Annotated in this window: 66 protein-coding genes and 1 pseudogene (2 of these 67 cut by a window edge); 30 read left to right on the top strand and 37 right to left on the bottom strand. The window is 67.1% G+C overall.

From position 1 onward, the window contains the following. Positions 1–283: the 3' portion of a hypothetical protein gene (locus ITJ64_RS05335; RefSeq protein ID WP_194679693.1), read on the top strand. It extends 170 nt beyond the left edge of the window; only the last 283 of its 453 coding nucleotides appear in the window; its start codon lies off the left edge, out of view; it ends in the stop codon at positions 281–283. A gap of 72 nt (positions 284–355) precedes the next feature. On the opposite strand, the gene ITJ64_RS05340 is transcribed toward ITJ64_RS05335, so the two are convergent. Together ITJ64_RS05340 and ITJ64_RS05345 are read right to left on the bottom strand one after the other, a co-directional pair. After that, positions 356–616: a BON domain-containing protein gene (locus tag ITJ64_RS05340; RefSeq protein WP_194679694.1), complete on the bottom strand. Its 261-nt coding sequence runs from the start codon at positions 614–616 to the stop codon at positions 356–358. A 512-nt stretch (positions 617–1,128) separates the two neighbouring features. Beyond that, entirely contained in the window at positions 1,129–1,305 is a 177-nt protein-coding gene (locus ITJ64_RS05345; RefSeq protein ID WP_228507692.1) for a hypothetical protein, read from the bottom strand. 187 nt (positions 1,306–1,492) lie between these two features. Here ITJ64_RS05345 and ITJ64_RS05350 point away from each other — a divergent pair, with 187 nt between their 5' ends. The 3 genes from ITJ64_RS05350 to ITJ64_RS05360 all read left to right on the top strand — a co-directional run bounded on the left by ITJ64_RS05350 (position 1,493) and on the right by ITJ64_RS05360 (position 3,756). Continuing rightward, the gene (locus ITJ64_RS05350) at positions 1,493–2,398 is read left to right on the top strand and encodes a universal stress protein (RefSeq protein ID WP_194679696.1); all 906 of its coding nucleotides are present in this window, start codon (positions 1,493–1,495) and stop codon (positions 2,396–2,398) included. A gap of 122 nt (positions 2,399–2,520) precedes the next feature. Next, a complete protein-coding gene (locus ITJ64_RS05355) occupies positions 2,521–3,024 on the top strand; it encodes a GyrI-like domain-containing protein (protein ID WP_194679697.1) in 504 nt (167 codons plus the stop codon). Positions 3,025–3,066: 42 nt separating this feature from the next. Further along, a complete protein-coding gene (locus tag ITJ64_RS05360; protein WP_194679698.1) occupies positions 3,067–3,756 on the top strand; it encodes a DUF1345 domain-containing protein in 690 nt (229 codons plus the stop codon). Here ITJ64_RS05360 and ITJ64_RS05365 read toward each other — a convergent pair. Then, entirely contained in the window at positions 3,697–4,236 is a 540-nt protein-coding gene (locus ITJ64_RS05365) for an NUDIX domain-containing protein (protein ID WP_194679699.1), read from the bottom strand. The two genes, ITJ64_RS05360 and ITJ64_RS05365, sit on opposite strands and share 60 nt — an antisense overlap. A gap of 115 nt (positions 4,237–4,351) precedes the next feature. Between ITJ64_RS05365 and ITJ64_RS05370 the strand changes: the two genes are divergently transcribed. The 3 genes from ITJ64_RS05370 to ITJ64_RS05380 are packed head-to-tail and all read left to right on the top strand — an operon-like array spanning position 4,352 to position 6,707. Continuing rightward, a complete protein-coding gene (locus tag ITJ64_RS05370; protein WP_194679700.1) occupies positions 4,352–4,852 on the top strand; it encodes an Hsp20/alpha crystallin family protein in 501 nt (166 codons plus the stop codon). Positions 4,853–4,854: 2 nt separating this feature from the next. Next, complete coding sequence (locus tag ITJ64_RS05375; RefSeq protein ID WP_194679701.1) at positions 4,855–5,697, top strand: universal stress protein; 843 nt, start codon at positions 4,855–4,857, stop codon at positions 5,695–5,697. Further along, a complete protein-coding gene (locus ITJ64_RS05380; protein WP_194679702.1) occupies positions 5,694–6,707 on the top strand; it encodes a zinc-binding alcohol dehydrogenase family protein in 1,014 nt (337 codons plus the stop codon). Before ITJ64_RS05375 ends, ITJ64_RS05380 begins: the two co-directional genes overlap by 4 nt. Positions 6,708–6,731: 24 nt before the next feature. Here the strand turns inward: ITJ64_RS05380 and ITJ64_RS05385 are convergent, their stop codons facing one another. The 3 genes from ITJ64_RS05385 to ITJ64_RS05395 form a co-directional block, all read right to left on the bottom strand. Then, entirely contained in the window at positions 6,732–7,199 is a 468-nt protein-coding gene (locus tag ITJ64_RS05385; protein WP_194679703.1) for a DUF2269 family protein, read from the bottom strand. A gap of 164 nt (positions 7,200–7,363) precedes the next feature. Then, a complete protein-coding gene (locus ITJ64_RS19280; protein ID WP_370545048.1) occupies positions 7,364–7,588 on the bottom strand; it encodes a universal stress protein in 225 nt (74 codons plus the stop codon). Positions 7,589–7,737: 149 nt separating this feature from the next. Continuing rightward, positions 7,738–8,421 carry a BON domain-containing protein gene (locus tag ITJ64_RS05395; RefSeq protein WP_194679705.1) on the bottom strand — a complete coding sequence of 228 codons (684 nt, stop codon included), beginning with the start codon at positions 8,419–8,421 and terminating at the stop codon, positions 7,738–7,740. 148 nt (positions 8,422–8,569) lie between these two features. Between ITJ64_RS05395 and ITJ64_RS05400 the strand changes: the two genes are divergently transcribed. Both ITJ64_RS05400 and ITJ64_RS05405 read left to right on the top strand, forming a co-directional pair. Continuing rightward, a complete protein-coding gene (locus ITJ64_RS05400) occupies positions 8,570–9,931 on the top strand; it encodes an MBL fold metallo-hydrolase RNA specificity domain-containing protein (RefSeq protein WP_194679706.1) in 1,362 nt (453 codons plus the stop codon). After that, positions 9,928–11,775 (top strand): heavy metal translocating P-type ATPase, encoded by a 1,848-nt coding sequence (locus ITJ64_RS05405; protein WP_194680857.1) that lies wholly within the window; start codon positions 9,928–9,930, stop codon positions 11,773–11,775. The genes ITJ64_RS05400 and ITJ64_RS05405 overlap by 4 nt, the downstream gene beginning before the upstream one ends. Here the strand turns inward: ITJ64_RS05405 and ITJ64_RS05410 are convergent. The 7 genes from ITJ64_RS05410 to ITJ64_RS05440 are packed head-to-tail and all read right to left on the bottom strand — an operon-like array spanning position 11,732 to position 15,973. Next, positions 11,732–12,421, bottom strand: a complete 690-nt coding sequence (locus ITJ64_RS05410) for a BON domain-containing protein (RefSeq protein ID WP_194679707.1) — start codon at positions 12,419–12,421, stop codon at positions 11,732–11,734. The genes ITJ64_RS05405 and ITJ64_RS05410 overlap by 44 nt on opposite strands. Continuing rightward, complete coding sequence (locus tag ITJ64_RS05415) at positions 12,418–13,110, bottom strand: BON domain-containing protein (protein WP_194679708.1); 693 nt, start codon at positions 13,108–13,110, stop codon at positions 12,418–12,420. Before ITJ64_RS05415 ends, ITJ64_RS05410 begins: the two co-directional genes overlap by 4 nt. Further along, positions 13,107–13,565: a pyridoxamine 5'-phosphate oxidase family protein gene (locus ITJ64_RS05420; RefSeq protein ID WP_194679709.1), complete on the bottom strand. Its 459-nt coding sequence runs from the start codon at positions 13,563–13,565 to the stop codon at positions 13,107–13,109. The genes ITJ64_RS05415 and ITJ64_RS05420 overlap by 4 nt, the downstream gene beginning before the upstream one ends. Before the next feature lie 60 nt (positions 13,566–13,625). After that, on the bottom strand, positions 13,626–14,048 hold the full coding sequence (locus tag ITJ64_RS05425; RefSeq protein WP_194679710.1) for a pyridoxamine 5'-phosphate oxidase family protein: 423 nt from the start codon (positions 14,046–14,048) through the stop codon (positions 13,626–13,628). 31 nt (positions 14,049–14,079) lie between these two features. Further along, positions 14,080–14,679 carry a flavodoxin domain-containing protein gene (locus ITJ64_RS05430; RefSeq protein WP_194679711.1) on the bottom strand — a complete coding sequence of 200 codons (600 nt, stop codon included), beginning with the start codon at positions 14,677–14,679 and terminating at the stop codon, positions 14,080–14,082. Positions 14,680–14,702: 23 nt separating this feature from the next. Further along, a complete protein-coding gene (locus ITJ64_RS05435) occupies positions 14,703–15,290 on the bottom strand; it encodes a hypothetical protein (RefSeq protein WP_194679712.1) in 588 nt (195 codons plus the stop codon). Then, positions 15,287–15,973: a BON domain-containing protein gene (locus ITJ64_RS05440; RefSeq protein ID WP_194679713.1), complete on the bottom strand. Its 687-nt coding sequence runs from the start codon at positions 15,971–15,973 to the stop codon at positions 15,287–15,289. The genes ITJ64_RS05435 and ITJ64_RS05440 overlap by 4 nt, the downstream gene beginning before the upstream one ends. A gap of 159 nt (positions 15,974–16,132) precedes the next feature. On the opposite strand from ITJ64_RS05440, the gene ITJ64_RS05445 reads away from it, so the two are divergent. The 3 genes from ITJ64_RS05445 to ITJ64_RS05455 are packed head-to-tail and all read left to right on the top strand — an operon-like array spanning position 16,133 to position 18,044. After that, positions 16,133–16,696 (top strand): hypothetical protein, encoded by a 564-nt coding sequence (locus tag ITJ64_RS05445; RefSeq protein ID WP_194679714.1) that lies wholly within the window; start codon positions 16,133–16,135, stop codon positions 16,694–16,696. Further along, positions 16,693–17,592, top strand: coding sequence for a universal stress protein (locus tag ITJ64_RS05450; RefSeq protein ID WP_194679715.1), 900 nt, complete (start codon positions 16,693–16,695; stop codon positions 17,590–17,592). The genes ITJ64_RS05445 and ITJ64_RS05450 overlap by 4 nt, the downstream gene beginning before the upstream one ends. Beyond that, positions 17,589–18,044, top strand: coding sequence for a hypothetical protein (locus ITJ64_RS05455; RefSeq protein WP_194679716.1), 456 nt, complete (start codon positions 17,589–17,591; stop codon positions 18,042–18,044). Before ITJ64_RS05450 ends, ITJ64_RS05455 begins: the two co-directional genes overlap by 4 nt. A gap of 2 nt (positions 18,045–18,046) precedes the next feature. On the opposite strand, the gene ITJ64_RS05460 is transcribed toward ITJ64_RS05455, so the two are convergent. Both ITJ64_RS05460 and ITJ64_RS05465 read right to left on the bottom strand, forming a co-directional pair. Next, positions 18,047–18,682: a response regulator transcription factor gene (locus tag ITJ64_RS05460; RefSeq protein ID WP_194679717.1), complete on the bottom strand. Its 636-nt coding sequence runs from the start codon at positions 18,680–18,682 to the stop codon at positions 18,047–18,049. Next, a complete protein-coding gene (locus tag ITJ64_RS05465) occupies positions 18,679–20,403 on the bottom strand; it encodes a GAF domain-containing protein (protein ID WP_194679718.1) in 1,725 nt (574 codons plus the stop codon). Before ITJ64_RS05465 ends, ITJ64_RS05460 begins: the two co-directional genes overlap by 4 nt. Before the next feature lie 133 nt (positions 20,404–20,536). Between ITJ64_RS05465 and ITJ64_RS05470 the strand changes: the two genes are divergently transcribed. After that, positions 20,537–20,989 (top strand): DUF1003 domain-containing protein, encoded by a 453-nt coding sequence (locus tag ITJ64_RS05470; RefSeq protein WP_228507696.1) that lies wholly within the window; start codon positions 20,537–20,539, stop codon positions 20,987–20,989. Between the two features lie 2 nt (positions 20,990–20,991). Here ITJ64_RS05470 and ITJ64_RS05475 read toward each other — a convergent pair whose 3' ends face one another. After that, positions 20,992–22,026, bottom strand: a complete 1,035-nt coding sequence (locus ITJ64_RS05475) for an NAD(P)-dependent alcohol dehydrogenase (protein WP_194679719.1) — start codon at positions 22,024–22,026, stop codon at positions 20,992–20,994. Continuing rightward, on the bottom strand, positions 22,026–22,550 hold the full coding sequence (locus ITJ64_RS05480; protein WP_194679720.1) for a universal stress protein: 525 nt from the start codon (positions 22,548–22,550) through the stop codon (positions 22,026–22,028). Before ITJ64_RS05480 ends, ITJ64_RS05475 begins: the two co-directional genes overlap by 1 nt. A 549-nt stretch (positions 22,551–23,099) precedes the next feature. Here ITJ64_RS05480 and ITJ64_RS05485 point away from each other — a divergent pair. Beyond that, positions 23,100–23,684: a recombinase family protein gene (locus ITJ64_RS05485; RefSeq protein WP_194679721.1), complete on the top strand. Its 585-nt coding sequence runs from the start codon at positions 23,100–23,102 to the stop codon at positions 23,682–23,684. A 126-nt stretch (positions 23,685–23,810) separates the two neighbouring features. Further along, entirely contained in the window at positions 23,811–24,206 is a 396-nt protein-coding gene (locus ITJ64_RS05490) for a hypothetical protein (protein ID WP_194679722.1), read from the top strand. 345 nt (positions 24,207–24,551) lie between these two features. On the opposite strand, the gene ITJ64_RS05495 is transcribed toward ITJ64_RS05490, so the two are convergent. The 3 genes from ITJ64_RS05495 to ITJ64_RS05505 form a co-directional block, all read right to left on the bottom strand. Next, positions 24,552–26,039 carry a serine hydrolase domain-containing protein gene (locus ITJ64_RS05495; protein WP_194679723.1) on the bottom strand — a complete coding sequence of 496 codons (1,488 nt, stop codon included), beginning with the start codon at positions 26,037–26,039 and terminating at the stop codon, positions 24,552–24,554. Positions 26,040–26,131: 92 nt separating this feature from the next. Beyond that, positions 26,132–26,719: a hypothetical protein gene (locus tag ITJ64_RS05500; protein WP_194679724.1), complete on the bottom strand. Its 588-nt coding sequence runs from the start codon at positions 26,717–26,719 to the stop codon at positions 26,132–26,134. A gap of 8 nt (positions 26,720–26,727) precedes the next feature. Further along, positions 26,728–27,312, bottom strand: a complete 585-nt coding sequence (locus ITJ64_RS05505; protein ID WP_194679725.1) for a DUF6790 family protein — start codon at positions 27,310–27,312, stop codon at positions 26,728–26,730. A gap of 219 nt (positions 27,313–27,531) precedes the next feature. Between ITJ64_RS05505 and ITJ64_RS19285 the strand changes: the two genes are divergently transcribed. Next, a complete protein-coding gene (locus ITJ64_RS19285; RefSeq protein WP_370545049.1) occupies positions 27,532–28,170 on the top strand; it encodes a response regulator in 639 nt (212 codons plus the stop codon). After that, the gene (locus ITJ64_RS19290; RefSeq protein ID WP_194679726.1) at positions 28,167–29,414 is read left to right on the top strand and encodes an ATP-binding protein; all 1,248 of its coding nucleotides are present in this window, start codon (positions 28,167–28,169) and stop codon (positions 29,412–29,414) included. Before ITJ64_RS19285 ends, ITJ64_RS19290 begins: the two co-directional genes overlap by 4 nt. A 415-nt stretch (positions 29,415–29,829) precedes the next feature. Here the strand turns inward: ITJ64_RS19290 and ITJ64_RS05520 are convergent, their stop codons facing one another. From ITJ64_RS05520 to ITJ64_RS05540, 5 genes are all read right to left on the bottom strand, one after another. Further along, positions 29,830–30,492: a YitT family protein gene (locus tag ITJ64_RS05520; protein ID WP_228507698.1), complete on the bottom strand. Its 663-nt coding sequence runs from the start codon at positions 30,490–30,492 to the stop codon at positions 29,830–29,832. A 265-nt stretch (positions 30,493–30,757) separates the two neighbouring features. Further along, on the bottom strand, positions 30,758–31,618 hold the full coding sequence (locus ITJ64_RS05525) for an SDR family NAD(P)-dependent oxidoreductase (RefSeq protein WP_194679727.1): 861 nt from the start codon (positions 31,616–31,618) through the stop codon (positions 30,758–30,760). Positions 31,619–31,661: 43 nt separating this feature from the next. After that, positions 31,662–32,048: a hypothetical protein gene (locus ITJ64_RS05530; RefSeq protein ID WP_194679728.1), complete on the bottom strand. Its 387-nt coding sequence runs from the start codon at positions 32,046–32,048 to the stop codon at positions 31,662–31,664. A gap of 12 nt (positions 32,049–32,060) precedes the next feature. Next, complete coding sequence (locus tag ITJ64_RS05535) at positions 32,061–32,663, bottom strand: ABC transporter permease (RefSeq protein ID WP_194679729.1); 603 nt, start codon at positions 32,661–32,663, stop codon at positions 32,061–32,063. A 27-nt stretch (positions 32,664–32,690) separates the two neighbouring features. After that, positions 32,691–33,749, bottom strand: a complete 1,059-nt coding sequence (locus ITJ64_RS05540; protein ID WP_228507699.1) for a medium chain dehydrogenase/reductase family protein — start codon at positions 33,747–33,749, stop codon at positions 32,691–32,693. Positions 33,750–33,826: 77 nt separating this feature from the next. Between ITJ64_RS05540 and ITJ64_RS05545 the strand changes: the two genes are divergently transcribed. Next, complete coding sequence (locus ITJ64_RS05545; RefSeq protein ID WP_194679730.1) at positions 33,827–34,459, top strand: TetR/AcrR family transcriptional regulator; 633 nt, start codon at positions 33,827–33,829, stop codon at positions 34,457–34,459. A 475-nt stretch (positions 34,460–34,934) separates the two neighbouring features. On the opposite strand, the gene ITJ64_RS05550 is transcribed toward ITJ64_RS05545, so the two are convergent. The 5 genes from ITJ64_RS05550 to ITJ64_RS05570 all read right to left on the bottom strand — a co-directional run bounded on the left by ITJ64_RS05550 (position 34,935) and on the right by ITJ64_RS05570 (position 38,542). Continuing rightward, complete coding sequence (locus ITJ64_RS05550; protein WP_194679731.1) at positions 34,935–35,411, bottom strand: hypothetical protein; 477 nt, start codon at positions 35,409–35,411, stop codon at positions 34,935–34,937. A gap of 227 nt (positions 35,412–35,638) precedes the next feature. Then, positions 35,639–36,478, bottom strand: a complete 840-nt coding sequence (locus ITJ64_RS05555; RefSeq protein ID WP_194679732.1) for an alpha/beta fold hydrolase — start codon at positions 36,476–36,478, stop codon at positions 35,639–35,641. A gap of 192 nt (positions 36,479–36,670) precedes the next feature. Next, positions 36,671–37,390 (bottom strand): WYL domain-containing protein, encoded by a 720-nt coding sequence (locus ITJ64_RS05560; protein ID WP_194679733.1) that lies wholly within the window; start codon positions 37,388–37,390, stop codon positions 36,671–36,673. A 41-nt stretch (positions 37,391–37,431) separates the two neighbouring features. After that, on the bottom strand, positions 37,432–37,839 hold the full coding sequence (locus tag ITJ64_RS05565) for a nuclear transport factor 2 family protein (RefSeq protein ID WP_194679734.1): 408 nt from the start codon (positions 37,837–37,839) through the stop codon (positions 37,432–37,434). 268 nt (positions 37,840–38,107) lie between these two features. After that, on the bottom strand, positions 38,108–38,542 hold the full coding sequence (locus ITJ64_RS05570) for a MarR family transcriptional regulator (protein WP_194679735.1): 435 nt from the start codon (positions 38,540–38,542) through the stop codon (positions 38,108–38,110). Positions 38,543–38,606: 64 nt separating this feature from the next. Here ITJ64_RS05570 and ITJ64_RS05575 point away from each other — a divergent pair, with 64 nt between their 5' ends. The 7 genes and pseudogenes from ITJ64_RS05575 to ITJ64_RS05605 all read left to right on the top strand — a co-directional run bounded on the left by ITJ64_RS05575 (position 38,607) and on the right by ITJ64_RS05605 (position 42,790). Then, positions 38,607–39,128: a hypothetical protein gene (locus tag ITJ64_RS05575; RefSeq protein ID WP_194679736.1), complete on the top strand. Its 522-nt coding sequence runs from the start codon at positions 38,607–38,609 to the stop codon at positions 39,126–39,128. Next, positions 39,125–39,884: pseudogene (locus ITJ64_RS05580) on the top strand (DDE-type integrase/transposase/recombinase); the annotation flags it as partial. The gene ITJ64_RS05575 and the pseudogene ITJ64_RS05580, both read left to right, overlap by 4 nt. Before the next feature lie 127 nt (positions 39,885–40,011). Next, complete coding sequence (locus ITJ64_RS18820) at positions 40,012–40,221, top strand: hypothetical protein (RefSeq protein ID WP_228508616.1); 210 nt, start codon at positions 40,012–40,014, stop codon at positions 40,219–40,221. Between the two features lie 145 nt (positions 40,222–40,366). Then, on the top strand, positions 40,367–41,866 hold the full coding sequence (locus tag ITJ64_RS05590; RefSeq protein WP_194679737.1) for an MFS transporter: 1,500 nt from the start codon (positions 40,367–40,369) through the stop codon (positions 41,864–41,866). Between the two features lie 17 nt (positions 41,867–41,883). Beyond that, positions 41,884–42,129, top strand: a complete 246-nt coding sequence (locus tag ITJ64_RS05595; RefSeq protein WP_194679738.1) for a hypothetical protein — start codon at positions 41,884–41,886, stop codon at positions 42,127–42,129. 149 nt (positions 42,130–42,278) lie between these two features. Further along, a complete protein-coding gene (locus ITJ64_RS05600; RefSeq protein ID WP_194679739.1) occupies positions 42,279–42,452 on the top strand; it encodes a hypothetical protein in 174 nt (57 codons plus the stop codon). 146 nt (positions 42,453–42,598) lie between these two features. Beyond that, positions 42,599–42,790 (top strand): hypothetical protein, encoded by a 192-nt coding sequence (locus ITJ64_RS05605; protein WP_194679740.1) that lies wholly within the window; start codon positions 42,599–42,601, stop codon positions 42,788–42,790. Between the two features lie 195 nt (positions 42,791–42,985). On the opposite strand, the gene ITJ64_RS05610 is transcribed toward ITJ64_RS05605, so the two are convergent. From ITJ64_RS05610 to ITJ64_RS05625, 4 genes are all read right to left on the bottom strand, one after another. Further along, the gene (locus ITJ64_RS05610; RefSeq protein ID WP_194679741.1) at positions 42,986–44,203 is read right to left on the bottom strand and encodes an ATP-binding protein; all 1,218 of its coding nucleotides are present in this window, start codon (positions 44,201–44,203) and stop codon (positions 42,986–42,988) included. Between the two features lie 115 nt (positions 44,204–44,318). Beyond that, positions 44,319–45,245, bottom strand: a complete 927-nt coding sequence (locus ITJ64_RS05615) for a hypothetical protein (protein WP_194679742.1) — start codon at positions 45,243–45,245, stop codon at positions 44,319–44,321. A gap of 14 nt (positions 45,246–45,259) precedes the next feature. Next, positions 45,260–47,221 (bottom strand): cell wall-binding repeat-containing protein, encoded by a 1,962-nt coding sequence (locus ITJ64_RS05620; protein ID WP_194679743.1) that lies wholly within the window; start codon positions 47,219–47,221, stop codon positions 45,260–45,262. A 139-nt stretch (positions 47,222–47,360) separates the two neighbouring features. After that, positions 47,361–47,528: a hypothetical protein gene (locus tag ITJ64_RS05625; RefSeq protein WP_194679744.1), complete on the bottom strand. Its 168-nt coding sequence runs from the start codon at positions 47,526–47,528 to the stop codon at positions 47,361–47,363. A 163-nt stretch (positions 47,529–47,691) separates the two neighbouring features. Between ITJ64_RS05625 and ITJ64_RS05630 the strand changes: the two genes are divergently transcribed. Next, the gene (locus tag ITJ64_RS05630; RefSeq protein WP_179547109.1) at positions 47,692–47,922 is read left to right on the top strand and encodes a hypothetical protein; all 231 of its coding nucleotides are present in this window, start codon (positions 47,692–47,694) and stop codon (positions 47,920–47,922) included. Between the two features lie 16 nt (positions 47,923–47,938). Here ITJ64_RS05630 and ITJ64_RS05635 read toward each other — a convergent pair whose 3' ends face one another. Continuing rightward, positions 47,939–48,928 (bottom strand): helix-turn-helix domain-containing protein, encoded by a 990-nt coding sequence (locus tag ITJ64_RS05635; protein WP_194679745.1) that lies wholly within the window; start codon positions 48,926–48,928, stop codon positions 47,939–47,941. Positions 48,929–49,189: 261 nt separating this feature from the next. Between ITJ64_RS05635 and ITJ64_RS05640 the strand changes: the two genes are divergently transcribed. From ITJ64_RS05640 to ITJ64_RS05655, 4 genes are read left to right on the top strand one after another with little or no spacing between them, the layout of a single operon-like run. Then, entirely contained in the window at positions 49,190–49,678 is a 489-nt protein-coding gene (locus ITJ64_RS05640; protein ID WP_370545050.1) for an RNA polymerase sigma factor, read from the top strand. Beyond that, a complete protein-coding gene (locus ITJ64_RS05645) occupies positions 49,675–50,295 on the top strand; it encodes an Asp23/Gls24 family envelope stress response protein (protein WP_228508195.1) in 621 nt (206 codons plus the stop codon). Before ITJ64_RS05640 ends, ITJ64_RS05645 begins: the two co-directional genes overlap by 4 nt. Further along, positions 50,288–50,638: a hypothetical protein gene (locus ITJ64_RS05650; RefSeq protein ID WP_194679747.1), complete on the top strand. Its 351-nt coding sequence runs from the start codon at positions 50,288–50,290 to the stop codon at positions 50,636–50,638. The genes ITJ64_RS05645 and ITJ64_RS05650 overlap by 8 nt, the downstream gene beginning before the upstream one ends. Positions 50,639–50,684: 46 nt before the next feature. Continuing rightward, positions 50,685–51,302, top strand: coding sequence for a dihydrofolate reductase family protein (locus ITJ64_RS05655; protein ID WP_194679748.1), 618 nt, complete (start codon positions 50,685–50,687; stop codon positions 51,300–51,302). A 10-nt stretch (positions 51,303–51,312) separates the two neighbouring features. Here ITJ64_RS05655 and ITJ64_RS05660 read toward each other — a convergent pair whose 3' ends face one another. Continuing rightward, positions 51,313–52,557, bottom strand: a complete 1,245-nt coding sequence (locus ITJ64_RS05660; RefSeq protein ID WP_194679749.1) for an MFS transporter — start codon at positions 52,555–52,557, stop codon at positions 51,313–51,315. Between the two features lie 37 nt (positions 52,558–52,594). Beyond that, on the bottom strand, positions 52,595–53,432 hold the 3' portion of the coding sequence (lpdA, locus tag ITJ64_RS05665; protein WP_194679750.1) for a dihydrolipoyl dehydrogenase. 563 nt of this gene lie beyond the right edge of the window; only the last 838 of its 1,401 coding nucleotides appear in the window; its start codon lies beyond the right edge, outside the window — the gene reads right to left on this strand; the stop codon is at positions 52,595–52,597.

Raw genomic sequence — 53,432 nt, forward strand, 5'->3', positions numbered from 1 at the left:
GCGGCATCGCCTCGTCGACATGCTCACCGAGCTCGAAGACACCCTCCCAATGCACCCAACGATTCACTTCTCCGGGCCGGTCGATCTGTTCCTCATCGACGAGTTGGCCGACGACGTCCTCGCCGTCGTCCCGGAGACCCTGGCGAACATCAGCCCGCACGCCCGCGCCGAAGCAGTCGTCATCGATGTGACAGTGGCACAGCGCCGCGGAGGTTCCTACCTACTGGAATCGCGCCCACCGCACGGCACCCACGCCCGTGGGCAGGTTCCCCTGGAACGGTGATGCCGACACCCGTTCACCGGCCCCGGGTGTATTCCGGAGGGTGCTCTGACGGTCGTGATCCACGCGACGGTGTTAATCAGCGCCACCGGGAGTTGATCCGGTGGGTGCCGAGCGCGATACCCTCCTGAAGAGGGTGATGCGGTTGTCGACCCAGCTGACGCCCTTGATCTGACGCACCTGATTCTCCGCAGCACGACGTTGCCCGTCACACGCCACGCTGCCCATGAGGATCACGCTCCCGTGGCTGACGGGAGCGTCGACAGTGCCGTCGCGCAGGCCGGCCGTCCATCGCGGGGCATGCTGGATGGCGTCGGCGACATCGGTGTCACTCACCGGCGTCCCACTCGTTTCAGCGACCGAAGCCTACCGCGAGCTCCCGCACCGACGGGATGAGGGAATCACCACCCAGAAGGCGACACGACACGGTCTGAAGTCTCACGACCAGTCCTGCCCTGGAGCCCTCGCGGACTCAGATCGGGCCAATAGGTGGCCGGGCCCTCCCGGCCGAAGGGGAGAGCCGCAGCCACCGACCGCCACCACGCCGTTGTGGTGGACCACCGCGCCCCGCTGATCGCCCTTTCCGTGACCCCATTTCCGGCAACCGCATGCTGTGGGACAAGAGCCCCCGAGTATGGTTCGAGGGGGTACCCCCGTCGGGATACCGCGTCTGTCACATCAGCCATTCGTTGCGGTCCATGCGACTTGTCAATCGCAACGTGCGATCCTCAGGATGCGACTCCTAGACCCTTGACGCTGTCCGGGTGCGACCCGTGACCAGAACACTACGGCGACGGCAATCGTGGCGAAGGACCAAAGTCCCTTGGCTGTGTCTGCCGTCAAGGCTCTCAGACGCTGAGTGCCAGCAGCACGTGGTAGATCACGTATGCCGGCCACACTACGGCCTGCAGCAGCCCCAGGATGACTCCCCAGAACGAACCGTCGGACGTGGAGATGAAGTACACCGCGGCGCCTATGTAGGCGAGGAGGAAGACGAACCCCCATGGGCCATCCCGTACGACCACTCCTGCTCGTTCACTACGACCCATGACCCTCACTCCTTCTGCCTGTGTTTCCCGGTCGCCTCATCCGACCGCAGCTTCGGGCATGGACAAGAGCCGAAGGTCCTTCCTGTTGCGAATGGACCTTTGACCCTACGTAGCCCGGTGCGAAAGCGGAATGCTGAGGCCGATCTTGGAGGATTGCATGACAGTGAGAACAGTGGTCGCTTGGGACGACTCGGTGGAGAGCCGAACCGCTGTCGCGTGGGCGATCGAACGGGCTCGCCACACCGCGGCGGGCCATGAGGTCGTGCTGGTGCGCGTGATCGATGAGGTCAGCTTCATCCCGGGCAAGACCATCACCCCCGAGGATTTCCATGCTGCCTCGACGGCCGTGGCCGCGGAAGCGGCCCGGATCGCCCGGGAGCTGCCCGCCGCACGGATGTCCAGCCAGGTGGTGATCGGCGACACGCTCAACGCGTTGCGGCGATACACCGATCCCGCCTCCCTGCTCGTGGTCGGCACCGAGGCACGGACCTATGCGCACTTCCGATTCGCCTGGTCGATCGGTGCGCGTCTCGCCGCCACCGCTCTCGGCCCGGTCGCGATCATCCCCCGGCACGTCACCGGGACTCGCTCCGGCGTCGTCGTCGGCGTCGACGGCTCCGAGACCTCGACACGCGCCGCCCTGTTCGCGGCAGGTGAGGCCGCGCTACGGGGCGTGGAGTTGCACATCATCCATGTCTGGCTGGTGCCCCCGGTCTGGCAGGCCGACTACGTCTACGACGACCTCACCCTGGACATGCTCGGCGAAGAACACGAGTCGATCGTCCACGACGCGGCGGAACTGGTGAGACGCGCCCGCCCCGAACTGGTGGTGAAAGCTGAGGCGGTTCGTGGGACGACCGTGCGGGCGCTGCTCGACGCGTCGCCCTTGCCGCAGCTCGTGGTTGTGGGCTGCCGCAGCCGGAGCGCGGTGAACCGGTTCGTGCTCGGTTCCGCGAGTCACGAACTGATCCTGAACCTCGACGTGCCCGTCGTGATCGTCAGTGACCGGGTGCGCGAGGCGGCCACCGCCGTCGGCTGGCAGCGCACATACGAACCGATCGGAGGATGATCCCGTGACCCCCCATTGATGCCATCAAGACGGGCTTCGCGAACTACGCCATCTTCACGGGCAGGGCAACGCGCGGCAACCGCCTCGCCTCTTCCTACCCCACCATCTGACCCCGGAGAACCATGACGTCGACCCATGAAGTGACCATGCCGGAGACTACGGTGGCCGGCACTCGTTCTACCGTCTCTCTCGCGGACTTGCCGACGTTCTTCGCATCCGCCTTTCAGCGTGCCCTGGGCGGCCTCACGCGCGCGGGGACGTTGCCGATCGGACCTCCGATCACGATCTACTTCCGGTCCTGCGCGGGTGGAATCGATCTCCTCGCCGGTTTCCCCGTGACGAAGTCACCGAGCGCTGAAGCCGCATTGACCTCCGTCACCGTGCCAGCGGGCCAGGCTGTCACGGCGGTGCACAAGGGTGGGTACGGCTCCCCCGGTAGCACCTACGCAGAAATCAGCGAATGGATGCACGCGCGGGAACTCGGCGAACCGGGAATCATGACCGAGCAATACCTGGTCGGCCCAGCTGACGACGCCGACTCATCAGCGTGGCGGACGCTCATCACGTACTACTTGGAACGCGCCACCCACCCGTCCCCTGTCGACTCGACAGGGGACGCGCCGTGAAAGCGTTCGCCGACAACGGAGGTGAGCGGGCTCTGACGCATCATGAAATCTGAGACAGATCATCGCACCGCGAGACACCGTCCCGAGCAGGGATTCGACGGCATCTGGCATCACGCCGGATTCCGTGTCGCTGTCATGTTCGTGGTGTTCGTGCTTTTGGGGTGGACGGTCGGGATGTCGGGGTCGTGGCTGCTGGCGCCCGCTCTCGGCTGGATCGGGGCCGCAATGACCTTCGTCATCTGGGTGCGGGTGTCCGTGCTTCGGCTCGGTTCCGCCGACACCGCCATGCACGCCACGCGCGAGGATCCGACTCAGCCGGTCGCGCAGACGCTCATCATCCTCGCCAGTCTCGCCAGTTTCGGGTCCCTCGCGCTGCTGCTTACCGAGTCGCGGGCCGCGGGAGGTATCGCCCAATTCGGGCTCGCTGCTGCCGCCGTGGCCACGGTGGCCACCTCCTGGATACTGGTCCAGGTGCTGTTCACGCTGCGATACGCAGCGCTGTATTACCGCTCGGGCGGTAAGGGAGTCGACTTCAACCAGGAGGACAGGCCCCGCTACCTCGACTTCGCCTATCTTGCGTTCACGATCGGTATGACCTATCAGGTCTCCGACACCCCCCTGACGAGTTCAGTGCTGCGTCGGGAAGTCCTGCGTCATGCCCTGCTGTCGTTCTTATTCGGTGTCGGTGTTCTCGCATCCGCTGTGAATCTCGTTGCCAGCCTCGCCCGCTGACGCTCGGCGACCTGCAGAGTGTGAGTTGAGGCGGCGCACGGCGTCGAGAATCGGCAGCTGCCCCAGCACCAGCTTCGAGCCCGCCGCATCGAGGTCGAACCAACGAGCATCGTCGATCTCGGGAAACGTCTGCACCCGCCCCGACCTGGGAGGCCACTCGAGCTCGAACGTGCCAGGTGACGTCACAGGTGGTAGCTCCTCCACGTCGGCGACGAAAGCGATGATGAGCTTCCCGGACGGCTGGCGGAACTCGCCGAGTGGTTCGAGTGGGGCCGCGATCGGGTTCCCGGTCTCTTCAAGGAACTCCCGCCGGGCCGCGTCCAGAGCGTCCTCATCGCCTTCGATCAGGCCCTTGACGATCGACCAGGATCGGTCCTTCCGCGCCCAGAAAGGGCCGCCCATGTGGCCGAGATACACCTCGGTGTTCCGGCGTCGCCGATACGGCAGGATCCCGGCACTGCGCGTCGTGCGATCTCTCATCCCTCGACCTTCCCGGCCGGCGTGGTCCGACCTATGGGACCTTGGTCAATGATGCGCCTCGCCCGTGAATCTACAGTCGCAGGTACACCGAACATCCGATGTCAAAGGAGCCATCATGGCACGCAATCTCGTCCGCTTCGATCCGTTCGCCGAGCTCACCGCGCTGCAGAAGCAGTTCTTCTCCGACGGGCCCTTCTCCAGCCCGCGCACGGCGACACTGCCGACGACCGACGTGTACACCGAGGACGACAATCAGCTGACCGTCGAGGCCCACCTGCCGAACTTCGCCGAGGACGACGTCACCGTGAACATCGATCAGGGTGCCCTCGTGATCCAGGCCGAGAAGCACCTTCGTGAAGAGGACGCGAAGAAGAAGTACGTCGTGCGGGAAAGCAGCACGAGCTTCTACCGCCGCATCGATCTGCCGGAGCAGGCCGACGACGACCAGGTGCAGGCCACGTTCGACAACGGCGTCCTGAAGGTCACCGTCCCCTTCCGCCAGCTGCCGTCTCCGAAGAAGGTCGCGATCACGACCTCGACGAGAGCGCCGCACGAGGCAGTACCGGCAGCGCCCGAGTCGGCGCCGCAGTCAGTGAACTCCGCGAACGCCGGCTGACCGTGTTCGACCGGATCGTCATCGGGTGGACCGACTCCCCCTCGGCCCATGCCGCCTCGTCCTGGGCGGTCGCCCGCGCAGGCTCGACCCCCATCACCCTGGTGAGTGTGGTCGGCGGGCACGAAACCGGCACCGACTACCTCAGCGCCACATCCCCGGAGGCTGCCACGCGGGTGCGGCTCATGGAGACTGCGGAAGCCTTCCGAGACACCCATCCCGCTGCGTCGATCTCAACCGAGGTCGTGCGGGGCTCCACGATCGGCGAGCTCCTCTCCGCCTCGTCGCCGCAATCGCTGCTGGTCGTCGGCGGAACACCCGGTGCACGGAAGCCGGGACCGTTCGGGTGGTCTATCGGCGCGCGGCTCGCCGCCGCGGACAAGCCGGGAACCGTCGCTGTCATCCCAACAGATTCCACGACGCCGCAGCGTGAAGGGGTCGTGGTCGGATACGACGGCTCGCTGGCCTCTAGTCGCGTACTCGAGCTCGCCTTCGCCGAGGCACTTGCCACACACCAAGAGGTGCGCCTTGTCCACGCCTGGACCGCGCCCCTGGAGTGGCAGGACGTCTATGCGCCCGACCTCGGCCTCGGGGACTCCCTCGAGGCCCTCCACCAGGGCGTGCTGCACACCGGAGTCGCCCGCGCCGGGCACATCCCGGGACTGGCCGCCCGCGGATCCCTCGTCTATGGGGCGCCGGCACCCGCGATCGTGGACGCGGCGCAATCCGCGTCCGAGGTCGTGATCGGCAACCACGGCAATCACGGGCTGCGCCGCATCCTGCTGGGCTCGGTAAGCCACGCGGTCGTGCGCGCCCTCGTGGCACCGACCATCATCGTCCGGGCATGAGCACGATTCCGTCGCCGGAGTCGGAGGCCTGGGTCACCACCGGCGACGGCGCGATTGCCCGAGCCGTGCGGCACGTGGTCGAGCCCGAAGGTGATGAGGTTCTCGTGAATGTGCTCGCCTGCGGGGTCTGTCGCACCGACCTTCACATCGTCGACAGCGAACTGCCCAGGCACCGCGCCGAGGTGGTGCCCGGCCACCAGATCGTCGGACGCGTGACCGCAACCGGCCCCGGCGTGCAACGGACACGCACCGGAGAGCTGGTCGGCATCGCGTGGCTGCGTGAGACATGCGGGGTCTGCGATTACTGCACCGCGGGGCGGGAGAACCTCTGCGACCAGGCCCGGTTCACCGGCTACGACGCCGACGGCGGCTTCGCCCGTCACGCCATTGCACGGGAACCGTTCATCTACCATCTCCCATCGGATGCCGACCCCGTGTCCACCGCCCCCTTGCTGTGCGCCGGCATCATCGGCTACCGGGCACTGCGGCGTGCCGCCCTTCCGCCCGGGGGTCACCTCGGCCTCTACGGGTTCGGATCCAGCGCCCACATCACCGCGGCTCTCGCTCTCGCCTCAGGCGCATCGGTTTCGGCAATGACCCGAGGAGAACACAACAGACACCTCGCCGAGACCATGGACCTCGCATTCGTCGGCAACGAAGACGCATCCCCGCTGTCTCCCCTCGACTCGGCGATCATCTTCGCACCAGCCGGCGACCTCGTGCCGGGCGCGCTGCGCGCTACCGCGCCCGGAGGCACCGTGGTCATCGCCGGCATCCACCTCACCGACATCCCCGCTCTCAACTACGGCGAGCACCTCTTCCGGGAGAAGAACCTTCGTAGCGTCACCGCGAACACCCGAAACGACGGCCGAGAGTTTCTGCGGATAGCCGCCGCACTCCGCATCGCACCCTCAATCACCCGGTACGCCTTCGATGACATCCCTGGCGCCCTCGACGACCTCCGCTCCGGAAGGGCATCCGGTTCCCTCGTCATCGACACGACGGGCTGAACCGGAGCACCGCCGTCAACTGAGCTAGGGCTTCCACACCATCAGGATCACCACGCCGACCAGAAGCACGGCGACTACTCCTGATCCGACGGTCACCGCGAGGCGGCCGGCGACAGCAGTCACACCCGCCGCGCCGCCGTCATCGACCGCGGCGGTACCGGCGTCGCCGTCCCGTGCGGCGCGCCTCAGCGCGGGCACCACGACGAGCAGACTGGCTGCGACCGCGATCAGGTACAGCACGATGGAGGCCATCACCCACGGTGTGGTGATCGACAGCTCGTATTTCGGGTCGGCCAGACCGACGAGAGCGAAGCCGAGCAGGAAGACGATCAGCGACAGATAGCTGAAGATGGCCGTCGACCGGGCGAGGGCGGCGACCTGGTGGCCGTTCCCGGCCCGTGCCGCTCGCAGGGCTGACATGGGGAGGATGGCCATAGGTCCGACGATGAAGACGGCGCCGACCACGTGCAGGATCGAGATGACAGTTTCCATGACCCGAACGTACTGAACACCACCAAATGTCGATGGGACCAAGGACCATCGCCCGTGGCTACGTTCAGGACAGATTCGGAGCGCAGCCATCCGTCATGACAAGCCAGACGATGGGACAGCTCTCGGTGCTGTCGCGCCCACGGTGGTTGTGCCGCTCGAGTGCATCACTCTGCCTGCTGCGCCCGCTGCTTGAGGTCTTCCTGCCGGCTGGGCACAACGAGCACGGGGCACGTCGCAAGGTGCACGCACTGCTCGCTGACCGAGCCGAGCATCAGGGCGGTGAAGCCGCCGCGCCCGCGAGATCCCACGACCAGCATCCTGGCCTTTCTCGCGATCCCCAGCAGGGTCTCGGCGGGTTGCCCGAGCACCGCCCGGTACTCGATCTCCACGGTGGGGTGTTTGTCATGGAATGGGCGGACGTGGCGGATGAGTGATCTCCGCTCGCGGGAGCTAACCTCGCCCAAGGGCAGCACGGAGCCACCCTCGGAACCGTCGTGGCCCACGACGATTGTTTCGGATGAGGCCTCCTCCGGCGGTGTCATTGCAGGTCGGGGATGACGCGGATGTCGTTGTGGACGTCCTTGACAGCTGGATGCTTCCACACCGCCTGTTCCGCATCGTGCTTCTGCTGCGCGGTGGAGACGATCCCGCCGAGATACACGTCACCCTGCTGGATATGTACGCTCATCTTGGACACGTCCAAGGATCCCTGCCGGCGGAGCGCTTCGAGTAGCTGCTCCTGGAAGTCGGCTGGGTAGGGGCGGGCCATCAGGATGATGCGGTTCTCAACCGCCCGAACGTGCGCGAGTGTGCTGACGAGCTTTTCGGCCGCCCTGCGCTGGTAGTTGTATTCGACGTTGCCGCTCAGGATGACCTGGCCGTCGGTGACCTCTGCTCTGACTTTCTCGTAGGGCTGTTCGTTGAGCCAGGAAAGCACCGCGGTGATGCGTTTGGCGATCTCGATGTCACTGAACCGCACTCCGGGCTCCCCGGTGACCAGGATCTCGTCGACGACGCTGACGACTCCCGCGACCTTCTGTGCCGCCTTCACGGCGATGTAGCGCTCGGAGAGGGTGTCGACCTCTCCCCCGAGAACCACGACCCCGTCTGAAACGGCGACGCCGATCCGCGCTTCGTCGAGGTTCGGGGTGTATTCGAGTTCGGCCATCACCGCCTGCTGAACAGCACGGTCGGTGTCGTGCACGGGAGCGGTGAGTGCCATGGTGTCCTCCGGATCGTGGCCGTTCGGTCGACATCAGGCTACGAAACGGATGCGTCCCGAAGAGGGACTAAAGCCACTCGCTCGAAAGCCCGATCGCGGGAGTGTGGGAAACAGTTCGATCAGACGGAGGCGCGCGATGACATCAAGGATGAGCTTTCTCGGTGCAACCGACACCGTCACCGGATCCCGATATCTCATCGACGGCGGCGGGCAGCGCACTCTGGTGGACTGCGGACTGTTTCAGGGCGTGAAGACCATTCGGGACAGGAACCGTTCCCCGCTGCCGGTGGCACCGGATTCGATCGACGCGGTACTCCTCACCCACGCCCATCTCGACCACTCCGGTTACCTCCCCGCACTCGTTCGTGACGGCTTCACCGGCCCGATCTACGCCACATCGGGAACGGCCGAGTTGTGCGAGATTCTCCTGCCCGACAGCGGGTACCTCCTCGAGCAGGAGGCCGCGCATGCGGCGTCCCATCACTTCTCTTCTCACAGCCGGCCGACACCGATTTACACCGCGGCCGACGCCACCGCATGTCTCAGTCGATTCCGAACCGTCGAATTCGATGTGCCCGTCCAGTTGTCGGGCACATCGTCGGCGACGTTCGTTCCCGCGGGGCACATCTTGGGCGCCTCGCAGATTCGGGTGACCGAGGACTCGTATTCTGTGCACTTCACCGGCGATCTCGGGCGTGGCGGCGATCCCTTGATGCGCGCACCACGAGACCTCGAGCCATCGGACGTCCTCGTCACGGAATCCACGTATGGCGACCGCGTCCACTCGGACGATGATCCCGAAGCGGTACTGGGAGATCTGATCCGTCGGGTGGCCGGAAAGGGCGGTGTCGTCCTCATTCCGGCGTTCGCCGTCGGACGGACGGAGACGATCCTGCTGCATCTGTCCCGACTGCGTGATCGTGGCGAGATCCCGGACGTGCCGATCTACCTGAACAGCCCGATGGCCATCAACGCGGCCCGCATCTACGAGCGCCATCCCGACGAACACCGCCTGGATCGGGCTGAGGTCGAGCGCATGTACGACATCGCCCACCCGGTCCGCTCCGTGGACGCATCGAAGCTCCTGAATCTCCGGGGCGGACCGATGATCATCATCTCCGCCAGTGGAATGCTCACCGGTGGAAGGATCCTCCACCACATCGAGGCCTACGGATCGGATTCGCACAATGCGATCGTCCTCACCGGGTTCCAAGCCACCGGGACCCGAGGTGCAGCGCTGACATCAGGGGCGCGCACCTTACGGATCTTCGGACAGGACGTGCCAATCCGTGCCGAAGTGCTCGACCTCGACAACCTCTCTGCCCACGCCGATGCCGACGAACTGCTCGCATGGATGGCACGCACTTCTACGCCCCCCGCCATGACCTACGTCACGCACGGCGAGCCGAGGGCGTCCGACAGCCTCAGGGCACGCATCAAGCGCGAACTAGGCTGGCGGGTGCGCGTTCCGGAACCAGGCGAGACCGTCGACCTGGGCGCTCCGCAGTGAGCCGACTGCGCTACCCGCTGGTGGCCGCGACTGTCGCTGTCGGAGCGGGTGCCGGCATCCTTGTCGCCACAGGTCTTCCCGCCGTCGCGCAGGGGCTGGTCGCGGTCTACGCGCTGGGGATCGCCGGCGTGGAACTGGTGCGGATGATCCGCCGGCTCCGGCAGGGGGTCGTCGGAGTCGATGTTCTCGCCGTGATCGCGATCCTCTCCACCGTGCTCGTCGGCGAGTCCCTGGCCGCGCTGATCATCGTGCTGATGCTGACCGGAGGGGAGGCGCTCGAAGATTTTGCGCAATCGCGTGCAGAACGCGAGTTGAAGGCGTTGATGGACCGGGCGCCCCGAGTCGCCCATCGGATCGCTTACGGGTCCGCCGAGCCGACCATCACCGACGTTCCGACCGATGACGTCGCGGTGGGGGATGTCCTGCTGGTCCGCCCGTCGGAGATCGTCCCGGTCGACGGTGTTCTCTCCGAAGAGACCGAGTCGGTGGATTTCGACGAGTCCTCACTGACCGGGGAGAGTCTCCCGGTCGAGCACCGCGGCGGTGACCTGGTGTTGAGCGGATCAATCAACGGATCCACGGCGGTGCAGATCGTCGCGAGCCGGGATGCCGCCCACAGCCAGTACCAGAGCATCGTCCTGCTCGTCACCGAAGCAGCCGCGCACCCGGCGCCGGTGGTGCGGCTTGCGGATCGCTTCGCGCTGCCCTTCACCGGGGTCGCGTTGCTGATCGGCGTCATCGCCTGGGCGCTCTCGGGCGACCCGGTGCGCTTCGCGGAGGTTCTCGTGCTGGCGACACCGTGCCCGCTGATCATTGCGGCTCCGATCGCGTTCATGGCCGGGATGAGCCGCAGCGCGAAGGCCGGCGTCATCGTGAAGGGCGGTGCCGTTCTCGAACGACTCGCCCGCATCCGCACCGTCGTGTTCGACAAGACAGGAACCCTCACCGAGGGACGCCCCACCATGACCCGAGTGCTCCCCGAGCCGGGGTACAGCGTGGATCGCCTCCTTCAGCTGGCCGCCTCGGCCGAGGAGTACTCAAGCCATGTGCTTGCAAGCTCGATCATCGCCGACGCCCGCGACCGAGGGCTGGCACTGCTCCCGGCCGAGCGGGCGGAGGAGGTCGCCACTGCCGGCGTCGCAGCTGTCATCGCCGGTGCGGACGTGCGTGTAGGAAAGCTGTCCTTCGTGCGAGAGCGTGCCCCCCTCGCTGCTTCACCGAACCTCGAACCCGGTGAGCTCGCCATCTACATCTCCGTCGACGACCGCTTCGCCGGAGTGATCGTCGCGCGCGACCGACTTCGCGACGACGCTCGCCGGACCATCGACCAGCTGACGCGGCGTGGCGCTCGACGGATCGTGATGCTCACCGGTGACGCGCACGCGACAGCATCCTCCATCGCTCGGCTGGCCGGCATCATGGAGGTGCGGGCAGACTGCCTCCCCGCGGACAAGGTGGCGGCCGTGGCCGAGATCACCGACCGGCCGGTCATGATGGTCGGGGACGGCGTGAACGATGCCCCGGTTCTGGCGGCCGCTGACGTGGGAATCGCGATGGGCGCGCGCGGGGCGACGGCGGCCAGCGACTCGGCGGATGTCGTCATCCTTGTCGATGACCTGTCGAAGACCGTGGATGCGGTCGTGATCGGTCAGGACAGTGTGCGGATCGCGTTGCAGAGCATCTGGATCGGTGTCGTGCTGAGTGTGCTCTTGATGGTGATCGCCGCGACCGGTGTCATCCCGGCGGCCGTCGGCGCCGGGATCCAGGAGGCAGTGGATCTCGTCTGCATCCTGAACGCGCTCAGGGCGCTCCGGGGACGCGGTGACCGATCTCGAGCTCGTTGACGACCGCGGCGACGTGGGGTTCGTTCCATGCGATGCGCTCGGCATGCCGCTTGGCCTGATGCGACGGCACGAACCCGGAGAGGGTGACGGTCCCGTCGGCGACGGTCACGTCGATCGGGCACCCATGCGTCAGCGCGCTGCGGCCGAGGCCGGCGTGGATGTGCTCCCGGATGCGCAAGGACGGTTCCCGGGGGGTGAGAGTGATCCGGTTGTCGATCCAGCGCACTCCGCGCATGTGACGGATGCTGCTTTCGGTGACGCGGCGTTGGAATTCCCAACGCACCTCGCCGGTGAGGATCACGTTGCCCTCATGCACCACCACACTGACGGCGCCGTCGGGGACGGTCGCGTTCCAGGCGAGTCGCTGCACGATCGCCTCCGCGAGCACGGTATCGGTCGGGGCGTGGTGCAGCGCCCGGATCTGGATGTCATTGGCTACGGCCTGCACCCCGGTCACGCCGAGGGCCGCCGCTGTGGCGGCGCTGAGCTGCTGGAGGGTGGTGACGTCGCCGCTGAGGGTGACGACGCGGCCGCCGACGCTGACGCCGATTTGGGTTTGCCACAAGCCGGGGATGGAGGCGAGCTCATCCTCGACCATCTGCTGGATCGCGGTGTCGGTGGGCACTTTGCCCTGCACGTATGTCACGGCTGGACCTGCGTCGCGTGGGTGTGGATGATGAGGTTGTTGCGCACCTCCGTGATGTGGGGTGAACCCCAGGCGGCGAGTTCGGCCTGGTGCTTGGCGTCATAGCTGCGCACCTCCCCGGTGAGTATGGCGGTGGTGCCGTCGACGTGGACGTGGATGGCTTCGGCGTCGGTCAGCGCGTTTCGTTCGAGAGCAGCGGTGATCCGTGTACGGGTGTCAGCCGCTGAGGCGCGGGGTGCGAGGGTGATGCGGTTGTCGACCCACTGCACGCCTTTGAGTGCCGCGATCTCCCGTTCGGCCCCTCGCCTGGTGGTGTCCCAGCTCACCTGCCCCGTGAGTACGACACCGCCGTCGTGCACCTCGGCATCGATCTCGCCGGTCGGGATGCGCGACGACCAGGTGAGGGCCTGTGCGACGGCGGCGGCGATCTCGGTGTCGGTGGGGGTGTCGTGGGAGCCGCGCACGGTGATTTCGTTGGCGACGGCCTGAACGCCCCGCATCCGTAGCACGGCTTTGGCGGCGGTGTGCCGGTGCCAGTAGTAGGGCACCTCGCCGGTGAGCGTAACGGCGCCGTCTGTGACGGCCACGCCGATAGCGGGTGCATCCACGCCTGCTGTCCAGATGAGTTCGTCTTCGACGAGTTCCTTGATCCGCGCGTCGGTGAGCCCGGCCGCCTCGGTGATGGTCATGAGTGGTCCTTTCTGGTGCGGTGGTCGGGTTGAGTGGTGAAGCGCACGCCGGTGATCGTGACCGGGGTGATGACGAAGTAGTTCCACTTCGTCGAACGGGTGAAGGTGTGCAGTTCGTCGACACCGGAGGTCTGGATGTCGGTGTCGATACTGAGCCGCCGTGCGGTGCCTCGGAGCACGACGCTCCAGCGCTGCCGGTTCTCGGTGCCGTCGGTCTCGAAGGCGACACCGGGCCTCTCGGTGAGGCGGACGATCTTCGTTCCTGGCGCGCTGCGGAAGTAGACGAGTCGGTCGGTCACGAGGTGGTTGATCGGGAAGATGTCGGCACCCTGGTCGTCACTGACGGCGAGGCGTCCGAGTTCGGTGGTGGCCAGTAGGCGCCAGCATTCCTCCGGGTCGAGGGTCTCGACCACATCCTCGGCGTGGATCTCGTGCGGTCGGGTCGTCCAGTTCATTTCGTGACTCCAGGATTCGATGGCTTTGACTAAGGTCGTGAGCGGCGCACCGGCGCACGATCAGTAGCGGTCCGGTTCCGGTGCACGCTGGAAGGCACGACCGCTCAGGTGGACGGGGCGGATGCGCACCCAGCGGTACTTGAGGGTGGGCAGGAACGGTACGAGCGGAAGCGAGTCGGCCTCGTCGATCTCACTCTGATGCTGCAGTTCCTCGGCAGTTCCTTTCACCACGACGCTGTAGGCGGCGCTGTCGTCGACATGATCGATCTCGAAGAGGACGTCGGGATGGATGGTCAACTCGATCAGTTTCGTGCCGGGGGCAGTGCGGATGCACAGGGTTCTATCGGTGACGACATAGTTCACGGGGAAGATGTCGATCTCGTCCGCCGCCTTGACCACGAGGCGCCCGAGCGTGTTGTCCGCGAGCTTCTGCCAGCACTCCTGCTCACTCAGTACCTGCACGACGTCGATGATGTCGTCCATTGCAGTTGTTCCCTTCTTCCGTGAGTACCAGTCAAAGGGCAGGGGCATCCGAACTACGGGTCTTTGGTCCCACGCCCTTATCGGCGGCGAGTTGTCGCTCACGGAGCAGGTTGAGGTGCCCGGCAAGCTGAGCTCCCCAGTCGGCGGCTTCAGAGAGTTGCCCCTCGACCAGCCTGTGGCCGGCGTCGATCAGGAAATCGCGCGGGGCGACGAGGGGCAGGTAACCGGCGGCGCGGATGTCGCGTACGATGCGACGGGCGGCCGAGCCGGTGAAGAGCCGTGGGGCTTTGGCGCTCCGCGTCGAGAAGGCGGCGAAATGTTGCGGCCGTGACGCCCTCGGGAGGGAGCGCAGCATCTCCCGCAGTCCGCGGGTGACATCGGGCCATTCGAACACCAGGGCGGCGTCGCTGCGATCGGCGACCTTCCGGGCTTCTTCTCGTGTCGCCTCTGAGCTGAGCCCGAACACGTGGGTCGGACCTCCGGCGACGAAGAGGTCGGTGTGCATGATCTCGGTAGGGTCTGCGTTGGCGCTGTTCACGATGGTGATGTCGGCGAAGGGGCGGAGCTGGTCGGCGATGGTCTCGGCGACCTGGCGAGTGGCACCGAACATGGACTCGTAGACGATGGTCACTCGTGCACGTGGAGATGCCTCGTTCATGTGATCTCCTGTCGGCGTTGTGAGAGAGCGGCGTCGAACCAGACGAGTGCGCGGCGCATCGACTGGTCCACGTCGTCCCACGTCAGTGTCGTGCCGAGCGTCGGGGTGCACTCCAGCACCCTCGAGCCGGCACGGTCGACATCGTCGTCGCTGGCGCTGACGACTCCGGGCAGCGCGCACGTGGCGATCGCCGTCACGTCCTGATGGTCGCTCGCGGGAAGGGCTGCCGGTGCCGCCGCGCCGATGGCGAAGACGCAGAGTCCGGTCTGGCCGCGCCGGCGGCTGTCCTCGAGAACGGACGCGAGGCGGCGAACGAGGTGCGCGTGAACTGCGTCCGGGCTGACGGTCGTCTCTTCCGGGGTGAGCAGGTCGACCGAGAGCGTGCTGTACCCGTGTTGATGGGCTGGGGTGCACAGGTGTTCGTCGTTCCGGCCGAAGCGCGAGAAGGCGGTCGGGTAGGCGATGACGATCAGGCCCCTGGCGTCCGGTTCCGTGTGCAACCGCCCCTGGATGGCCTCGTCTCCCGGATACACCACGTCCGTTCCCCCGGTCGGCAGGTGAGTGATGGGAGGGTGCATGGTCATCGCAGTCCTTTGGCGTCGACGTCGATCTGGTTGTCGACGTGCTGCACGTGGGGTGAGTTCCAGGCGGTCCGTTCGGCTTCGCGTCGTTCCTCGTACGAGCGCACGGTACCGGTGAGGCGGACGGTGGTGTCGCTGACGGCGACGGTGATGTTATGGGCGTCGATGAGAGCGTCCCGGCGGAGGGCGTTGCGGATCCGGGTCCCGGCATCCACTGCCGACACACGCCGCGACAGTTCGATGCGGTTGTCCACGAGACGGACGGACTGGACGTCCTGCACGGCCTTGCGGGCGGCGCGACGCTGGTAGTCCGAGTCGACGGTGCCGGTGAGGATCACGGTCCCGTCGTGGACGGTCACGGCGACTGACCCGGTGGGCAGGGTGGTCGTCCAGGTCAGGACCTCGTTGACATGGCGGGCGATCTCTTCATCGCTGGCGGATGCTTCTGCGGAGCCGTGGACAGTGATTTCGTTCGCCACGGTGCGGACGCCATCGACTCGAAGTGCCGCCTTCTCTGCGGCGATTCGCTCTGGCAGGGAGGCGACCTCACCGGCGAGGGTGACAACGCCGCCTAGGACGGCGACACCGATGGTCGCGGGGTGGATGCCAGGGGTCCAGTCGAGTTCGTCGATGACGGACTGCTGGAGGCCCCGGTCGGTGGGGGTGAGAACAGGTGAAGTAGCCATAACCCGATCCTGCGTCCCGGTACACCGGCACACAGTGACTAAGGTCCATCGAGACCAGACCGCTCACTTCGGCAGGAGAAAGTCATGGGACCTTGGTCAGTTCTTGCGGCGTAGCGAGGCAAGACGCTGTGGGAAACGAACCCGACAGAAGGGGAAGCGATGACGTCTTCGGCTCTGCTCACTCTCGAGCTCGACAATGCGCGAATCGCTGACGCCTTTCGGGGCATCGCCGAAGCCGCACCTGGTACTGCTAGTGGAACGGTTGACTACGTTCCCGGTGGTGCGGTCATCGAGGCCCGTGCGCCATTGGGCACAATCGCGATAATGTGCGCTCCCGATGCCCTCTCTGAGGACGTGGCGGTCAACATCGCCGCGGCGCTTGCTGCGGGAAACCGGGTCGCGGTCGGGCTCATCGACGCGCCTGACAGGGTGTTGACCAGCGTGCTCGCGACGCTCACGGGCGGTCTCGACCACGATGAGTTCTGGATTCTCGGCAGCGACCGGCGTAGCTGGCAGCAGCTCGGATTCGGCTACGTGATCGTCGCGATCTCCTCCGCCGGGGTGCGCGTCGGCGAGAGCCCCCGGCAGCCTCATCTCCGCACGGCACCGCTTGACCTTATCCGCCGTTATACCCGTGTGCACCGCTTCGGAGTCAGCATCGACACGTGCGTCGTCAGCCGCCTGCCCGCGACTGAGCACTCGACGAAGGGAACCCGCTCATGACCATCCGAACGATCATCGCCGTTGACGAAGGCCCGGCAGGGGACGCCGCTCTCGCCTGGGCTACACGTCGCGCCCAGTGGGTCAAAGACCCGCTGCTGCTCGTCCATGTCGTCGACGAGAGCACCTTGGTCCCCGGCAAGGTCCTCGACCCGGCCCGATTCGGACGCGCCGGAGCGCTCCTCGACGCAGCGGCCGAGCAGCTGCGGGGCACCGTGCCCGGCATCGATGTGCGCACTGAAGTCATTTCGGGGGACGTGGTGCCGTCGCTGATCGCCCTGACTGCTGCAGACGCGCTCCTGGTCATCGGCGAGAACACCCGAGGATCCGTCCGCTCGTCAATCGGCTGGTCCGCCGGAGTGCGGGTGGCGGCGCATGCGACCGGGCCGGTGGCCGTTGTCCCTGCCGAGGTGACCGAGGACCGCCGCGGGGTCGTGGTCGGTGTCGACGACACCGACCAGTGCCTGGACGTGGCCGAGATCGCCGCTTTGGAGGCGCTGGCGACCGGTCAGCCCCTGCAGGTCGTGCATGCGTGGATGGCGCCGAACATGTGGCTCGACACGTTCCCTCTTGACGAGGAATTCATGGCGTTCCTCGCCGAGCCTCACCAGCGGTTGCTCGACGACATCGTCGGCGTGCTCCGCGGCCGCCACCCATCACTCGATGTCACCGGCCGCGCCGTTCATGGCATTCCCGCGCAGTGCATCCTCGATGCAGATCCCCTTCCCGCCCTCGTCGTGGTCGGAACCCGCGGGAAGTCACTGTTCCAACGGCTGCGCCTCGGATCCGTGAGCCGCGATCTGCTCCTCAACCTCGACGTGCCCGCCATCGTCGTTCCCACCGCGACCGTCATCACCACGCGCGAGTCCGCCGCAGACACAGCAAGGGCTGGATCATGATCCCGTCGCGATGGAACCGGGCCCTCACCGGGCTGCTGCTCGGCCTCGTCGGCATCACCGCTGCCGCTGGAGGTGCCGCCCTGGTCGCCGGCGAGATCACCGGCGATCCGAACGGCCTGTTCGTCCCCGACTCGTCGTACCTCGAAGGCACCCCGTTCGCCTCGTACGTGGTGCCGGGGCTTCTGCTGGCGATCGTCGTCGGCGGTGTTCAGCTCGCCGCGCTGGCCGTGCTGGTGCGCAGGCCGGCGCTCGCCCCGGCGGCGACGTCGATGGCCGCGTACACGATCCTGATCTGGATCTTCGTGCAGATGATCATCATCCCCTTCAGCCCACTCCAGCTCGCCTACTTCCTCGCCGGCCTCGCCGAACTCGGCCTCGTCATCGTCGCCGCCGGGGTGCTGACGGCAGAGAATCCGAGGGTCGACGTGCGTTCACGGGTGGATGCTCGCTGAGCTCACAGCTCGTCGCGGTGGGCCGACCCGAGCACGGCGGCCTGGGTGCGGCGTTCCAGACCGAGCTTCCGCAGCATGTTGGAGGCGTAGTTCTTCACGGTCTTCTCCTTCAGACCCAGCCGCTCCCCGATCTGCCGATTGGTCAGGCCGTCGGTGATCAGTCCGAGGATCTGACGCTCACGGATGTTGAGGGACCCGAATCGGGGGTCGTCGCGCGATTCCGACCGCACCCTCTCTGAGACTTTCTTCGCCGCAGCGGGGTGCAGAAGTGAGCGGCCTGCGGCAACTGCGGTGATGGCTTCGACCAGACTGGGGCCGCGGACGTCCTTGAGGAGGTAGCCGGAGGCGCCGGCGATGACTGCCGCGACCACGGCGTCGTCGTCGTCGTAGGCGGTCAGGATGACGCAGCGGATGCCGTCCATCCTCGACCGAAGTTCCCGGCAGAGGTCGATGCCGTTACCGTCTGGCAGGCGCATGTCCAACACCGCGACGTCCGGCCGGGTCGCCGTGATGCGCGCCAGTCCCTGTGCCACTGTTCCGGCCTCGGCTACCACCTCGATGCCGGCGGTTGCTTCGAGGAGGTCGGCGACACCTCGTCGCACGATCTCATGGTCATCGACCAGTGCCACCCGGATCATCCGTGTCCGCCTTCGCTGTCCGGAATGGGGATATGCCACTCGACGCGGGTGCCGTTGGCGGAGGAGGTGACAAACATCGTGCCGCCGAGCGCCACAGCACGTGCCGTCAAGTTCGACAAACCGCTGCGCCGCACTCCGCCTGGGATGCCGATACCGTCGTCACCGACATCGACGCGGATGTCCTTGTCGTCGACGGCGAGAGTGACATCGGTTTCAGTGGCCCCGGAGTGCTTGACGATGTTGCTCAGCAGCTCCCGGGCCACGGCGGTCACCTCGTCGGCGAGCACACCCGTGACGAACAGGTCGACGGGGCCGGAAAAGCTGACGTTGACGGGGTTGGGCAGAGCCTTGGACGCATCGGCGGCGATGTCGAGGATGCGGTGCCTCACCGACGCGGATCTGCTGTCAGCAGGCGGGGTGAGGGCAAAGACGATCTTCCGAATCTGAGCGATCACCCTGTCGATCCTGGTCACCGCTTCATCCAACCGGGCGCGGTCCTTGTCGGGGAGGATCGGCGCGAGGCTCTGCAACTCCAACCCGGTGCCGAAGAGGTCTTGGATGACGTGGTCATGCAGGTCCCGCGCGATCCGCCCGCGGTCCTCGAGAACGGTCACCCGTTGCTGGTCTGCTCTGGCCCGCGCGAGGGCGAGGGCGACACTGATCCGCTCCCCCAGGTCGATGCCGACCTCCAGGTCGGTTCGAGTGAAGCTGGGCCGGCCGGGAAGGCGTGCCGCGATCAGCACCCCCCACACCGTCCTGCCATCCGTCAAAGCGATGCAGATCGTCGGGCCCGCCACCTGTCCCCGGGTGAGGGAAAGCGGGTCGCTGGGTCGGGCGGGACCGATGTGCCCCGGGGCGGCGATCAGCGATTCTCCCGACGCGAGCACGTCGGTGGCGAGCGTGGTCGCCGAGGGCAGGTCGGCACCGTCCAGGGCGGCGGACCCCTCCCCGCGCGCGGCGGCGACGTGGACCGTGCCGGGTTCGTGACCGGGCACGAGGATGGTGAGCAGTTCGGAGTCGGAGCGGCTGATGAGTTCATCGGCGAGTGTGGCATACGCCCGCTGCGCGTCGCTGTCTGCGAGTGCGATCGCGATCTCCGCCGACGAGGTCATCCACCGCTCCCTGGTTCGGGCTTCGACGAGGATGCGGGCGTGGTCGATGGCGGAGCCGGCCGTCGCAGCCAGTGCACCGACCAGCTGCTCATCCTCGTCAGAGAAGGAGCCGCGGCGCGGATTGGTGAGGTACAGGTTGCCATACACCACCCCGCGCACCCGGATGGGAACTCCGAGAAAGCCATCCATCTTCGGGTGGCCGTCCGGGAACCCCGACGATCGCGGATCGGCCGAGATGTGCTCGAGCCGGATCGGCTGCGGAGTCACGATTACGGCGCCGAGAAGACCATGCCCTTCCGGTAGGTGCCCGATCCGGCCAACCGCTCCATCGTCCATGCCGACGTGGATGAACGCCTCCAGGCCATGCCCGTCTGCGGAGATGACGCCCAGTGCCCCGTACTCCGCATCGACGAGTTCGACGGCGGCTTCGACGATGCGACGCAGCACCATGCTGAGATCAATGTCCTCGACCACCGCTTGGGTTGCTCGGAGCAGCGCCCGCAGCCGGCTCTGGGACAGTTTCACGTCGTTGGCGCGGGCGATCAGCTCTTCGATGGAGCGGTCCAGTTCGGATCGCGGTAGATCGGGGAATGAGAGCGGATCGGTCATGGCGCCTCCAGCGGCCTCAGCGCGAAAGTACCACGTCGGCGCCGCGGTCACTACCGCACGTCTCGTCGCCCCGTCAGGCATCGATGGACCAAAGCCCCGCGAATCGGGCATCCGTCGCGCGAGACTCGGACCCATGAGACGACCTCTGACCAACTGGCACGCCCAGGCGCAAGAGAAGCTGACGCCCGGTGAACGAGCCGCAGACCGTCTGCGGAACGGGATGGGCAGCTCGCCCTTCGTCAGCGCCTTCATCGCGGCGATGCTGATCTGGTTCGTGCTGAACTCGCTCGACAGCGCCTGGGACCCGTACCCGTTCATCCTCCTCAACCTGTTCCTCAGCATGCTCGCGGGTCTGCAAGGTGCCATCCTGCTCATCGCAGCGAAACGTCAGGACACGATCGCGGCCGCGCTCGCCCGCCACGACTTCGAGACCAACGTGGCCGCGAAACAGGAGATCGAGGAGCTGATGGCAATCAACCGCGCACAGCTCGCCCTGCTCGGCGAACTGAGCGCGAACCGCGCCGCGGACAGGGACGGTCAGGTTGCGCTGCCGCCGTTCCCCTCGGCGGCTTCGCTCAGCCGCTGATCTCACGGAACGACGACGGCGCGACCACGGATGTCGCCCTCGTGAAGCCGCCGATACGCCTCAGCAGCGTCTTCGAGAGAGAACCGCTCCACGTGCACACGCACTGCGCCCGACCGGGCGAGGTCAAGCACCTCCAGCAATTCAGACCGACTTCCCCAATACGGTGCCCGAACCAAGGCGCCGAACGGAGTCGAGAAGAACCCCGTCGGGAGTGTGGCGCCACCGATGCCCACGATCTGCACGTCACCATCGATTGCGACGACATCGCGCGCCAGCTGCAGCGTGCCGGCCGCTCCCACGAAATCGAACACCGCCTCCGCACCGACACCGGCCGTCAGCTCCCTGATCCGGGTGGCCGCATCCGGTCCCGAATGCACCGTCCAGTGTGCACCCACCTCGGTTGCGAGGGCGAGCTTGTCGTCGTCGATGTCGACAGCCACGATCGTCGCGGGGGTGATGGCTCGGAGGATCTGAACCGCAACGTGGCCGAGCCCCCCGACACCGATAACGACAGCGGTGGAACCGGGCCAGAGCTTGCCCTGACTCGACCGGATCGCGTGATAGGGCGTGAGGCCCGCATCGGTCAGCGAGACGCTGTCGACAGGGTCCAGCCCGTTTAGCGGCACCAGGTGGCGTGTGTCGTCGACGATCATGTACTCGGCCATCGCACCAGGTGCGCCGAGGCCGGGCGGGGCGATCCCGAGGGCGGCCGCGTTCGGGCAGTAATCCTCTCGCCCCTGCGCGCAGGCATGGCATCGGCCACACCCCCACGGCCCGTACACTGCCACCGCGTCCTCGACACTCACCCCGGTCGCGCCGACACCGAGCTTGTCGACGATCCCGGCGGCTTCGTGCCCGAGCGTCAGAGGAAGCCCGTAGACGTACTGCTCGGCCGGCAGTCCCATCAGGAACCAGTCGGAATGACACAGGCCGGCCGCCGTGACCTTCAGCCTGACCTCGCCCGGGCCGGGCTCGGGCGTCTCCACTTCCACCAGCTCCGGGGCGGCACCGATCGTGCGGTACTGAAGCGCCCTCATCAGCGTGCCCCTTCGCTCTGCTTCGCGGCATGCTCGTCAGCCTTGGTCTCCGCATGCGGGTGCACGATCAGCACCGAGCATTTCGCGTGAGCTGCGAGTTGCGCGCTCACCGAGCCGAGCAACAGGCCGGCGAAACCTCCATGCCCGCGGCTCCCGGTCACGACGAGATCCGCCGTCTCGCTTTGATCGATCAGTACCCGGGCGGCTGACCCCTCCACGATCGACAGGTGCACACGATCGGGCTTCTTCTCGCCGAAGACGGCATCCGCCACATGACGCACCGTCCGGGCCGCGTCCCGATCGGGGTACCAGTCCGGGGGAACCATCGTGTACCGCGAGATCGGATACGTCCACACACAGACGGCATCAAGCTGCGCATCGAAGGCATCGGCGATACGGCCGGCCTTGCGTAGGGCGTGGATCGACGATTCCGAACCGTCGACACCGACGACGACACGGGAGAATTCTCCGAAGCTCGACCCGGCGGATTCGGGGTAAAAGAAGTTAGCTTCTGAGTCACTCATACGGACAGCCTTGCCATGGTGCCCAATGGATGCGTGGACCAAAGTCCCACACCAAGCAGAAGCCCGGAAGAACGGCTGAAGTCTCCCCGCCCGGCCCGCCTGCGCTCCTTCAATCGGTTCGGGCTATGGCAGACTGCCGTCAACCGCTCGACAACCGTGATCCTGGCGCTCGCCTTCACGCTGGTTGGCGTCGCCTCCGCCACCGCGGTATCGGTCGTGCTCACCGGCGCCGGCTGCAGCCGACGCCTCCCGGCTGGGCTCCTTCGCGACGGGTCAGGCACTGGAACTGCAGGCATGCTGATGACCGTCACGGTCATCTTGGCCACCAGCGGGGTGCTGATCGTAGTGATGCGCCGCCTCCTCGACCTGCTCTCGCACGAGACAGACGGAGTCTCCAATAGGTAAAGATTTACGAGACACCCGACGCGACCACAACTAACCACTCCCCCCCGCCCGGAATCTCGGCACGACTCGATGTCTCACAAAGTCATCTCAGCACCCCGCGTGTCTCAGCACTATTCAGCAGGCTTTACAAGACATGATTGCGGCATGAGGCTTCTCGGCTATACACGCGTCAGCACCGCCGGCCAAGACCCGCAGCTCCAGATCGATTCACTCCTCTCTATAGGGGTGCAAAAAAGGGACATCTTCGCGGACGTCACGTCCGGCAGCAAGACCGCCGCATCACGTCCGGGGATGCAGCGGCTGCTCGAGTACGCCGAGGCCGGCGACACCGTAGTTGTGTGGCGGGTCGACCGGCTCGGCAGATCTCTGATCGACGTTCTCAACACCGTGAACGGGCTCCGCGATGCCGGCATAAACGTTCGGTCCATCTCTGACGGCATCGACCCAGCGACATCGACAGGACGGCTGATGCTGAACATGCTTGCCACGCTGGCTGAGTACGAGCGCGAACTCATCGTCGAACGCGTCAACGCCGGTATCGCCGTCGCTCGAGAGGCCGGCACTCAGTTCGGACGTCCAAAGTCCGACCCCGCCATCGTCGGCGAGAAACTCGCGATCGTCGCTAAGGCACGATCAGAAGGTAAGACTGCGACGGACGCTGCCCAGCTAGTGGGTTGGAGCCGAGCCACCCTGTATCGCCATCAAGCCAGCACCGCACCCACTAAGTAACACGGGCAGCTCGAGCGATACCCTCCGATCATGCGCCGAACTAGCTTCCCGTTTCCGGATTCTTGGGACCGAGAGGGCCTTGCAGCGGCAGGGTTCAAGGGCTTTGTCCCGCTGGTCAATATGGCAATGAAGGACGTAACGGCAGAGAAGGGCATTTACGTCGTACTGAGACCGCAGGCAGACGCGCCTTACGTCTTGTTGACGCACAGCCCGCTTGCCGCATACTCGCTGGACGACCTCCAAGAACGGTGGCTCCCCGGTGCTCCAATCGTCTACATCGGCAAGGCCGGGACGCCCACGAGTAAAGGCGGCCTCAAGTCCAGGCTGAGCCCCTACAGCAGGAAAGCTCGCAATCACTCCGGAGGCCGATCAATCTGGCAGCTCGAGGACGCCGATGAGTTGCTGGTCTGTTGGATCGAGACTCCCGAGCTGAACCCGCGGCACGTCGAAGAGGACTACCTCGACGAGTTCTCACGGGTTCATCTCGCCCTGCCTTTCGCCAACGTCGATGGCCGAAAATGAGCACTGCCACGCAAGACCCGGAGCACACACGGCTCGACTTTTCCTGAGATCGGTCCATCCACCCAGATGCGCGGTGTCTCACAACGCAATTTCCTCGCGCCTTAGGGTGCCAACACTTGCGCGCCATAGTTACGAGACTTCGGCGCGGCAGAACGCCGGTGGACTATCGAGGCGCGTGCATCACTAGTGAGGCATCTCGAATGCCTAGAGTTACGAGATGTCTCATCAGGTCGCAGGCCTGCAACTCCGCGACGACGCCAACGCGTGCTCCCACGAGACGGTCAAGCTCTCGGCGACTGCCATTGCGGACGTCCCGCTCAGGAGTCTGGGCTGGAATCGTCCCGATCAGATTCGGGAGATGCCTCTTCGGCGGCGCACTAGGAGGACCGCAACGCCCGCGAGCAGGAACGACACCGAGCCGAGCCCCGGGACCAACAGGTCGGCGCCCGTGTTCGCCAGGGCTTCGCCGGGCACCGGGGAGGGATCGGCGGTGGGCGCGGGCGTGGCGGTGGGCGTCGGGGTGGCCTCATCCGGGGTGCCCTGCGCGGCCACGAGGAGCGAGAGGATGCGAGGGGCGAGCTGCTCGATGTCCGCCCCGTTCTGGTTGAACATCGTGGTCACTCCGATCCGCAGGGACGGCGCGAGGAGCGTGTCGGTGCTGCCTCCGGCGGTGCCGCCGTTCTTGTGCGCGTACGGCACGGTAGTTCCCGACGCCAGCGCCGGGCGGAGCTCCCAGCCCAGGCCCATCTGGAAGTTCGTGGCTGTGCACGCGTCGCCGGGTGCTGCGGTCGGTGTGCAGGTCTGCGTGATGGGCAGAACCGGCGCCACGGTGTCCGCCACCGCCTGCACCCCGGGGGCTACGTCCGCGGGCAGGTAGCCGAGGCTCGCGGCGACGAAGGTGCCCATGTCGTCCGCGGTCGAGATCAGACCGCCGCCGCCGACGTAGGCGTTGTAGTTGTTCCATCGGTGAATGGTCGTGTCACCGTTGTAGGGAGTCGCCGGATCGGTGTCGGGGAACTCCACTGTCGTGGAGTCCATGCCGAGGTCAGTCAGGAACGTCGTCTCCAGCGAGTCCTGGAACACCTGCCCCGGCCCGGTCTCGCCGGGCGGGACGGCCCCGGGTGTCACGAGCCCGGCGACGATGTCACCCAGCAGCGCGAAGCCCCAGTTCGAGTAGCTCCAGGCGGTGCCGGGCTCCCAGAGCGGGCACTGGCGGGTGTCGGCGCAGGGCTCCGTGAAGGAGTCCCAGAGCATCGCCGGCGTGTAGCCGGGCTTCGGGTTGGCGCAGTGGGGCGGATCGTGCGGCGGCTGGTGCTCATCCGGCTTCTCTTCCGGGCAGCCGTCGTAGAGATTCGGTGGGGCGTCGGTGAGCCCTGCGGTGTGTGTCGCTAGATCGAGCAACGTGATCGGGGTCTTCTCCAGCGTGACCGGGTTCTCCCACTCGGGCACGATGACGCCGCTCGGCGCGTATTTCTGGATGGGGTCGTCGAGCGCCACGGTGCCTGCGGAGAGAAGGGAGGCGAGCAGGCCGGCGGTGAAGACCTTCGTCTCCGAGCCCAGCTCGAATTGCGTGATCGCCTCCACCGGGACCCCGCTGGCGCGATTCTCGACACCGGCGACGAAGGTCGTGATGACGGGATCCGATCCGGCGGGGTCCGGGGTGACGACTGCGACAGAGATTCCCGGCACGGTCTCGTTGTCGGCCATGAACGTCTCGACCATGTCCTGGATCTGCGTCTGCAACTCAGGGGTCATGGTCACCGAGGCTTCGGCGGTACGCAGAGGCGTTGCCGTCGCCGTCGCCGGAGCCGTCAGCACGAGCGCTGCCGCCACACCAGCCGCCGCGGCCCCTGTCACCCGGAGGCGATACCGGCTGATTCTCCCTGTCACCGCTGACTCCCGTCCCCGTCGCACCGCAAATGCTCTCATTGTTCGTCCTGACATGATGGGTCGCTGATCGAGCACTGCTGCACCGACGTCGATGGCCCTGGCACTGCTAACGGCTCGATGTCGCCGATCGTGAATGTAGTGCCGTGGTAGCCCGGCTCGTAGGGCAGGCCCGCGCGGTCGTCGGGGTAGACCTGCAGCTGGCACGAGATCGACTCAAGTGGGTAGCCGTTCGCGAGCTGGGTACAGAGCTGTTCGTCGAGGATCTCCCAGTACGGGTTCTCGGCGGCATCGACCGCGTCCATGAAGTCGATCGCGTCGGTGCGCAGGTCGATGTAGTTCGGGATGTCTTTCGCCTGGATGCCGCGGTCGTAGCGGTAGTGGAAGTACATGTTCAGCGTCTGCCCGCCCTGGTTGGCGGTGTCGTAGCCGATGACCTGGAAGAAGAAGTCCCGCTCGGGCAGATCGGCGCCGGGCGTCGTCGTACTCGCGGGGGCGGCATCGGCCCGGGCGGGGTCGGCGATCAGCCATCCGGCCACGCCTCCGGCCACCAGCAGCACGAACGCGGCAACCACCGCTGTGACGACAAAGAGAACGGATACGCGGGACGGGCGGGTGTCGGTCATGGCCGGCCTCAGCGGCTCGCGTCGGCGGTGACCCGCGGGGTGGTGGCGTCGGTGCTGTGCACCGGCTCCCTGCGGCGGGCGATCGCGTGCCAGATCACGAAGACGAGGCCGACGAGATTGATGACGATGTCGCCGATCAGCAGCAGGCCGGTGTTGTTCACCGCGTAGTCGGCGTTGGCGATCGTCTGGTAGAGGTGCCCGCCGGCGGCGCCGAAGCCGAAGATCACCGCGGCGACGACCACGCCGACCTTGGCGCGGAACTGAGCCTTGCGGCTGTAGACCAGGAAGCAGACCAGGGCGAAGCCGAGGCTGGAGAAGGCGAGCTCGAGCTGGAAGGGCGACTGCGCCCATCCGATGGTCTTCGCTGCGTAGTCGCCGAACACGGAGTGCATCACGAAGTTGATGGTGAAGGCCACACCGAGGGCATAGAAGATGAACTCGTTCACAAAGATGCCACTCACTTCGGCGGGCGAACGGTGGCCGTTCCGGCGCAGCACCTTGACGGCGGCCACGATCAGGCCAAGCACGAAGCAGCTGATGAGGTAGTTGCCGATGACGGCGGTGAGAACGGCGGTGATGATGTCGGAGATCACGGGGTCGCTTTCTGGAGTGACGTCGGTGCCGCCGAACGCGCGCCACCGGCTCGACACTAGAGTTCTGCGCGTTCCCTGTCTGCCGGGCGACCGGGCGTCATCCGTTCGGACTACACGGCTGTCATCCACTCGATCAGCGCCGCTACGACGGTTTGATCGGAGACCGATGGAACCGGATGATTGTCGTGAGGTCCGGAGCGGACCGGGTCGGGGGTTGTCGTGAAGATCACGGTCGCGGTCGGAGACGATCATCCGGTCGTGCGCGCCGGTCTGGTGCAGATGCTCACCGCATCGGAGCTGATCGACGTCGTGGCCGAGGCCGACGACGGCACCCAGTTGCTCGACGCCATCCGCGCGCTGAGACCCCAGGTGGCCCTCAGCGACTTCCGCATGCCGGGCTTGGACGGAGCAGCCCTCGCGCTCGCGGCGCAGCAGGAGCAGCTTCCCACCCGGGTGCTCGTGCTGTCGGCCTACACGGAGCCGGCCATCGTGTTCCGGTGCCTCGAGAACGGCGCGGCGGGCTTCCTGTCGAAGGACGTCGACCGCACCACCCTGATCGATGCCATCCACAGCGTCGCCTCGGGCACCGATGTGCTGCCGCCCGAATTCATCGGCGACGTGCTCGACCAGATCCGGCAGCGGCGCACCGCCACTCCCGCAGCAATCACCTTGAGCCCGCGCGAGCGAGAGATCCTCGCGGCGGCCGCGGAAGGTCGGTCGGCGCCCGACATCGCCCGATCGATGCACCTCTCCACCTCGACGGTGAAGACCTACCTGCGTCGCTTGTACGAGAAGCTCGGCGTCGCCAGCCGCGGGGCCGCCATCGCCGAGGCCATGCGTCAGGATCTCCTCCGGTGACCGACGGGCCCCTGATGGCCGAGCGCCCCGACTCGCTCGGCGGCCGCATCCTGAGTTCGGTGCACCGCGTCACCGCCCTCCTCCGCGTGGCGCTGCTCGCGCCGCTGCTCGTGCTCGCCGTGTTCCTCACCGACATCGCTGACGTCGGCGCTACCGCCTTCTCGGTGCTGGTGGCGCTCTTCGCGGCCTGGGGACTGTTCACCGTCTGGTGGTCGGTGCAGCGGCCGGTGCCCTCGTGGGCGGGAGCAGCGAGCATCGTCGTCGACCTGGCATTCTTCATCGCCATGGCAGCGAGTTCCGCCGGGGCGACCTCCTACATCACCCCCGTCTTCTACCTCTACCCGGTGTTCTCGGTCTTCTATTCACGGCCCGCCCTCACGGCCGTCGTCGGGGGTGTCGTAGCGGGAGGATACGCCGCGGTGTGGCTCGAGAACCTCGCCGTGCGAGGCGGCCCAGACGAACCCGGCATCGTGTGGATGCACTTCCTGCTGCTGACCTGGATGGCTCTGACCACCACCGCGCTGTCGCTCGTGCTGGCCCATCGCGCCCGCGCCGACACCGAGGCCCGCAGCGTGCAGACCAGCCTGATCGCGCAGGTACTCGCCGCCGATCACCGCGCCAGCACCCGGCTCGCGAACGACCTGCACGACGGCCCCCTGCAAGACGTCATCGCCGTCCGACGACTGCTCGAGCAGATCGGCGACACCTCGCCCGACCGCGAGCGGGTCGACACCGCAGCCCGCATCCTCACCGAGACCACCGCCCGTCTGCGCGGCACCGTCCAGAGCATCCACCCGCACGTCCTCGCAGAGCTCGGGCTCGCCGCAGCGGTGACGGAGCTGGCACGCACAGCGGCGTCACGCGATGCCGTCCCGGTATCCGCAGCAGTCGAGCCCCTGCCCCCGATCGACTCCGAGAAGGCAGCGGCACTGTTCGGGGCCTGCCGCGAGTTCGTCGCCAACGCGCAACGGCACGCCCACGCGAACCGGATCGACATCACCCTCACCCAACGCGGCGAGCACATCGTCCTGTCGGTGACTGACGACGGAGAGGGGTTCGATGCCGACTCCTCCGCCTCAGGCAACGCGGTGCGAGACGGGCACGTCGGCCTCGCATCACACCGACTGCGCATCCACAGCCTCGGCGGCACGATGAACCTCGACACCTACCCCGGTGCCGGGACCACCGTACGAGCGGCTCTCCCCACAACAGATCCAGCAGATCCGAGAGTTGACCTGCGCTGACCGCACCAAAAGCCAGAGTCCAGTACCTCGGACGTTGGGACACGCTCACCTAGCCCCCGGTCACCGGAACGTATTTCGGACCGGGGAGACGAGACGCGCCGTTTCGGCGTGTCCGGCACATTGCGGCGGCGTCCGGTGAACGATCCCCTATCGAGATTCCTTGTTATAGCGGACAACTGCTAGCTGGGCTCAAAGATGGTGTCACTGGGCGGCTATCTACGAGTTGAGTGCCTGGGGGTAAGACGGCAGCCGACGCTGCGCCGCTCGTCGGGCGGAGCGGCGGCTTTCTCCCGCCACCAGACTGCTGACCACAATCTAGGGGAACGCATCTCACACCATCGCTCGAGCAGGCCTGCCACTTGGTGCTGAAAGGGGCCGGTGCACTGCCTAATGTCTGATCAAAGTGACCTTGTGCTCACCCGGGCTCTGGCGGGCTGGCACTCCTGAAGGGGGTGACCCATGGAAAGCGGCTAAAGATCGGTATCAGAGGATGAATTAGCGGCCCCACTGCAAATGCGGCAATCACGGTTCCAACACCGACGTTGCCGCCGAGGATGCCACCAGCGATCACTACCGTTACTTCTATTGATGTCCGGGTCACCCATATCGGCCAGCCAAGCCGCTCGTGCAACCCGACCATAAGCCCGTCCCGCGCGCCAGAACCAAAACCCGCGCCGATGTAGCACGCGGTTGCAATCGCAAGAAGCAAAAGGCCCGATGCGAAGAGAGCCACCCGCAACACAAGAACTTGTGAAGTGGGTACTACCGCCAGAACGATATCTGCCGAAGGCCCGATCATCACCACATTAAGAAGAGTTCCGATGCCGGGACGCTGCCTTAGCGGTATCCAGAGCAGGAGTAACGCAGCGCTCACCGCCACCGTGATGACACCGAAGGAGAACGGCACAAGATGTTGCAGGCCCTGTGTCAACACTGACCATGAACTGACGCCTACGGTCGCCCGCACCATTAGTGCTGTCGCAGCACCGTAGAGGAATAGTCCGACGCCGAGTTGGGCAAGGCGAAAGAGTATTCGAGGGCCGGGTCGCATCTTCTGATGGTTGCTCTCCCTTGCCATGGACAACAACAGCCAATCGAGGATTTCTGGTTTCGGTGATGATCGTGACCACGATCGTCGATTCAGCCGTCAGTGACGCTAACGGGCTTCATGCACGCCTCGGCAAATGATGAGGCTCTCGTCCGATACGGATCTCTGCACATGATTCTCGCCAGCGACTTGCCCCTACTGGCCGGGATCATCTCGGCAGGGCGGCGCAGTACGCAGACGAACTATTTGCCGTTGGAGTGTGCGGCCGAGCCCGATCGCGCTAACGATGGTTTCATCAAGGGGTTGCGGAGTTGAGCTGCCGACGCAGGATCGCGTCGAGGGCCCGGTCGGGTAGCACGCGTGCCAGACGGGTGAGGATCGCCGCGTCACGGCCGACCATGTACCGGGTCCGGGGCTTGGATGCGTGGATGGCGCGGCTGATGACGGTCGCGGCCGTCTCGGCGGGAATACCCGTCTTGGCGTAGCTTTTTGCTTGGGCGACGTGGGCTTCGATGAGGCGGGCATACCGGTGGGTCTGTTCAGGGGTCATTCGGTCCGCGATCAGTGCTGCGGTAACGAGCCCACGTTCGGACAGCTTCGAGCGGACCACCCCGGGAACGACGACGATCACGTCGACGCCGAACTCCGCAACCTCTCGGCGAAGGGCGTCGCTGATCGCGTCCATCGCGGCTTTCGCGCCGGAGTAGGGCCCTGAACTTGGCATTGCGACGCTACTAAGGAGGGAGCCGATGTTCAGGATGCGTCCATGACTGGCCACTAGTGCGGGCAGTAGGGCTTGGGTGACGGTGACCGGACCGAACACCGCGACATCGAACTGCCGCTTCCAGTCTGCGATAGGCAGCACCTCGACCGGAGCGTCGACGGCGATGCCTGCGTTGTTTATCAGAGCGCGTAGCGGCCTTCCTTCGGGATCAGCGCGGACCCGCTGGGCGAGAGCCTGGATATGAGTGATATTGGTGATGTCGAGAATGATCGGCTCGATGTTCACTGACTCCTGGGCGAGGGAGTCGCCGTCGATGTTGCGGCGGACACCGGCGAGGACATGGAAGCCTTCGCCGGCGAGCTGCCGGGCGGTGGCGCGACCTATTCCGGTGGAAGCGCCAGTGACGATTACGAGTTCGTTGTTTGTCTTCATGATGAGAGGCCAATCTTGTTCAGACAAATGGGGTGAAGGGCGTTCAGGACGCGATGTTGGCTGCAATGCGCTTGCGGTTGCAGCGAACTGCGTAATGCGCGGCGAAGGCCGTGGTCGCTCCTAGTGCGACGGTGAGGGCGACGTGGAGGGGGTCGTAGTCCTTGGTCAGGCTCGGCGGCGGGGTTTCTCGGGTCGCCCACAGACCGATGGCGACGGTCTGAGAAAGGGTGAAGGCGGCGGCGAAGGGGAGGACGAGTCGCCACCGGCTTCCGCCGATGATGACGGTGGCAGTGAGGACGAGTATGGGGACAGTTCCGATGAGCGCCCATCCGGTGCTCACAAGAACGATGGAGCTCCAGGCCGATCCAAGGATGACGTATGTGAGCCGATTGGAGGGTGTGGCGCGGGTTCGACGAGTCGCTTGGGACATAGGGCCGGCCCCTTACAGAACCGGGTAATTGGGGTACTGGCGGCGAGGGGCAAGGAAGATGGCGAGGATATAGGCGCCACCACCACCCGCTGCCATCACTAGGAGCGTGAGGGGCGCAGGGAGCATGAGGGCAACGCCGCCCAGGACGGTCAGGAAGGTGCCCAGGGAGTAATGAAGTGGGTCTCGACGCACCGCACCTTCAGCGACGTAGATCAGTCCAACAACGAGGGCCGATCCTGTCGGCCATAGCAGCAGTTGCAGTTGCGGATCACCGGAAGACAGCGACAGCCCGGTGATGACAAAGAACAGGCCGGTAAAGCCGGCGACCCAGGCCATGCCCAGCATTCGGGAAGTGATGAGTTCCGTCCCGACTAGGGATTTCTGGGCTCGCATCGCCGAGACAGTGCTGGCGATCGTTCCTGCGATGAATCCGAGCCCAAGCATGACCCAGGACAACCAGCCGGGGATGACCGTCCCCCCGCCGAACGTCAATGCGTTCAGGCCATGACCGAAAACGTAGGCGACGGCGAAGAACAGATAAGCGAGACGGTTGTCGATCGACAGCGAACGGAGAACCGGACGGGGTGTGACGAGCGGAGCGTGCAGCGTGGACATGGTTTCTCGTTCCAGGAGGCGGGTGGATTAAGCGGGGAGAAGGACGACTTTGCCGGCCACGGTGCGGCTTTCAGCAAGTTGGAGGGCTCTCACGGTGTCGGTCAGAGAAAAACGGGCTGCGACTTGTGGGCGCAGCACACTCGATTCGAGAAGCCCCAACACTTCCGCGAAGGCGGCGCCGATCTGCCGGTAGAACGAGCTCGGACGTTTGACTCCCTTCCAGAAGTCAAAGAAGCTCGCCCGGCGACCATTAGGGAGCGCGTTCCAAATCGCCAGGCGAGTGAAGAGAGCGAAAAAGATCGAGCCAACGCTTCTGCTGTCGTCCTTTGCTGCCGCCGTGCCATAAGACACCAGCGCGCCCCCGCGGCGCACCAGCGCCCACGACTGAGTGATACCAGCTCCGCCGATGTGGTCGAAGACTGCGTCGTACCCTGAGGGGGCAAGGTCGCGAAGCTGGTCGTGCATGTCCGGCCTGGTGTAATCGACCGGTTCGGCGCCGAGGTCACGCAGCAGGTCGTGGTGGCGGAGCGATGCCGTACCCACCACACGAATGCTTCCTGCATTCGCAAGCTGGACGAGGGTCGACCCGACGCCGCCGTTCGCTCCGAGTACAAGGATCGTTCCCCCCGACCGGACTCGTGCTACCTCATAGAGCATGCGCCACGCCGTGATGCCGTTAACGATGATCGACTCGATCTCCGCCGCGTCCATCTCCACCGGTACCGGCATCAACGCGCGCGCGTCGACGTCAACCACATCTGCCCACGCCCCGATCTTCGTCACCGCGGCGAACCGTCTCCCGATGACATCAGTAGACACCCCCGGCCCCACCGCGATGACAGTACCGACAACGTCGTAACCGGGGACGAAAGGGAACGCTGGCTGGCCGTAGTAGCGGCCCCGACGCATTTGCTGCTCAGCGAAGCTCACACCCGTCGCCTCCATGCGGAGCACCGCATGTCCTGGTGCTGGCGGAGACACCTCGGTGGTGTGGACGATAAGCCCTTCCGGTTCTACGAGACCGGGAAGAACGACCTCCATACGCGAATGCGGCGCCGTATGGGCGGAGAAAATGGGTTCAGGCATAACAGCTCCTCGTGAGTAAACAAGTGTTTGTTTACGTCAGTATACGCACATTGGGAAACAGATGTAAAGTTACAGCCATGAGCCTTTCCGGACCCCCAGCCTCCCGCATCCGCAACGCTCGAGGTGACGGAGGACGACTCCGCGATGAGATCGTCGATGCGGCAGCGACTCTGCTTGAGGGCGGCAACGCCGAGTCAATTACGCTCCGCGCCGTCGCTCGGACGGCAGGGGTGACCGCCCCCTCCATCTACCGTCATTTCGAAAGCGTCGACGCCATCCTTCGTGTCGTGGTCGAGCGGACCTTCGCCGACCTCGCACTGGTACTTCGAGTGGCAGCCCAGAGCGCGGCCGGCGTAGAGCAGGTGTGGGCGGTGACGCACGCGTACCTCGCTTTCGCTGAGGAACATCCCGAGCAATATCGCCTTCTTTTCGGCGGCGCTTGGGACGCAGCAAACATCGACCCCAGCGAACTCGTCGAACGCGAGGAGCGGCGAAACATCGGCCAGGACGCTTTACTCGTTCTGGCCGACGCAATATCCGCTGCTTCGGCTGCAGGCTCGTCGTCAAGTACGGATCATAGGAGCGATGCCGCCGCGCTCTGGGTCGGTCTTCATGGACTGGCGACACTTCGCCGCGCGACGCCACTGTTTCCTTGGCCCACAACGATTGAGCACGACCTTATTCATGCGCTCGCTCGACTTCAGAAGTGACGCCAATGGTCCGAACGCACGTTTCGGAACCCGATTGTTTGGAATAACCGCAAGGGTTTCACGCATCGCGGGTGAGCGTGCCGGTAATACATCGCAAGCTACACGTCTACAACCCTCATTTCTTCTCGTCTGGTGCTGGTCCATTCGGTGAAAGCGGTAGTTGCACCGTCGGTGTCCGGAGCTGGCGTACGCCGTCGAGCCCGGCTGTCGGCCCAAATGGATTAGCAGAGTGCGCAATGATGGCGCTCGACTGCGTCATCCAAGACGGCGGAAGCGATGCTCATGAAGGCTGGGCCAGAGTGATGTCCGCCCCACCACTTTGCCTTCCCTGGACTCTGGATCGCTGCCGGAGGGCGTTCCCTCTCGTCGCCGCCGCCTGTGGTGTTTGCCGTCCTCGAAACCGCATGACCCTCATAAGTCGTCGACTAGCGTCGAAGACTTCGTCGTTCGATAGAGGATTTTCTATCAGAACGAATCAGGCCTCGGTTGCGGGCCAGAAGGCCGTGGACAGATCCACGAAGTCGCGTGACGTCGTCGGAGTGAATGTCCTGTCTTGCTGGTCCCAAGTGAGGATGGACATGCGGCTTAGCGAGATATCCGTGACGCCGGCGACAGGGTTTAGGCGCCCTTCTGCGCCGACGAGCTGGGTAACGGTGTTGATGGTGACAGCTGTGTCGCTGGCGACGTTCACGACACCGGGGATGGTCTCGATCGGGGTCGCAATCTCGCCAGCGACGGACAGGGTACCGTCGTTGCGGTCGACGAACGCACCGAGGGTCCCGGCGAGGACGAGGCGCGCCGCGGTCTCGATGACGAGAGAGCCCCGGAGGTTCCCGTAGAGGAAGAGGGTGTGTCCTTCCTCGACTGTCAGCCCGTCGTAAAGCGTCCCTTGAATAGCCAGGTCCTCTCGGGCAATGAATGCGATCGAGAGATCGCCGCTGATGGTCTTCATGCAGGGGGGTGCTCCTTTCGACGATCTGGGCCGCGTTCGTGGATGCGGGATCTATGCCGACCGACACGAGCCCCACACGTACGTATGGATGAAGTCCGCAGGCGAGGCCTGGTGCTGGCCAGGCCCTGGCAAGAAGGTGACCAGGACGCAGATTTAGCATCGGACGAATCGTTCGCTTCTGGTGAGGGGTCTCCCTCACTTTCTACCGGTTCGAAGGTTGCGAGCAATCAGGACGCGGCGAGCCAGGCGAGTAGGACTTTATTGACCTCGGCAGTGTGGGTGGTGAGCAGCCCGTGCGGGGCGCCCTCTATCTCGACGTACTGTGCCGCGGGTAGCGCAGTTATGAAGCGTCGTCCGGTGGCGTCGATCGGAAGGACCCGATCTGCCGTGCCATGCGCGATCAACGCGGGGACCGTGATCTTGGAGATATCCTCGCGGAAGTCCGTCGGCCAGGACAAGGGCGCGGCGGCGCTAGCGATGGAGCCTGAACTGGCAGCCACATTCCAAGCATTGCGAACGGCGTCTTCGGAAATACGCGAGCCCAGATTGTCGTCAAGATTGAAGAAATCCTGGTAGAAATTCGTGAAGTACGCGTAGCGGTCCTTCCTAATGTCGGCGGCGATGCCCTCGAAAAATGACATCGGAGACGCGCCGTCGGGGTTGTCGTCGGTGATTGCCAAAAAGGGCTCGAGCGAAGCGAGAAACGCGACTCTAGCGATGCGTTCCTCGCCGTGGCGGCTGATGTAGCGAGCGACTTCGCCGGTACCCATCGAGAAGCCAACGAGGATCACGTCGTGCAGGTCCAGATCGGTGAGGACGGCGTGCAGGTCATCGGCGAAGGTGTCGTAATCGTAACCGGTGGAGGGCTGCGACGACTGGCCGAACCCGCGGCGGTCATACGTGATGACGCGATAGCCGGCCCCAAGGAGCTCCGGGACCTGACCCTCCCACGAATTGCCGTCAAGGGGAAAGCCATGAATCAGCACGATGGGCTGCCCAGCTCCCCTGTCCTCGTAGTGAAGTTCGATGTTAATACTGTTCTCGGTCCCGACGGTGATCTTTCCCATGATTGTTCCGATCTGTAGGAGTCAGTCATGACTCATGTGTCCAGAACACTTTTGTCTTCTGGTTTGATGTCGATTTCTTCAGTTAAAGCGGCCGGCGCACAGTTGGTGTCCGGAGCTAACGTGTACGCCGTCGAGTCCGGCTGTAGCCCTAGGACGGGCTAGCAGAGTGCGCAATGATGGCGTTGGGCGGCGTCATCCAAGACGCCGGGTCGGCCATCGAGCCAGGTCGTCATCCCAGACATTCGGGTCCCGCATCACGGGCACCTCGTCGAGGATCTGGAGGTCAATGATCCGCTCGATGCGAAATCCTCGAACGGCATCGCGCAGCCGACACCAGCCTGCAAGGAGCCACGAATCACCCGCCCGCAGCAGACCCATCGTCTCGACATCTCTGACTGTGCTGGTGGATGGGTCGGGTGTGCCGTCAGCGTGTTCGCCCAGATAAGCGAGTCGGACCACGCGGCGTGCGGCAATCGCATCCGACAGCATACCGAGCGGCACGGTAACGGTGTCTTTCGGGGCGACAGCGTCGATGACACGAATCATGCCGAGGGCTTCGTGCACAGGGCCGCGGTGTTCTTCACGCATAACGGCCTGAATCTTTGCGGACGCCCGCATTGCGGCCGCCTGGTACGGCGACGATTCCAGGAGACCTAGGCCGGCGAGGACGGCGAGGGACTCACCAGCGGACAGGTTCAGGGGCGGAAGCGAATAGTCACGAAGGATTGAGTAGCCGCCCGATGCTCCTCGGTCGGCATAGATAGGTACCCCGACAAGCTGTAACGCCGAGATATCGCGTTCGATGGTGCGCTGTGAGACCTCAAAGTGGCGGGCGAGCCGAGCGGCGGACCACGGGTGTCGCACTCCCCGCAACAGGTCGACGAGTGCATACTGCCGCTCGGCTCGCTTCACGGTCAATCCTCCCCGATATGCCAGTATGTGCCGCGGATGGTTCAGCTCCGCATACTGCGCTGACCTCCGGCAGACCAGACCCGTCGAACCCGCCCATCCTCGTCGAAATCGAAGACGTCGACACCACCGACGTGCACGTCGCCGGCTTCCATGTCCCAGATCAACCGGCCATGATCACCGTCGACGGCGGAAGCAATGCTCGAGAACACTGCGCCGGGGTGCTGCCCGTGCCACCACTCAAGATAATGGGCAAAGTCCTCAGCGGTTCGAATGTCGTCCGCCGGGGTCGACCCGTCGGGCTCCGTGACAGCGAAGCGGATCCGGAAGTCAGTGGAGCAGATGTTCTGGGCGAGCTCACCGTCGCCGTTCCACATCACCAGCCACTGGTCTAGAGAATTGCGGGCGAGCAAGGTCGAGGGGGTTTTGGTTGAAGCGTCATTGTCGTTCATGCCTCCACTGTCTGTCGTCGCCGCGACAACAGCATGTCGGTATTCCGGACATTTCTCATCCGTCCACGAGTTTGTACGGCCACGACGGCATTTTCGAAAACGACTAATTCCTCCGCGGCCGCGAGCTGCACCGTGGCAGTTCGGCGAACGCCGGCATCTTCAGTTCGGGTAAATGGTGTTCCTTTGCTCGAGCGGGTTGACGCCTAGGTGTAGTTCCCAGGGACGTTGCGAACACGACCCCGCTCTTCGGCGGCAGCTGTGATGCTCGTCAGTTCGCTCGGTCTCCTCTAGAGAGGAGTTCGGCGGCGGCGGCCAGGTGCTGTTGAAGGGTGGCGCGCTCCTGATCGGTGAGGGTAGGCGTGTGCATGAAGAGCGCTGATTCGAGCGGCTCATTGGCCCGTTGGAGTATCGCTGCGCTGGTGGTGCTGCTGAGTTCCACGCGAACCTTGCGGCGGTCCCGTTCGTCGGTCGTGACGGTTAGTGCCCCGGCGGCGGCGGCGGCGTGAACGATTCGCGAAACGAGGCTCTGCGCCAGCCCGGTTCGGACGGTGACGTCTCGGATTGATGCTCCGGGGTGCCGCGCGACGTCTTCGAAAACGGCGAGCTGGCCTGCGTTGACGCGGTCCGCGCCCACATTTCCGGTGGCCTCGAGCGCGATCTCTCGGAGCGTGCGGGCGAGACGGTGGAGTTCGGATGCGCGCATGCGTTCATTCAATCACCAGTGATAGATTGCAATCCATCACAAGTGATTGAAATGGAGCGGATCAATGCAATGGGACTGGAGCACAGCGAACCAAATTCTGGACGACGTCATCATCGCGGCGGGGATTATCATCCTCATCGTCCGCCAATTCGTCTGGCGCTCGACGCAGCTGCATCGGATGCTGCGAATGCCCGTCGTGATCATCGCGGCGGGGCTCGTCTACCTCGCCATTGAACTGTGGGGTGGCTTCGGTTGGGTGGCAGCGGATTGGGTCATCATCGGTGAACTCGTCCTGGTCACAGTGACCGGAACCGTCATGGGCTTGGTCACTCGGTTCCGAACCGCCAATGCGCACCTCCAGTACAAGCTCAGCCCCGCCGGGATCTTGTTGTGGGCACTCTTCATCGTGATCCGGGTCGGATCGTTCTACCTGGCCTCCGTGCTCGGGGCGAACCTGGCGGAAGCCACTGGATTGATCTTGCTGTCTTTCGGGGCGAACAGGCTTGCCGCAATTCTCGTCGTGCGAAAACGCGCTGAAGCGCTTCTCACCACGGAGTCCCGGGACGTTGTGGGCAACGCATCGTGACGCACGCGAATGCGCCGCTTACTCCCGAAGGCCGGCGTCGGCTGGCCAACCTGATCGTCAATCGAGGATGGGGCATCCGTCGCGCCGCCGAACGGTTCCAATGCTCACCATCGACCGCATCGAAGTGGGCCTCGCGCTACCGGCAGGGTCTTCCGCTTACCGACAGAACCTCGAAACCCCTGTCGTCGCCCCGTCGAACCGCACAACGCACCGAACGTCGAATCGTTGCTGTCCGATTCACCAGACGGTGGGGGCCACACCGGATCGCGTATCACCTCCACGTCCCTCGCTCGACCGTTGGGCGCGTTCTTGTCCGCTACCAGATGCCGCTCCTCACGCAAATTGATCAAGCGTCAGGCCTGCCGGTTCGGAAGCCAAAGGTTGTGCGCTACGAGAAGGCCACGCCGGGGGGAGCTCGTTCACGTCGACATCAAGAAGCTCGGCCGCATTCCCATTGGCGGTGGACACCGCATCCTCGGACGGCAGAAGGGAGCACGCAACACCAAGCGAGATGGTCGCGGATACGCCTACCTCCACCACGCAGTGGACGACCACTCCAGGCTCGCCTACTCAGAGATCCTGGATGACGAACGCAAAGAAACAGCCGCTGCTTTCTGGACCCGCGCAGCCGCATACTTCGCCGCTCAGGGCATCCTCGTCACCGCCGTAATGACAGACAACGGGTCCTGCTACAGATCCGGAGCCTTCGCCACCGCGCTCGGTACCATCAAGCACAAATGGACTGATCCTGATCGCCGGCCCCTACCGTTCCGGCACGAACGGCGACGAAGCTGCCATCGCCCGCAACCTGGAGCGCCTGGAAGAAGCTGCCGCACCCATCTACCGACTCGGTCACGTCCCGATGATCGGCGAGTGGGCGGCGTTGCCCGTTCTGCGCGGACTCACGGAACAGGAGTCGGAGAGCGAGGACGTCATGTACGAGACCGCGAGCCGGCTCCTTCGCCACTGCGACGCCGTCCTGCGCCTGTCGGGCGAATCGGCCGGCGCCGACTCCGACGTGCGTATCGCGACCGAGCTGGGCCTCCCCGTCTACTTCGACGCCGACGACATCCCCGCGTCGCAGACGCCGTGACCTGACCTGACCTGATTGACGGAAGCCTGGACCACGCCCCCGACCGCCGGCTGACGTCTGGGTGGCCCTCGTAGGGCGTGGTTCAGGGATGGCGACGCTCCTACGCTCGTGCTGCACGGTCACCGCTCAGGTCGGGAGGGCATGGATGTCGGACGAGTCACCTGCCCCACCGGGGGTCGAGCGCAAGGCCGAGGCATCTGCCGGCGGTGCGGGCCCCATCGGGACCGCCTCGTCCGCGCATCCGTCGCGGTCGGCGAACCTCGCCCTGATCGTGGTGTGCGCCGCCCAGTTCGTGCTGCAGCTCGACTTCAGCGTGGTCAACGTGGCGCTGCCGTCGATCAGGTCGGGGCTGGGCTTCTCCGACAGCGACCTTCAGTGGATCGTCACCGGCTACGCGCTCACCTTCGGGGCGCTGCTGCTCTTCGGCGGGCGGGCGGGCGACCTCTTCGGGCAGCGCAAGATCCTGCTCATCGGTCTCGTGCTCTTCGGGCTCGGTTCGATCGGCGGCGGGCTGGCACCCACGCCCGAGGCGCTCATCGCGGCCCGCTTCGTGCAGGGGGCGGCGGGGGCCCTGGTCTCGCCGTCGGCGCTGTCGTCGCTGACCCTGCTCTTCCCCGACGGGGCCGGGCGCATCCGGGCCCTCGGTATCTGGCAGGGGGCGACCGCGGCCGGCGGCACGGCGGGTATCGTGCTCGGCGGGCTGCTGGTGGAGCTGCTGGGGTGGCGGAGCGTCTTCATCATCAACGTACCGATCGTCGTCGCCCTCGTCGTGCTGGTGCCCCGTGTCATCCCGCGGCCGGCCGCGCGGCAGCGGGTCTCGCTGCACATCGGGCCGTCGCTGCTGATCACCGTGGCGATCGCCCTCGTGATCTACGCGCTCAGCAACCTCGAGCAGTTCGGGCCGGTGAACGTCGTGACGATCGCGCCGTTCGCCGTCGGTCTGGTGGTGGCCGCGGTGTTCGTGGTGATGGAGCTGCGCTCGCGCGATCCGCTCATTCCGCGGGACCTGTTCCGATCGCGGCAGCGGAGCGGCGCGCTCGGGGTGATGCTGATCACGGGCGCAGTGCTCGCGGCCTACGTCTACTTCGTGTCGCTCTACCTGCAGACCGTGCTGAAGCTCAGCCCGCTGCTCACCGGCATCAGCCTGCTGCCGGCCACGCTCACGATCGTGGTGCTCTCCTCGTTCATCGCCCGGCGGGTCATCGCGCGGATCGGGCTGAAGGCCACCGCCCTCATCGGCGCGGTGCTCGTCGCCGGCGGTCAGTCGTGGTTCGTCTCGCTCTCGACCACCGGCGACTACCTGGTGAACGTGCTGCCGGCGCTCGTGCTGACCGCTGGCGGCATCGGGCTGCTGCTGCCGGCGGTGTCGATCGCGGCCACCGCCGACGTGGCGGCCGCCGTGCAGGGTGCGGCGGCGAGTCTGCTGACGACGAGTCAGCAGGTCGGGGCCGCGCTCGGGGTCGCGACGCTCGCCACCATCGCGGCGACGCGCACCGCCGGGGGCGCCAGCGTGGCGGGCGGCTACTCCACGGCCTACGTCATCTCGGCGGCGGCGATGCTCGTGGTGGTCGTGGTGGTGGCACTGACCTTCTCGAAGAAGAGCCCGCCCCCTCCGACCCCCGCCCCACCGACCCCAGCTCACTGAACTGATAGGAGAACGACATGACCGACGTCCACGAACAATCCGCTGACCCGACCTTCTCGTCCGACGTCAAGCCGCTCTTCCGCGACCTCGATCGGAACAGCATGATCGGGGCCTTCGACCTCTGGAAGCACTCCGATGTCGTCGCCCACCAGGATGCGATCCTCCACGCCGTGGAGAGCGGCGGCATGCCCTGCGACGGCGCGTGGCCCGCGACCAGCGTGGAGGTCTTCAAGCGCTGGATCGCGGGCGGGTCCAAGCCCTGACGGAACCTCCGGGCTGTTGAGGTGCGCGATGGTTCACGGCCGTGATGGTGTGCGAGTACGAGGCGCACTGCGACGTGCCGACACCGACGGTCATCTCCTCCGCTACATCTCCGTCGTGACCCTCCGCGAAGGACGCATCGGTCACCTGCATGGAGCCCTTCGAAGCGCTCTTCCCCAATCTGGACAAGGTTTCGCGATCTTCGTTCCGTAAGGGATCGCTGAGCCGGCGCCGAACCACCATCGCCGCGATCGTGCTCGGCCTCGTGCTGATCGTCGTGATCGGGTTGATCCTCTTCTCCGACACGATCTTCGGGCCCCTGTAGCGCGAGCAGCCGTCTTGCGGGCTCACCGATCGACCGTCGCCCGGTCCAGACGAACAGGACGGCAGTGGACGGGAAGTCCGTCGCTCGACGGATGTTCGAAGGCGGTGGTCCTCATAGCCTGGGTGAAGGAGCAGAGAGGGCACACCATGAACAGCGCGTCGAACTCGCAAGCGGGCCTCTTCCGAGCCGCAACGGTAATGACGGTCGTCATTGCTGTCGGCTTCGTCGTCTTCGGACTCGCCGTCCAGAGTTGGGGAGTGGTCGCCGTGTTCACCGTCATCGGCATCGCGGGACTCAGCACCTGGCCGACGGCCACTCGTAGGTCTGACCGGGCGTAGCACCCGCGGAGTATCCCGGGCTCAGCGACACGACGGAGGTCTGGACCGGAGTCGAGCAGGCTGCCCCTGTCGGCACTCGGCCCATCTGAGACTCAGACCGACTTCGTGGATGCGCGGGGCGAGCGACCCTGTCACCGGCAGGTAGGAATTCAACGAATGCCCCACGAGGCGGGGCACCGGCACGGTGGGGCGGTCTCAGGAACGCTTACGTCGGCGGATCACCGGTGGCACCTCGAGAGTCGGCACCGCACGCTTCATGAACGCGTCGAAATCGGGCACGGTGAACGCGGCGTACCCGTGCTCGGGAGTGTAGAGAAGCCCCATCTCGATGAGCTCTGCGCGAGTCGGGCCGAGCTGGGTCGATGTGCGACCCATCAGAGCAGCGACGTCCGCCGCCTTCTGCGGTGCCGAACCGAGTTCGGCCATGGCGCGCATGTACGCGGTCTGAAGCGGAGTCGCGCGGTCAAGACGAACGCGGAAGAACGAGGTGTCGAGCTTCGCCTCGTAGGCGTCGCGCGCCAGCTCCACGTCCTCTCTCGTGATCCGGTCGCCCGCCGCGATCGTCCAGACCTGGTAGCCGAGCTCCTGGATGAAATACGGGTACCCGTTGGTGATCTCCACGGCGAGTTCGACCGCGTCCTCGTCATAGGCCGCTCCCTCCGCCGCAGCGGGTTCCACCAATGCGGCTCTCGCATCGTCGTGGTCGAGTGAGTCGATCCGGGGGAATTTGAAGAGGCGCTCGGCGTAGGATTTCGCGTCACCGGCCAGCTCGGCGATCTGCGGTAGTCCTGCGCCCACGAAGGTGACAGGGAGACTGCGCTGCACGGTCTTGTGCACGGCCTGGATGATGGCTTCGAGTTGCGGCGCGTTGAGGAACTGGACTTCATCGATCAGGAGTACGACACCCCTCTCCTGCTCAGCGGCCGCCTCGCCGAGCGCGACGAAGACGTCGGTGAGGTCCATCCCGAGGTCGCCGTGATCAGCCGCGCCCTCGGCCGGCGGGACGTCCCAGCCGATCGACCAGGTGCCCTCGGCGTCGACCGAGACCGAGAAGGCACTGAGCACCTCCGCCGCGCGGCGCCCCACAGCGGTCCACCTGGTCCTCGGCGACAGTCTCAGCAGCGCGGCCTTGAGCTGTGACGCGATCGTCTGGCGGAACCGGCCCTCACCGTGCTTGACGGCTTCGAACTCAATGACCTCCCACCCCTCCTGCTGCGCGATCGAGCGGAAGCGGTTGAGCAGCACCGTCTTGCCGACGCCCCGCAATCCGGTGACGATCATCGATTGCTCGGTGCGGCCACGACGCAGCCGGTGCAGCAGCGTGCTGAACGCAATGGTCTGCTCATCACGCCCGATCAGGATCTCCGGACGCGCTCCGGCATTGGGAGTGTAGGGGTTGTCGATCGCGTCCACACGGGGAGCTTACGAGCTTTAGAGCGTTTTATCCATGAGCAATAAACTGCTCTAAAGTCGGTAAATCGAGCCGGCGCGGTCAGCCGCTAGCTGCGCGCCCTGCGCGAACAGCGCCTCAGCGCACGTCGGACTGCCCGAGCAGGGCGGCCGCCGTGGCCGCGTCGAGCACGAGCTCGAGGGGGGCCGCGCCCGTGGGGAGCGTGACCACGACGGCGTCGGGGTAGAGCGGATGCGCGTGCGAGGCCGGCCGCGCATCCGGTCGCCGCACGACCAGCGTGTGGGCGTCGGAGATGTCGGCCTGGCCACCGCGCGTGAGCCAGTCGCGGCGGTGGAGCAGGTGCAGCTCGCCCGGGGTCGCGGCGAGCACGGCGCCGTGCAGCGTCATGGGGCGCACGGCGTGGAGGGCGCGGGTGAGGGCGCCGCCGGACGGGCGCAGGCGGAGGGTGGGGTGGGCCGCCAGGAGCTCGACCGACGATTCGGCCGCCGCGAAGTCGAGGTAGGCGGCGACGAGTCCGGCGTCGCGCGGGTGCTCCGGGAGCCGGGCGGCAGCCGGAACCGCCCCAGACGCGGGCAAAGGCGAGGGCGCAGGCGAAGGCGCGAGCGGAGGCACCGACCCGCGACCGATCAGCCCGCGCATCCGCGTGATGAGGCCATCGATGGCACCGCGGGCCGAGCCGTTGTACGGCACCGTCAGCGGGTCGCCGTCGGTGGTGTGCACCGTGAAGCGGGCGTCGAGCAGCAGCGAGTCGTTCTGCAGGGCGACGATCGACGCGAGCGGCACGCGGCGGGCCGCGACGTCGTCGCCCGTGCGGCTGAGCACGAGCAGGCCGTCGGCGTCGAGCGCCAGCAGGGCGTCGTAGAGGTGCATCGACGGGGTCGCGTCGCGGCGCACGATGTTGCGCGGCACCTTCAGCACGAGCGACGCGGCATCGAGGTCGAGCGGATGCCCGCGGAAGACCCGGGGCACCTGCGACGGGTCGCGCACCTCGTCGATCCACGGGCCGAAGGCGTCGTACTCGGCCCGGTCGTCGACGCTCGTCATGCCGGGAGTCTAGGTCAGCCCGCCGTGACCGTGTCGACCACCGCCGCCGCGAACTGCGGCAGCAGCGCCTCCTGCCCCGCCGAGACGCGCAGCGAGAACCACGCGTTGTCGACCAGCACCGCCACCTGGTCGCCCGACGACGAGACGAAGGCCACACCCGGGTAGCCGGTGGCCGGCGCCCAGGTGCCTCCGCCGACCGGCGTCGACTCGGGGAAGTACCCCGCACCGCCCGGCAGCACCGAGGCCGACACGGTCGACGCCGCGTCCCCGGCCCAGCCGCAGCCGAAGCCGCCGACCTGACCGTTGCTGCGGAAGCTGGCGAGCGCGTACTCGCCCTCGTAGCTGCGGTAGACGCGCACCGTCGCGTCGCCCACGATCCCGGCCAGCCGGTCGAGGGGGATCAGCCCGTCGCAGCTCGACGCCCCGGCGACGTCGGCGCCGACCGGGTGCCAGAGCGGGCCGGGCTCCCCGGCCGCGGCCACCGTCGCGGTCGCCGTCGCGAACGCGCTGCGGGCGGCCGAGACCAGTTCCGGGGTGACGGCGCCGGAGGCCGGCGACACCGAGAGGCGCAGGCCGTAGCCGTCGACGTGGTCGATCAGGCTGCAGAACGGGAAGCCACCGCCGACCTCGCAGAACTCCTTCGACTCCGGCCCGCCGCCCGGGATGGCGGGGCTGCCGCCGAAGGTCTCGCCGTTCGCCGTCCACTCGTAGTCGTCGTCGGTCACGTCGGGCACGATCGTGAGCGAGGCCGACGTGCGCAGCGTGCCGTTCGGCACCTCCGGCCCGCTGAAGGCGCAGGTCAGCGCCCCCGCCCGCGCATCGGCGAAGCGCAGCGGGTCGTTCCCCTCGCGCACGGCGGGGTCGAGCGCCGCCCCGGCGAGCGCCTCGGCCGTGCCCTCCGGCAGCACCGTGTCGCACGACACCGGCACCCGCACCGGGGCCTGCTGCGGGTCGTCGCACCCCGTCAGCGCCTCGACGCCGGCTCCGAGCGCGTTCGGCCCGCCGAGCAGCGTCACGCGGCCGACCCCCTGCTGACGCAGCGCGGCGAGGGTCGCCTCGGGCACGCAGTCGGGGCGCACCGCGTAGAGCGGCGCTCCGACGCGTGCGGCGACGGCCGAACCGGCCAGGGCGTCGGGGAAGTCGGAGCCCGTCACGAGGAACGCGCGCTCCGCCGTGGCGAAGCCGTCGAGGTTCACCTCGGCCGAGGTCGCGAAGCGGTCGGTGCCGCCGAGGCGCGTGGTGGGTGCGATCGTCTCGAGCTCGTCCTCCAGGGCGGGGGTGACGGATGCGGGGCCTCCCGCGATCACCAGCCGATCGACACCGAGTCGCGTCACGAGGTCGCGGGCCGGGGTGTCCAGCGCCGACGCCGTGCCGTCGACCAGCAGCACCGGGGCGTCGTGGAAGCCGGCCGCGGCGCCCGCGGTGAGCGCATCGGGGAAGTCGCGGCCGGTGGCGACGTAGGCCTCCGCCGCACCGTCGCCGAAGGCGTGCTCGGCGACCGCGAGGGAGGTCGAGAAGCGGGTGTCGCCCGCGACCCGCTCGACGTCGGGGGCCAGGGGGACGAGGGCGTCGATGACGGCCCGGCCGACCGCGGCGGGGCCGCCGACCACGACGATGCGGCCCGGGTCGAGCCGGGTGATCTCGTCGGCGACGGCCTGCGGGAGCGTGGCGCCCGCCGTCAGCAGCAGCGGGCCGCCCTCGACGGCCGCGGCGGGACCGGCGGAGAGCGCATCCGCGTACCCGGTGCCGGTGACCACGTAGACGACGGGGGCGGTGCCGGGGAAGGCGGCCTTCGAGATCGCGACGGCGGTGGCCGTGCGGTCGGCGCCGCCGAGGCGGTCGACCGAGGGCGCGGGCGCGTCAGCGACGACAGCTGCAGTCACCAAAGCCGCCGGCGCTGCCGATGCCGCCGGCGCCGCAGCGGCCCCCAGCTGCACGGCGAGCGCCAGCGCGGCCGTCACGGCCAGCCCGCTCATGATCGTTGCTGTCCGCCTGAACGCGCGACCGGTCATCCTGTTCCCGCTGCTCCCCCGATGACGCCGTCGACGCCGTCGGGAACAGTGTGGCCCAGGACGGTGCCGTCCGCCAAGACGAGCACCGCGGAGGCGTCGACTCTCAGCCGAACGGCGTCTCCAACCAGGCGGCGGCGTGCTCGTCCGAGCAGAACGAACCGCCCTGGTCGACGACGTCGCCGCAGTGCTCGCAGCGGGTCGTGCGGGCGGGTGCGGCGGCGGACGGGGAGCCGGGTGCGGGTGCAGGAGTGGTGAGTCCGAGAGTGACCATCGGGGATGCGCCTCCAGAATCGATCGGGCGTCGGACGGGTTTTCCGACCAGGCGATTGTGCAGCACACCGCCCGCGAACTCCACCCGCTCAGATCGTGCAGGCTGTCAATCCCCCTGGGTCCCTCGGGGGCCCGCCGCGCATCCGCTCTGCTTGAATGGACGCATGCCGAGCCCCGTCCCGCCCGCCGACCGCCCGCGCTGGACCTCGGCCCAGTGGTCCTACCTCGCGCTCGGCCTGAACGGCGGCTGCCTGATCGTGCTGTTCGCGAACCTGCTGACCCGCAACGAGTTCTGGCAGGTCGCGGTGGCCCTGGCGATCGGGCTGCTCCTGCTCGGCGGCCTCTCGGCGTTCCAGGCGCGGCGCCTGCGCCTGAAGGAGCGCCGCGAGCTCTAGCCGAGCGGATGCGCGACTACCGCCGGAGCGTGTCCTTCGGCCGCTCGCCGAACCGTGCCGAGTACGACGCCGCGAAGCGCCCGAGGTTGCCGAACCCCCAGTCGCGCCCGATCTCGGCCACGGTCGCCGACCCGGGATCGCGCTCGAGCAGCTCCTGGCGCACCCGGTCGAGCCGGATGTTGCGCAGGTAGGTCGACGGCGACATGCCGAAGTGGCGGCGCGTCGCCTGCTGCAGCGTGCGGGTGTGGATGCCCGCCGCCTCGGCCGCGTCGGCCGGCGCGATGGGGTCGTGCGCGTGGTGGTGCAGGTAGTCCAGGGCGACGCGGGTGCGCCAGGCGGCGGGGGTGCGGATGCTCTCCGGCACGTCCCACGCCCGCCACGGGAACAGGCGCAGCAGCACGCGCGCGAGGTCGAGCTCGGCCGCCAGTCGCACCAGCGGGCCGGCGCCCACGCGGGCGATCGCCTGGGTCGCCTCGGTCACGGCCGTGCGCCAGCGGTCGAGCACCGTCGGGTCGGCCGGAGCCGCGTAGTCGAAGGAGATCGGCTGCAGCGGCCCGGCGTGCTGCTCGGTGGCGACCTTCTCGAGGAAGTCGGGCGCGAAGTGGATGAGGTTCTGCCGGTGCGGCTCGAACTCGAGGCTGAAGCGCCGCTCGGCGGGCAGCAGCAGCGGGTCGGAGGTGTCGGAGCCGCGGCGGATGATGCGCCGCAGGTCGAGCGTGCCGCCGCCGCGGCGGAACCAGCCCACCACGTACTCCTGGAGGTGCAGCACGTCGCCGCTCAGGATGCCCGAGCACTCGGAGGTGCGGAGGGTCACCCGCTCGTCGCCGATGTAGGCGTAGCGGTACGTGAAGTCGCCGGACGCCGCGCGCGCCCGGAGGCTGCCGCCGCCGTACGCGTCGGAATAGGTGGTCGCCGCCTCGCGCGGGTCGGCGCCCGCGCTCTCGAAGCGGCGCAGGGTTCCACCGGGTTCTTGGCCTGCTGTGTAAGTGCTCGTCGTTCTCTCCATCTCGCACACCGCGCGACTCCCGGGGCGGGTCTGCCCGGTCGCCGTCTGCGCGGTCACAGATAAGACGTGGAGAACGAACGTTTCGTCACGACTTTCGCTTAACGGACACGGCGGGAAGGGCGCCGAGACAACGGTGATAGGCACTCTGAGGGACTCTCACCGGGGAGCCCGGAGCACGGGAGCGAGGCGCACACCATCGAGCACGACGCACTGCTCCAGGCCGACGACGCCCTTCTCGCGACCCGCGCGATCGACGGCGACGTGCAGGCCTTCGCCCTGCTCGCCCGGCGGCACGGCCCGCTGATGCGCGTGTACGCCTCGCGCCTGCTCGGCAGCGACAGCGAGGCCGACGACGTCGTGCAGGAGTCGTTCCTGATCGGCTGGCGCCGGCTGGCCGACCTCGACAGCCCCGAGCGCATCCGGGCCTGGCTGATGCGCATCGTCAGCTCCAAGGCCATCGACCGGATGCGCCTCCGCCGCAGCCACGACGACATCGACGACTGGGATCCGCCCGCCCCCGACGCCTCCTCCCCCGACCGCATCGTCGAGGCGCGACTGCAGTTCGACGCGATGTGGCTGGCGCTGAACCGCTTGCCGGCGGAGCAGCAGCGGTGTTGGCTGCTCCGTGAGGTCGGCGGCTACCGCTACCAGGAGATCGCCGAGGCCCTGGGCCTGCCCGTCTCGACCGTGCGCGGGCTGCTCGCCCGGGCGCGGCAGTCCCTGCTGCGGGAGATGGAGGCGTGGCGATGACCCCCGACCGCACCGCTCCCGACCGCTCCGTGCCCGAGCCCGGGCCCGAGCCCGGGCTCGACGGCCACACCATGGCCGAGCTCGGCGAGTACCTCGACCGCGGCCGCACCCCGTACGACCCGTCCATCGAGAACTCGCCCGGATGCCGCCTCGCGCTGGCGAACCTGACGAGGCTCGCGGAGCTGTCGGCCGGGCTGCTGCGCCGGCAGGCCGAGAGCGAGCCGGCCCGCGACGAGCTCTGGATCGCGGGGCTGCTCGAGATCATCCGCGCCGAGATCGTCTCGGGGCGGGACGTGCCGGTCGCGCATCCGGACCCCGGCCTGCGACTCACGCTCACCGAGGCCGCCGTGCGCGGCATCGTGCGGCGGGCCGGCGACACGCTGGGCGGAGTGGTGATGGGCCGCTGCGCCCTCGTCGGCGACGTCGGTCTGCCGGGGGCGGTCATCCGGCTCGACCTCAGCTGCGCCGTCGAGTACGGCCGGCCGATCGACGCGACCGCGGAGCGGCTGCGCGAGCGGGTGCGCTCCGAGCTCGCCCGGCACACCGAGCTGGTGATCGGCGCGATCGACGTGGCGGTCGACGACGTCTACCCGAGAGGAGGGGCCGCCGATGTCTGACGCCGAGCTCTCGCAGCGCCTGACCGCGCTGGTGCGCGCCGCCGAGGGCGTGACCGCGGTCTATCCCGCGCAGCCGCCGCTCGAGGCCGCGGCCGAGGTGGTGGCCGAGACCCTCGAGCTGCGGCCCGCCGGCTCGTACGTCGACGTCGAGCGCGCCGACGGCGTCGTCACGGTGCGCGCGCAGATCGCGGCGGCCGACGCGCTCCCGGCGCCGGCGACCCTCCGCCGCGTCGGCGAGCTCCTGCGCCGCGCCACCGACGCCGAGCCGGCCCTCGCACCGCCGGTGGTCATCGCGGTCGCGGTGCGGCTGGTCGATGCGGAGGCGCCCACCCCCACCCCTTGACGTCGACGCCCGGATGCGCACCAATGGAGTCGGACGGAGGACACCCATGACCGGACGCATCGTGATCGACCTGTTCAGCACCCTCGACGGCGTGATGCAGGCGCCGGGCGGCCCCGACGAAGACCCGTCGGGCGGCTTCGCCCACGGCGGCTGGCAGGCGCCCCTGGTCGACGAGACCGTCGGCGCCCAGGTGCTGGCCGGCATCGACGAGCTGGATGCGCTGCTGCTCGGCCGCTGGACCTACGACCTCTTCGCGTCCTACTGGCCGGCGCAGCTCGCCTCCGGCTCCCCCATCGCCCGCACCTTCGACGAGGTGCCGAAGTACGTCGTCTCGCACGGCCGTCCCGCCATGCCGTGGCGCGGCTCCGAGCTGCTCGGCCCCGACCTGCCCGCCGAGCTCGACCGGCTGCGCGCCCGGCACCGCAGCGTGCACGTCATCGGCAGCCTGGGCCTCGCCCGCACCCTCGTGCGCGGCGGTCTGTTCGACGTGCTGAACCTGTGGCTGCACCCCGTCGCCCTCGGGCCGGGCAAGCGGCTCTTCCCCGACGACGGCCCGCCGCTCGGCCTCACACTGCTCGAGCCGCCGACCGCGTCGCCCTCGGGCGTCGTGCTCCTCCGCTACGCGCCGGGGCCGCCGGTCACGACGGGGACGATGGGGGCCTGAGGCTCCCGACTCAGGCCGGCGGCGCCGGCCTCCGCCGCCCCAGCACCCCGATCCCGACGCCCGCGGCGAGCGCAGCCGCCCCGCACATCCCGATGACCGTGAGAACCGTCGCCACCCACCCCGCCCCGTCGTACACGACGCCCACGGCCCAGCCGAAGAACGCCGTGCCGCTCAGCCAGGCGAGCTGGTAGAGCGCCGTCGACTGCCCGCGGCCCAGCTGGGCCCAGCGCCCGCTCAGCCCGCTCGCGACCGGATGCGCGCTGAAGCAGCCCACCGTGAACACCACGAGCCCCACGATCACGACGGCGAGCGAGTCGCTGAACAGCAGCACCAGCCCGGCCACCATGATCGCGATGCCCCCGAGCATCACCCGCAGGTAGCCGATCCGCTGCCCGAGCCCGCCCGAGACCCGGCTGGCGAGCGTGCCCGAGAGGTAGGCGACGAAGAGCAGGCTGACGAGGGTCTCCGGCACCAGGAAGGGCGCGCCGGTCAGGTGGAAGCCGAGGTAGTTGTAGACCACCGAGAACGCCCCCATCAGCAGGAAGCCCACCGCGTAGAGGGCCAGCATCACCGGGTCCGTCAGCTGGAACAGGATGCGCGTCCGCAGCGGCACCGAGGCCGACCGCACCCGCACGAACCCCCGCGCCGCCGGCACCAGCACGAAGAACGTCGCGGCGGCGACCGCTCCGAGCACCGACACGGCCAGCAGCCCGGATCGCCAGCCGACGACCTCCGACAGCGGCCCGGCCACCAGCCGGCCGGCGATGCCGCCGATCGTGTTGCCCGCCACGTAGGTGCCGGCGGCCACGCCGACCCAGGAGCCGTGCAGCTCCTCGGCGAGGTAGGCCACCGCGATCGCCGGTACGGCGCCGAGCGCGAGGCCGACGAGCCCGCGCATCACGAGCACCGACTCGAAGCCGGGCATCAGCGGCACCAGCAGCGAGAGCACCGTGGCCGAGACAAGCGAGATCTTCATCGCCGCGATGCGGCCGATGCGATCGGCGACGGAGGCCCAGGGCAGCACCGAGACGGCCAGGCCGATGGTGGTCGCCGAGACCGTCAGCGCGGCACCCGCCGCCGGCACGCCCAGTTCGCGGCCCAGCGCGGGCAGCACCGCCTGGGCGTCGAAGATCTGGGCGAAGGTTGCGAAGCCGGCGGCGAAGAGAGCCACGACGATGCGCGTGTAGGCCCGCTCGCCGCGCTCGAAGCCGCGCCAGGCGGGCGGCTCAGCGGGCGGCTCGCGGGGCGGATTCACCCCACGAGCCTGCCACGCCCGACGACGGCGCCGGGCGTCACATGTTGATCATGTGGCCGGTGAGCCCGTGGAAGCCCTCCTGCAGCGCCTCGCTCAGCGTCGGGTGCGTGTGCACGTTGCGGGCCAGCTCGGTGGCCGTGAGATCCCACTTCTGCGCCAGCGTCAGCTCGGGCAGCAGCTCGGAGACATCGGGGCCGATGAGGTGGGCTCCGAGCAGTTCGCCGTACTGGGCATCCGCGATCAGCTTGACGAAGCCGGTGGGCTCACCGAGGCCGTGGGCCTTGCCGTTCGCGGTGAACGGGAACTTCGACACGAGCAGCTCGTGGCCCTCGTCGCGGGCCTGCTGCTCGGTGAGGCCGAACGAGGCGACCTGCGGCTGGCAGAAGGTGGCGCGGGGCATCATGCGGTAGTCGCCGAGCGACTGGGTCTCGGCGCCGGCGATGGTCTCGGCCGCCACGACGCCCTGGGCCTCGGCCACGTGGGCGAGCTGCAGCTTCGCGGTGACGTCGCCGATGGCGTAGATGTTCTCGACGTTCGTGCGCATGAAGTCGTCGATCGCGATGGCGCCGCGCTCGGTCAGCTGCACGCCGGTGGTCTCGAGGCCGAAGCCCTCGACGCGGGGCGCGAAGCCGATCGACATCAGCACCTTGTCGGCGACGAGCGTGCCCTGGGAGCCGTCCTTCGCCGTGTAGGTGACGGTGACCTGCGTGCCGTCGTCGACCACCGTCTCGACCTTGGTCGAGGTCAGGATGTTCACGCCGAGCTTCTTGTACTGCTTGGCGATCTCCTTCGAGACGTCCGCGTCCTCGTTCGGCAGCGCCCGGTCGAGGAACTCGACGATCGTGACGTCGACCCCGTAGTTCTTCAGCACGTAG

It is taken from the genome of Herbiconiux sp. VKM Ac-1786 (assembly GCF_015350805.1).
GTDB lineage: Bacteria > Actinomycetota > Actinomycetes > Actinomycetales > Microbacteriaceae > Herbiconiux.

Excerpts from the sequence above, each read along its gene's own strand:
- ITJ64_RS05355 (WP_194679697.1), top strand. The coding sequence starts at position 2,521 with ATGACGTCGACCCATGAAGTGACCATGCCGGAGACTACGGTGGCCGGC.
- ITJ64_RS05360 (WP_194679698.1), top strand. The coding sequence starts at position 3,067 with ATGAAATCTGAGACAGATCATCGCACCGCGAGACACCGTCCCGAGCAG.
- ITJ64_RS05365 (WP_194679699.1), bottom strand. The coding sequence starts at position 4,236 with ATGAGAGATCGCACGACGCGCAGTGCCGGGATCCTGCCGTATCGGCGA.
- ITJ64_RS05370 (WP_194679700.1), top strand. The coding sequence starts at position 4,352 with ATGGCACGCAATCTCGTCCGCTTCGATCCGTTCGCCGAGCTCACCGCG.
- ITJ64_RS05380 (WP_194679702.1), top strand. The coding sequence starts at position 5,694 with ATGAGCACGATTCCGTCGCCGGAGTCGGAGGCCTGGGTCACCACCGGC.
- ITJ64_RS05385 (WP_194679703.1), bottom strand. The coding sequence starts at position 7,199 with ATGGAAACTGTCATCTCGATCCTGCACGTGGTCGGCGCCGTCTTCATC.
- ITJ64_RS05395 (WP_194679705.1), bottom strand. The coding sequence starts at position 8,421 with ATGGCACTCACCGCTCCCGTGCACGACACCGACCGTGCTGTTCAGCAG.
- ITJ64_RS05400 (WP_194679706.1), top strand. The coding sequence starts at position 8,570 with ATGAGCTTTCTCGGTGCAACCGACACCGTCACCGGATCCCGATATCTC.
- ITJ64_RS05415 (WP_194679708.1), bottom strand. The coding sequence starts at position 13,110 with ATGACCATCACCGAGGCGGCCGGGCTCACCGACGCGCGGATCAAGGAA.
- ITJ64_RS05420 (WP_194679709.1), bottom strand. The coding sequence starts at position 13,565 with ATGAACTGGACGACCCGACCGCACGAGATCCACGCCGAGGATGTGGTC.
- ITJ64_RS05425 (WP_194679710.1), bottom strand. The coding sequence starts at position 14,048 with ATGGACGACATCATCGACGTCGTGCAGGTACTGAGTGAGCAGGAGTGC.
- ITJ64_RS05435 (WP_194679712.1), bottom strand. The coding sequence starts at position 15,290 with ATGACCATGCACCCTCCCATCACTCACCTGCCGACCGGGGGAACGGAC.
- ITJ64_RS05440 (WP_194679713.1), bottom strand. The coding sequence starts at position 15,973 with ATGGCTACTTCACCTGTTCTCACCCCCACCGACCGGGGCCTCCAGCAG.
- ITJ64_RS05445 (WP_194679714.1), top strand. The coding sequence starts at position 16,133 with ATGACGTCTTCGGCTCTGCTCACTCTCGAGCTCGACAATGCGCGAATC.
- ITJ64_RS05450 (WP_194679715.1), top strand. The coding sequence starts at position 16,693 with ATGACCATCCGAACGATCATCGCCGTTGACGAAGGCCCGGCAGGGGAC.
- ITJ64_RS05455 (WP_194679716.1), top strand. The coding sequence starts at position 17,589 with ATGATCCCGTCGCGATGGAACCGGGCCCTCACCGGGCTGCTGCTCGGC.
- ITJ64_RS05460 (WP_194679717.1), bottom strand. The coding sequence starts at position 18,682 with ATGATCCGGGTGGCACTGGTCGATGACCATGAGATCGTGCGACGAGGT.
- ITJ64_RS05465 (WP_194679718.1), bottom strand. The coding sequence starts at position 20,403 with ATGACCGATCCGCTCTCATTCCCCGATCTACCGCGATCCGAACTGGAC.
- ITJ64_RS05470 (WP_228507696.1), top strand. The coding sequence starts at position 20,537 with ATGAGACGACCTCTGACCAACTGGCACGCCCAGGCGCAAGAGAAGCTG.
- ITJ64_RS05475 (WP_194679719.1), bottom strand. The coding sequence starts at position 22,026 with ATGAGGGCGCTTCAGTACCGCACGATCGGTGCCGCCCCGGAGCTGGTG.
- ITJ64_RS05480 (WP_194679720.1), bottom strand. The coding sequence starts at position 22,550 with ATGAGTGACTCAGAAGCTAACTTCTTTTACCCCGAATCCGCCGGGTCG.
- ITJ64_RS05485 (WP_194679721.1), top strand. The coding sequence starts at position 23,100 with ATGAGGCTTCTCGGCTATACACGCGTCAGCACCGCCGGCCAAGACCCG.
- ITJ64_RS05490 (WP_194679722.1), top strand. The coding sequence starts at position 23,811 with ATGAAGGACGTAACGGCAGAGAAGGGCATTTACGTCGTACTGAGACCG.
- ITJ64_RS05500 (WP_194679724.1), bottom strand. The coding sequence starts at position 26,719 with ATGACCGACACCCGCCCGTCCCGCGTATCCGTTCTCTTTGTCGTCACA.
- ITJ64_RS05520 (WP_228507698.1), bottom strand. The coding sequence starts at position 30,492 with ATGGCAAGGGAGAGCAACCATCAGAAGATGCGACCCGGCCCTCGAATA.
- ITJ64_RS05525 (WP_194679727.1), bottom strand. The coding sequence starts at position 31,618 with ATGAAGACAAACAACGAACTCGTAATCGTCACTGGCGCTTCCACCGGA.
- ITJ64_RS05530 (WP_194679728.1), bottom strand. The coding sequence starts at position 32,048 with ATGTCCCAAGCGACTCGTCGAACCCGCGCCACACCCTCCAATCGGCTC.
- ITJ64_RS05535 (WP_194679729.1), bottom strand. The coding sequence starts at position 32,663 with ATGTCCACGCTGCACGCTCCGCTCGTCACACCCCGTCCGGTTCTCCGT.
- ITJ64_RS05540 (WP_228507699.1), bottom strand. The coding sequence starts at position 33,749 with ATGCCTGAACCCATTTTCTCCGCCCATACGGCGCCGCATTCGCGTATG.
- ITJ64_RS05545 (WP_194679730.1), top strand. The coding sequence starts at position 33,827 with ATGAGCCTTTCCGGACCCCCAGCCTCCCGCATCCGCAACGCTCGAGGT.
- ITJ64_RS05550 (WP_194679731.1), bottom strand. The coding sequence starts at position 35,411 with ATGAAGACCATCAGCGGCGATCTCTCGATCGCATTCATTGCCCGAGAG.
- ITJ64_RS05555 (WP_194679732.1), bottom strand. The coding sequence starts at position 36,478 with ATGGGAAAGATCACCGTCGGGACCGAGAACAGTATTAACATCGAACTT.
- ITJ64_RS05565 (WP_194679734.1), bottom strand. The coding sequence starts at position 37,839 with ATGAACGACAATGACGCTTCAACCAAAACCCCCTCGACCTTGCTCGCC.
- ITJ64_RS05570 (WP_194679735.1), bottom strand. The coding sequence starts at position 38,542 with ATGCGCGCATCCGAACTCCACCGTCTCGCCCGCACGCTCCGAGAGATC.
- ITJ64_RS05575 (WP_194679736.1), top strand. The coding sequence starts at position 38,607 with ATGCAATGGGACTGGAGCACAGCGAACCAAATTCTGGACGACGTCATC.
- ITJ64_RS05590 (WP_194679737.1), top strand. The coding sequence starts at position 40,367 with ATGTCGGACGAGTCACCTGCCCCACCGGGGGTCGAGCGCAAGGCCGAG.
- ITJ64_RS05595 (WP_194679738.1), top strand. The coding sequence starts at position 41,884 with ATGACCGACGTCCACGAACAATCCGCTGACCCGACCTTCTCGTCCGAC.
- ITJ64_RS05600 (WP_194679739.1), top strand. The coding sequence starts at position 42,279 with ATGGAGCCCTTCGAAGCGCTCTTCCCCAATCTGGACAAGGTTTCGCGA.
- ITJ64_RS05605 (WP_194679740.1), top strand. The coding sequence starts at position 42,599 with ATGAACAGCGCGTCGAACTCGCAAGCGGGCCTCTTCCGAGCCGCAACG.
- ITJ64_RS05615 (WP_194679742.1), bottom strand. The coding sequence starts at position 45,245 with ATGACGAGCGTCGACGACCGGGCCGAGTACGACGCCTTCGGCCCGTGG.
- ITJ64_RS05620 (WP_194679743.1), bottom strand. The coding sequence starts at position 47,221 with ATGAGCGGGCTGGCCGTGACGGCCGCGCTGGCGCTCGCCGTGCAGCTG.
- ITJ64_RS05625 (WP_194679744.1), bottom strand. The coding sequence starts at position 47,528 with ATGGTCACTCTCGGACTCACCACTCCTGCACCCGCACCCGGCTCCCCG.
- ITJ64_RS05630 (WP_179547109.1), top strand. The coding sequence starts at position 47,692 with ATGCCGAGCCCCGTCCCGCCCGCCGACCGCCCGCGCTGGACCTCGGCC.
- ITJ64_RS05635 (WP_194679745.1), bottom strand. The coding sequence starts at position 48,928 with ATGGAGAGAACGACGAGCACTTACACAGCAGGCCAAGAACCCGGTGGA.
- ITJ64_RS05645 (WP_228508195.1), top strand. The coding sequence starts at position 49,675 with ATGACCCCCGACCGCACCGCTCCCGACCGCTCCGTGCCCGAGCCCGGG.
- ITJ64_RS05650 (WP_194679747.1), top strand. The coding sequence starts at position 50,288 with ATGTCTGACGCCGAGCTCTCGCAGCGCCTGACCGCGCTGGTGCGCGCC.
- ITJ64_RS05655 (WP_194679748.1), top strand. The coding sequence starts at position 50,685 with ATGACCGGACGCATCGTGATCGACCTGTTCAGCACCCTCGACGGCGTG.